Origin of the sequence: Benzoatithermus flavus (genome assembly GCF_037908215.1) — a bacterium.
GTDB classification, from domain to species: domain Bacteria; phylum Pseudomonadota; class Alphaproteobacteria; order Geminicoccales; family Geminicoccaceae; genus Benzoatithermus; species Benzoatithermus flavus.
Map to the genome: position 1 here is coordinate 55,437 of NZ_JBBLZC010000001.1, position 55,594 is coordinate 111,030.

Annotated in this window: 51 protein-coding genes and 1 tRNA gene (2 of these 52 only partly in view); 29 read left to right on the plus strand and 23 right to left on the minus strand. The window is 69.7% G+C overall.

The annotated features are described in order from the left end of the window. The 4 genes in view from cbiE to cobM are tightly spaced (each overlapping or abutting the next) and all read left to right on the plus strand, a layout consistent with a single transcriptional unit that may run on beyond the window. Positions 1-1,134: the 3' portion of a precorrin-6y C5,15-methyltransferase (decarboxylating) subunit CbiE gene (gene cbiE, locus U1T56_RS00255; protein WP_418157420.1), read on the plus strand. The gene continues 96 nt to the left of window position 1, outside the view; 1,134 of the gene's 1,230 nt are visible here — the last part of the coding sequence; its start codon lies off the left edge, out of view; its stop codon occupies positions 1,132-1,134. Continuing rightward, a complete protein-coding gene (cobI, locus tag U1T56_RS00260) occupies positions 1,107-1,811 on the plus strand; it encodes a precorrin-2 C(20)-methyltransferase (RefSeq protein WP_418157421.1) in 705 nt (234 codons plus the stop codon). The genes cbiE and cobI overlap by 28 nt, the downstream gene beginning before the upstream one ends. Then, a complete protein-coding gene (cobJ, locus tag U1T56_RS00265) occupies positions 1,808-3,607 on the plus strand; it encodes a precorrin-3B C(17)-methyltransferase (protein ID WP_418157422.1) in 1,800 nt (599 codons plus the stop codon). Before cobI ends, cobJ begins: the two co-directional genes overlap by 4 nt. After that, the gene (cobM, locus tag U1T56_RS00270) at positions 3,604-4,416 is read left to right on the plus strand and encodes a precorrin-4 C(11)-methyltransferase (RefSeq protein WP_418157423.1); all 813 of its coding nucleotides are present in this window, start codon (positions 3,604-3,606) and stop codon (positions 4,414-4,416) included. Before cobJ ends, cobM begins: the two co-directional genes overlap by 4 nt. Here the strand turns inward: cobM and U1T56_RS00275 are convergent. Further along, positions 4,332-5,084 (minus strand): cobalt-precorrin-6A reductase, encoded by a 753-nt coding sequence (locus tag U1T56_RS00275; RefSeq protein ID WP_418157424.1) that lies wholly within the window; start codon positions 5,082-5,084, stop codon positions 4,332-4,334. The genes cobM and U1T56_RS00275 overlap by 85 nt on opposite strands. After that, positions 5,081-6,172, minus strand: a complete 1,092-nt coding sequence (locus U1T56_RS00280; RefSeq protein WP_418157425.1) for a cobalt-precorrin-5B (C(1))-methyltransferase — start codon at positions 6,170-6,172, stop codon at positions 5,081-5,083. The genes U1T56_RS00275 and U1T56_RS00280 overlap by 4 nt, the downstream gene beginning before the upstream one ends. A gap of 101 nt (positions 6,173-6,273) precedes the next feature. Here U1T56_RS00280 and U1T56_RS00285 point away from each other — a divergent pair, with 101 nt between their 5' ends. Then, on the plus strand, positions 6,274-7,593 hold the full coding sequence (locus tag U1T56_RS00285; RefSeq protein ID WP_418157426.1) for a cobyrinate a,c-diamide synthase: 1,320 nt from the start codon (positions 6,274-6,276) through the stop codon (positions 7,591-7,593). 77 nt (positions 7,594-7,670) lie between these two features. Then, positions 7,671-8,015 (plus strand): hypothetical protein, encoded by a 345-nt coding sequence (locus U1T56_RS00290; protein ID WP_418157427.1) that lies wholly within the window; start codon positions 7,671-7,673, stop codon positions 8,013-8,015. A 56-nt stretch (positions 8,016-8,071) separates the two neighbouring features. Here U1T56_RS00290 and U1T56_RS00295 read toward each other — a convergent pair whose 3' ends face one another. Next, entirely contained in the window at positions 8,072-8,671 is a 600-nt protein-coding gene (locus U1T56_RS00295) for a PRC-barrel domain-containing protein (protein WP_418157428.1), read from the minus strand. Positions 8,672-8,809: 138 nt separating this feature from the next. Beyond that, positions 8,810-9,835 carry a nicotinate-nucleotide--dimethylbenzimidazole phosphoribosyltransferase gene (gene cobT, locus U1T56_RS00300; RefSeq protein WP_418157429.1) on the minus strand — a complete coding sequence of 342 codons (1,026 nt, stop codon included), beginning with the start codon at positions 9,833-9,835 and terminating at the stop codon, positions 8,810-8,812. Between the two features lie 101 nt (positions 9,836-9,936). On the opposite strand from cobT, the gene cobS reads away from it, so the two are divergent. Next, positions 9,937-10,701 (plus strand): adenosylcobinamide-GDP ribazoletransferase, encoded by a 765-nt coding sequence (gene cobS, locus U1T56_RS00305; protein ID WP_418157430.1) that lies wholly within the window; start codon positions 9,937-9,939, stop codon positions 10,699-10,701. Between the two features lie 62 nt (positions 10,702-10,763). Further along, positions 10,764-11,558, plus strand: coding sequence for a uroporphyrinogen-III C-methyltransferase (gene cobA / locus U1T56_RS00310; protein ID WP_418157431.1), 795 nt, complete (start codon positions 10,764-10,766; stop codon positions 11,556-11,558). Positions 11,559-11,566: 8 nt separating this feature from the next. Here the strand turns inward: cobA and asnB are convergent, their stop codons facing one another. The 7 genes from asnB to U1T56_RS00345 form a co-directional block, all read right to left on the minus strand. Continuing rightward, on the minus strand, positions 11,567-13,519 hold the full coding sequence (gene asnB, locus U1T56_RS00315) for an asparagine synthase (glutamine-hydrolyzing) (protein ID WP_418157432.1): 1,953 nt from the start codon (positions 13,517-13,519) through the stop codon (positions 11,567-11,569). Positions 13,520-13,778: 259 nt separating this feature from the next. Beyond that, positions 13,779-15,146, minus strand: coding sequence for a glutamate--cysteine ligase (locus tag U1T56_RS00320; RefSeq protein WP_418157433.1), 1,368 nt, complete (start codon positions 15,144-15,146; stop codon positions 13,779-13,781). A 90-nt stretch (positions 15,147-15,236) separates the two neighbouring features. Beyond that, positions 15,237-16,331 carry a PLP-dependent cysteine synthase family protein gene (locus U1T56_RS00325; protein ID WP_418157434.1) on the minus strand — a complete coding sequence of 365 codons (1,095 nt, stop codon included), beginning with the start codon at positions 16,329-16,331 and terminating at the stop codon, positions 15,237-15,239. A gap of 5 nt (positions 16,332-16,336) precedes the next feature. Then, positions 16,337-16,972 carry a ParA family partition ATPase gene (parA, locus tag U1T56_RS00330; RefSeq protein ID WP_418157435.1) on the minus strand — a complete coding sequence of 212 codons (636 nt, stop codon included), beginning with the start codon at positions 16,970-16,972 and terminating at the stop codon, positions 16,337-16,339. 17 nt (positions 16,973-16,989) lie between these two features. After that, a complete protein-coding gene (locus U1T56_RS00335) occupies positions 16,990-17,916 on the minus strand; it encodes a 2-hydroxyacid dehydrogenase (RefSeq protein ID WP_418157436.1) in 927 nt (308 codons plus the stop codon). Then, positions 17,897-19,501, minus strand: coding sequence for a M48 family metalloprotease (locus tag U1T56_RS00340; protein ID WP_418157437.1), 1,605 nt, complete (start codon positions 19,499-19,501; stop codon positions 17,897-17,899). The genes U1T56_RS00335 and U1T56_RS00340 overlap by 20 nt, the downstream gene beginning before the upstream one ends. Further along, positions 19,498-20,238 carry a thermonuclease family protein gene (locus U1T56_RS00345; RefSeq protein ID WP_418157438.1) on the minus strand — a complete coding sequence of 247 codons (741 nt, stop codon included), beginning with the start codon at positions 20,236-20,238 and terminating at the stop codon, positions 19,498-19,500. Before U1T56_RS00345 ends, U1T56_RS00340 begins: the two co-directional genes overlap by 4 nt. A 372-nt stretch (positions 20,239-20,610) precedes the next feature. On the opposite strand from U1T56_RS00345, the gene U1T56_RS00350 reads away from it, so the two are divergent. From U1T56_RS00350 to maiA, 3 genes are all read left to right on the plus strand, one after another. Beyond that, positions 20,611-21,591 (plus strand): DUF8189 domain-containing protein, encoded by a 981-nt coding sequence (locus tag U1T56_RS00350; protein WP_418157439.1) that lies wholly within the window; start codon positions 20,611-20,613, stop codon positions 21,589-21,591. A 133-nt stretch (positions 21,592-21,724) separates the two neighbouring features. Then, positions 21,725-21,801 (plus strand) — tRNA-Arg (locus U1T56_RS00355). A gap of 112 nt (positions 21,802-21,913) precedes the next feature. Beyond that, positions 21,914-22,552: a maleylacetoacetate isomerase gene (gene maiA, locus U1T56_RS00360; RefSeq protein ID WP_418157440.1), complete on the plus strand. Its 639-nt coding sequence runs from the start codon at positions 21,914-21,916 to the stop codon at positions 22,550-22,552. A gap of 54 nt (positions 22,553-22,606) precedes the next feature. Here maiA and U1T56_RS00365 read toward each other — a convergent pair whose 3' ends face one another. From U1T56_RS00365 to aroQ, 3 genes are all read right to left on the minus strand, one after another. Further along, positions 22,607-23,260, minus strand: coding sequence for a CoA transferase subunit B (locus U1T56_RS00365; RefSeq protein ID WP_418157441.1), 654 nt, complete (start codon positions 23,258-23,260; stop codon positions 22,607-22,609). Between the two features lie 22 nt (positions 23,261-23,282). Then, on the minus strand, positions 23,283-23,987 hold the full coding sequence (locus U1T56_RS00370) for a CoA transferase subunit A (RefSeq protein ID WP_418157442.1): 705 nt from the start codon (positions 23,985-23,987) through the stop codon (positions 23,283-23,285). 147 nt (positions 23,988-24,134) lie between these two features. Then, on the minus strand, positions 24,135-24,581 hold the full coding sequence (gene aroQ, locus U1T56_RS00375; protein WP_418157443.1) for a type II 3-dehydroquinate dehydratase: 447 nt from the start codon (positions 24,579-24,581) through the stop codon (positions 24,135-24,137). 337 nt (positions 24,582-24,918) lie between these two features. Here aroQ and U1T56_RS00380 point away from each other — a divergent pair, with 337 nt between their 5' ends. The 12 genes from U1T56_RS00380 to U1T56_RS00435 all read left to right on the plus strand — a co-directional run bounded on the left by U1T56_RS00380 (position 24,919) and on the right by U1T56_RS00435 (position 38,894). Next, positions 24,919-25,944 carry a sugar-binding transcriptional regulator gene (locus U1T56_RS00380; RefSeq protein WP_418157444.1) on the plus strand — a complete coding sequence of 342 codons (1,026 nt, stop codon included), beginning with the start codon at positions 24,919-24,921 and terminating at the stop codon, positions 25,942-25,944. Beyond that, on the plus strand, positions 25,925-27,364 hold the full coding sequence (locus tag U1T56_RS00385; protein WP_418157445.1) for an extracellular solute-binding protein: 1,440 nt from the start codon (positions 25,925-25,927) through the stop codon (positions 27,362-27,364). The genes U1T56_RS00380 and U1T56_RS00385 overlap by 20 nt, the downstream gene beginning before the upstream one ends. A gap of 82 nt (positions 27,365-27,446) precedes the next feature. After that, positions 27,447-28,373, plus strand: a complete 927-nt coding sequence (locus tag U1T56_RS00390) for a carbohydrate ABC transporter permease (protein WP_418157446.1) — start codon at positions 27,447-27,449, stop codon at positions 28,371-28,373. Between the two features lies 1 nt (position 28,374). Then, positions 28,375-29,232 carry a carbohydrate ABC transporter permease gene (locus tag U1T56_RS00395; RefSeq protein ID WP_418157827.1) on the plus strand — a complete coding sequence of 286 codons (858 nt, stop codon included), beginning with the start codon at positions 28,375-28,377 and terminating at the stop codon, positions 29,230-29,232. A gap of 5 nt (positions 29,233-29,237) precedes the next feature. Further along, positions 29,238-30,344: an ABC transporter ATP-binding protein gene (locus tag U1T56_RS00400; RefSeq protein WP_418157447.1), complete on the plus strand. Its 1,107-nt coding sequence runs from the start codon at positions 29,238-29,240 to the stop codon at positions 30,342-30,344. A gap of 12 nt (positions 30,345-30,356) precedes the next feature. After that, positions 30,357-31,493 carry an ABC transporter ATP-binding protein gene (locus U1T56_RS00405; RefSeq protein WP_418157448.1) on the plus strand — a complete coding sequence of 379 codons (1,137 nt, stop codon included), beginning with the start codon at positions 30,357-30,359 and terminating at the stop codon, positions 31,491-31,493. Beyond that, positions 31,490-33,058 carry an FGGY family carbohydrate kinase gene (locus tag U1T56_RS00410; protein WP_418157449.1) on the plus strand — a complete coding sequence of 523 codons (1,569 nt, stop codon included), beginning with the start codon at positions 31,490-31,492 and terminating at the stop codon, positions 33,056-33,058. Before U1T56_RS00405 ends, U1T56_RS00410 begins: the two co-directional genes overlap by 4 nt. Next, the gene (locus U1T56_RS00415) at positions 33,055-34,119 is read left to right on the plus strand and encodes a 2-hydroxyacid dehydrogenase (protein ID WP_418157450.1); all 1,065 of its coding nucleotides are present in this window, start codon (positions 33,055-33,057) and stop codon (positions 34,117-34,119) included. Before U1T56_RS00410 ends, U1T56_RS00415 begins: the two co-directional genes overlap by 4 nt. A 22-nt stretch (positions 34,120-34,141) precedes the next feature. Beyond that, on the plus strand, positions 34,142-35,671 hold the full coding sequence (locus tag U1T56_RS00420; RefSeq protein ID WP_418157451.1) for a glycerol-3-phosphate dehydrogenase: 1,530 nt from the start codon (positions 34,142-34,144) through the stop codon (positions 35,669-35,671). A gap of 13 nt (positions 35,672-35,684) precedes the next feature. Next, on the plus strand, positions 35,685-36,971 hold the full coding sequence (locus U1T56_RS00425; RefSeq protein ID WP_418157452.1) for an FGGY-family carbohydrate kinase: 1,287 nt from the start codon (positions 35,685-35,687) through the stop codon (positions 36,969-36,971). Further along, positions 36,964-37,848 (plus strand): TIGR01459 family HAD-type hydrolase, encoded by an 885-nt coding sequence (locus U1T56_RS00430; protein WP_418157453.1) that lies wholly within the window; start codon positions 36,964-36,966, stop codon positions 37,846-37,848. The genes U1T56_RS00425 and U1T56_RS00430 overlap by 8 nt, the downstream gene beginning before the upstream one ends. Positions 37,849-37,853: 5 nt before the next feature. Beyond that, positions 37,854-38,894, plus strand: a complete 1,041-nt coding sequence (locus tag U1T56_RS00435) for a class II aldolase/adducin family protein (protein ID WP_418157454.1) — start codon at positions 37,854-37,856, stop codon at positions 38,892-38,894. 30 nt (positions 38,895-38,924) lie between these two features. Here the strand turns inward: U1T56_RS00435 and U1T56_RS00440 are convergent, their stop codons facing one another. Together U1T56_RS00440 and U1T56_RS00445 are read right to left on the minus strand one after the other, a co-directional pair. Next, complete coding sequence (locus tag U1T56_RS00440; RefSeq protein WP_418157455.1) at positions 38,925-39,908, minus strand: aldo/keto reductase; 984 nt, start codon at positions 39,906-39,908, stop codon at positions 38,925-38,927. Positions 39,909-39,939: 31 nt separating this feature from the next. Then, the gene (locus tag U1T56_RS00445) at positions 39,940-40,335 is read right to left on the minus strand and encodes a (R)-mandelonitrile lyase (RefSeq protein WP_418157456.1); all 396 of its coding nucleotides are present in this window, start codon (positions 40,333-40,335) and stop codon (positions 39,940-39,942) included. A gap of 135 nt (positions 40,336-40,470) precedes the next feature. On the opposite strand from U1T56_RS00445, the gene U1T56_RS00450 reads away from it, so the two are divergent. Then, positions 40,471-41,364 (plus strand): LysR family transcriptional regulator, encoded by an 894-nt coding sequence (locus U1T56_RS00450; protein ID WP_418157457.1) that lies wholly within the window; start codon positions 40,471-40,473, stop codon positions 41,362-41,364. 155 nt (positions 41,365-41,519) lie between these two features. Here the strand turns inward: U1T56_RS00450 and U1T56_RS00455 are convergent, their stop codons facing one another. The 4 genes from U1T56_RS00455 to U1T56_RS00470 are packed head-to-tail and all read right to left on the minus strand — an operon-like array spanning position 41,520 to position 47,214. Next, entirely contained in the window at positions 41,520-43,142 is a 1,623-nt protein-coding gene (locus U1T56_RS00455; protein ID WP_418157458.1) for an ABC transporter ATP-binding protein, read from the minus strand. A gap of 14 nt (positions 43,143-43,156) precedes the next feature. After that, on the minus strand, positions 43,157-44,233 hold the full coding sequence (locus U1T56_RS00460; RefSeq protein WP_418157459.1) for an ABC transporter permease: 1,077 nt from the start codon (positions 44,231-44,233) through the stop codon (positions 43,157-43,159). Between the two features lie 4 nt (positions 44,234-44,237). Then, on the minus strand, positions 44,238-45,347 hold the full coding sequence (locus U1T56_RS00465; RefSeq protein ID WP_418157460.1) for a microcin C ABC transporter permease YejB: 1,110 nt from the start codon (positions 45,345-45,347) through the stop codon (positions 44,238-44,240). Between the two features lie 10 nt (positions 45,348-45,357). Next, on the minus strand, positions 45,358-47,214 hold the full coding sequence (locus tag U1T56_RS00470) for an extracellular solute-binding protein (protein WP_418157461.1): 1,857 nt from the start codon (positions 47,212-47,214) through the stop codon (positions 45,358-45,360). A gap of 310 nt (positions 47,215-47,524) precedes the next feature. On the opposite strand from U1T56_RS00470, the gene U1T56_RS00475 reads away from it, so the two are divergent. After that, on the plus strand, positions 47,525-48,433 hold the full coding sequence (locus U1T56_RS00475) for a calcium-binding protein (protein ID WP_418157462.1): 909 nt from the start codon (positions 47,525-47,527) through the stop codon (positions 48,431-48,433). Between the two features lie 7 nt (positions 48,434-48,440). Here the strand turns inward: U1T56_RS00475 and hisN are convergent, their stop codons facing one another. Next, positions 48,441-49,235, minus strand: a complete 795-nt coding sequence (hisN, locus tag U1T56_RS00480) for a histidinol-phosphatase (protein WP_418157463.1) — start codon at positions 49,233-49,235, stop codon at positions 48,441-48,443. Between the two features lie 43 nt (positions 49,236-49,278). Then, complete coding sequence (locus U1T56_RS00485) at positions 49,279-49,833, minus strand: c-type cytochrome (RefSeq protein WP_418157464.1); 555 nt, start codon at positions 49,831-49,833, stop codon at positions 49,279-49,281. 143 nt (positions 49,834-49,976) lie between these two features. On the opposite strand from U1T56_RS00485, the gene U1T56_RS00490 reads away from it, so the two are divergent. The 3 genes from U1T56_RS00490 to U1T56_RS00500 all read left to right on the plus strand — a co-directional run bounded on the left by U1T56_RS00490 (position 49,977) and on the right by U1T56_RS00500 (position 52,189). Further along, positions 49,977-50,756 carry a 3-deoxy-manno-octulosonate cytidylyltransferase gene (locus U1T56_RS00490; RefSeq protein ID WP_418157465.1) on the plus strand — a complete coding sequence of 260 codons (780 nt, stop codon included), beginning with the start codon at positions 49,977-49,979 and terminating at the stop codon, positions 50,754-50,756. Beyond that, positions 50,753-51,634 carry a prephenate dehydratase gene (locus U1T56_RS00495; RefSeq protein WP_418157466.1) on the plus strand — a complete coding sequence of 294 codons (882 nt, stop codon included), beginning with the start codon at positions 50,753-50,755 and terminating at the stop codon, positions 51,632-51,634. The genes U1T56_RS00490 and U1T56_RS00495 overlap by 4 nt, the downstream gene beginning before the upstream one ends. 90 nt (positions 51,635-51,724) lie before the next feature. Continuing rightward, entirely contained in the window at positions 51,725-52,189 is a 465-nt protein-coding gene (locus U1T56_RS00500; protein WP_418157467.1) for a hypothetical protein, read from the plus strand. Here U1T56_RS00500 and U1T56_RS00505 read toward each other — a convergent pair. Beyond that, the gene (locus U1T56_RS00505; RefSeq protein ID WP_418157468.1) at positions 52,186-53,988 is read right to left on the minus strand and encodes an ABCB family ABC transporter ATP-binding protein/permease; all 1,803 of its coding nucleotides are present in this window, start codon (positions 53,986-53,988) and stop codon (positions 52,186-52,188) included. The two genes, U1T56_RS00500 and U1T56_RS00505, sit on opposite strands and share 4 nt — an antisense overlap. 381 nt (positions 53,989-54,369) lie before the next feature. On the opposite strand from U1T56_RS00505, the gene U1T56_RS00510 reads away from it, so the two are divergent. Beyond that, a protein-coding gene (locus U1T56_RS00510) for a calcium-binding protein (protein WP_418157469.1) crosses the window boundary here: on the plus strand, positions 54,370-55,594 show its 5' portion. It continues 239 nt past the right edge of the window; only the first 1,225 of its 1,464 coding nucleotides appear in the window; the start codon lies at positions 54,370-54,372; the stop codon falls past the right edge of the window.

The window sequence follows — 55,594 nt, forward strand, 5'->3', positions numbered from 1 at the left end:
CTGCTCGCCGGTGGGGCGCGGCACCTCGCCATGCTGCCCGAGGACGGCCGGCCGCGGCTCGTCTGGGGCTCGCCGCTCGCCGCGAGCCTCGCCGAGCTTCTGACCCATCGCGGCCGGCAGGTGGTCGTGCTCGCGACCGGCGATCCGCTCTGGCACGGGATCGGGCGGCTTCTCCTGCGCCACGTGCCCTTCCCCGAGATCCGGGTCCTGCCGCACGTCTCGGCCTTCCAGCTCGCCTGCAGCCGACTCGGCTGGGCGCTCGAGGACACGCATCCCTTGAGCCTGCACGGCCGCCCGCTCGAGCAGCTGCGCCGCCATCTCCAGCCCGGCCGGCGTCTTCTGCTCCTCACCTCGGACGGCGCGGCGCCGGCCGCAATCGGCGCGCTCCTGGTCGAGGCGGGCTTCGGCGCCAGCCACGTCGTCGTGCTGGAGGAGCTTTCGGGTCCGCGCGAGCGCGTCGTGGCCACGACGGCGGCAGCCCTGCGCGGCGAGCGCTTCGCCGAGCTCAATGTCGTGGCCGTGACGCTCGATCCGGCGGCACCGGGCCTGCCCGAGATCCCGGGCCTGCCCGACGAGGCTTACGCCCATGACGGGCAGCTCACCAAGGCGGAGGTGCGGGCGGCGACGCTGGCAGCGCTGGCGCCCCTGGACGGACAGCTCTTGTGGGACGTGGGTGCAGGCGCCGGCAGCATCGGCATCGAGTGGCTGCGCTCCGGCCGGAACATGCGTGCGGTCGCGATCGAGCGCGATCCCGTGCGGGCGGAACGGATCGGTCTGAACGCGAAGCGGCTGGGCGTGCCCGAGCTCGAGGTCCGGGTCGGCGAAGCACCCGATGCGCTCGAGAGCCTGCCCCCGCCTGATGCGATCTTCGTCGGTGGCGGGGTCGCAGGCGCTGGGCTTTTGGCCTCGTGCTGGGGTAAGCTCCGCCCCGGCGGCCGGTTGGTGGCGAATACCGTGACGATCGCGGGCGAGGCGGCCCTGCTCGCCTTTCGGGCAGAGCACGGCGGCAGTCTCGTCCGCATCGCCCTCAGCCGGGCCGAGTCCATCGGCGGCCAGCTCGCCTGGCGGCCCGCTTTGCCCGTCATCCAGCTCTCGACGAGAAAGACATGCGTCGCGGCAAGCTCATCGGCTTAGGCGTCGGCCCGGGCGACCCCGAGCTCCTCACGGTCAAGGCCGTGCGAACACTCGAGCGGGCGCAGGCCATCGCCTTCATCGCCGCCGCGGGCCGCACGAGCCGTGCCCGCGAGATCGCGAGCACGTACGTGCGGCCGGGTACCCGCGAGCTGATCGTCGTCATGCCGATGACCCAGGACCCGGAGACCACGGCCCGGGCCTACAACCAGCTCGTCACCGGGGTGATCGGCGAGCTCGGCCAGGGCAACGACGTCGTCTTCCTGTGCGAGGGCGATCCCCTTCTCTACGGTTCCTTCGCGCATCTCATGGCGCGGCTCGGCAACCGGTTCGCGTGCGAGGTCATTCCGGGGATCACCTCGATCACGGCCGCCGCCGCCGCGGCCCAGCTCCCGCTCGGCCTCTACGACGAGCCGATCGCGCTGATTCCGGCGACGGTCCACCCGACGAAGCTCAGGAACATCCTGCAGCAGTGCGACCGGGTCGTGGTGATGAAGGTCGGGCGCCACCTCGAGAAGGTGAAGGAGGCGCTCGCCGCCGCCGGCATGACCGAGAACGCGGTCCTGGTCGAGAATGCGACGCTCCAGGACCAGCGCGTGCGCCCGCTCTCGGTCGTGGTCGAGCAGCAGGTCCCCTATTTCTCCCTGATCATCGCCGGACGGAAGCGCCCCAAGGCATGACCTCCAAGATCGCGATCGTGAGCCTGGGCGCGCGCAGTGCGGCACTCGCCGCCCGGCTGAAGGCGCTCCTGCCCGACAGCACCGTCCATGCCCCGGCCTGTGCTGCCTGCGAGGCGGACGTGCACTTCGCGAAGGCCACGGAGCATATCGGCCGGCTGTTCGTCGAAGGGCGGGCCATCGTCGGCTTGTGCGCAAGCGGCATCCTGATCCGGGCGGTCGCCTCCCGTCTCGGCGACAAGCGGGCCGAGCCCGCGCTCATCGCGGTGGCCGAGGACGGCTCGGCCGTGGTGCCGCTCTTGGGCGGGCATCGGGGTGCGAACGACCTCGCCCGGCGGATCGCAGCGGCGCTCGGCGTTCCCGCCGCCGTCACGACGGCGGGCGACAACCGCTTCGATCTCGCGCTCGATGCGCCCCCCTCCGGCTGGACGCTCGCCAATCCCGAGCACGCCAAGGAGGTCATGGCCCGCCTGCTCGAAGGCGAGCCGGTCCGGCTCACGGTCGAGGCCGGTGACGCCGCGTGGCTCAAGCAGAGCACTCTTCCCTTCGCGGCCGAGGCCGGCATCGAGATCCTGGTGACCCATCGCGCCGTCGCCGGCACGCCCGAACGGCTGGTCTACCACCCGCCGGTGCTGGCACTCGGCGTGGGCGCCGAGCAGGGCGCGCCGGCGGAAGCTCTAGAGGCGCTCGTGCGAGCCGTGCTGGAGGAGCAAGAGCTCGCTCCCGCCGCCGTCGCCTGCGTGGTCTCGCTCGACCTCAAGGCGGCCGAGCCCGCCGTTCACGCCCTGGCCCGGCGGCTCGGCGTGCCGGCCCGCTTCTTCCCGGCCGGGCGGCTTCTCGAGGAGACGGAGCGGCTGAGCGGGTGCTCAGAGATCGTGTTCCGGGAGACCGGCTGCTGGGGGGTGGCGGAAGGCGCCGCCCTGGCCGCCGCCGGGAAGGACGGCCGGCTGCTCGTGCCCAAGCGCAAAGGCGAGCGCGTCACGGCCGCCGTGGCCCTCGCCGCGCGGGCGCTGGATCCTGCCGCCATCGGCCGGCCACGGGGACGGCTCGCCGTCGTCGGCCTCGGGCCCGGCGGGCGGCACTGGCGCACCGAGGAAGCCGAGCGGCTGATTGCCGAGGCCGAGGAACTCGTCGGCTACGGGCTCTATCTCGACCTGATCGGGCCGGCGGCGGCAGGCAAACCCCGGCACGTGTTTCCCTTGGGTGCGGAGGTCGAGCGCTGCCGCTTCGCGCTTGCCCGTGCGGCCGAGGGACGGAACGTGGCGCTGGTCTGCTCGGGCGATCCCGGCATCTACGCGCTCGCCACCCTCGTCTTCGAGCTCGTCGCGAGCGGGACCGATCCGGCCTGGGCGCGGGTCGACATCGTGGTGAGCCCCGGCGTCTCGGCGCTCCAGGCCGCGGCCGCGCGCGCCGGCGCGCCGCTCGGGCACGATTTCTGCGCGATCTCGCTCTCGGACCTGCTCACTCCCTTCGAGGCGATCCTGCGGCGGGTCGAGGCCGCGGCCGAGGGCGACTTCGTGATCGCCTTCTACAACCCCGTCTCGGCCCGCCGCCGCGAGGCGCTGGCAAGGGCACGCGACATCCTGCTCCGGCACCGGCCGCCCGCAACCCCTGTGATCCTCGCCCGCAATCTCGGTCGGCCCGAGGAGAGCCTGCGGCTGATCCGGCTGGACGAACTGGCACCCGAGCTCTGCGACATGCTCACCCTCGTTCTCGTCGGCAGCAGCACGAGCCGGCGCGTGCCACGCCTCTTCGGTGCCGACTGGGTCTACACGCCGCGCGGCTACGAGGTTTCATGACCGTCCATTTCATCGGCGCCGGCCCTGGTGCCCCCGATCTCATCACGCTGCGCGGGCTGAACCTGATCCGAAGCTGCCCGGTCTGCCTCTATGCGGGCTCGCTGGTGCCGGCCGAGGTGGTGGCGGAAGCCCCGAGGGGTGCTCGCGTCCTCGACACGGCTGCCATGCATCTCGACGAGATCGTGGCGGAGATGGCGGCAGCCCATGCCGCCGGCAAGGACGTGGCGCGGGTCCATTCCGGCGATCCCTCGCTCTATGGCGCCATCGCCGAGCAGATCAGGCGCCTCGATGCGCTTCGTATCGGCTGGACGATCACGCCGGGTGTGCCCGCCTTTGCGGCCGCCGCGGCGGCGCTGGGCAGCGAGCTGACGCTGCCCGACGTGGCGCAGTCGGTCGTGCTGACGCGAACGGCAGTGCGCGCCTCGGCCATGCCCGAGGGCGAGAGCCTGAAGGCGTTCGCGGCGACGGGTGCGACACTCTGCATCCATCTCTCGATCAACAACCTCGCCGTGGTCGTGCGCGAGCTGATGCCCATCCTGGGCCCGGACATGCCGGTCGCCGTGGTCTACCGCGCCACCTGGCCCGACCAGCGCATCATCCGCGGCACGCTCGCCACCATCCGCGAGCAGGTGAAAGGCTCGGGCATCACCCGGACGGCGCTCATCATGGTGGGGCGGGTCCTGGGCGAGGCCGCGTTCACCGACAGCCGGCTCTATGCCGCCGATCACACACACGTCCTGCGGCCGAGGACGGCCGCGAGCCAGGCGAGCGCTTCCGGCACCGAGCCCGCGGCCCCCTCGGGCGGCTGAGGCCGGGTCAGCATCGCCACGGGCAGCCGGAGCTCCCGGGCGGCGGCGATCTTGGCGTAAGTGACCTCGCCGCCGCTCGCCTGGACGAAGAGCGCTTGGATCTCGTGCCGCCGGAAGAGCGCCACCTCGGCCTCGACCGGAAACGGCGGCCTGGCCGAGATCCAGACCACGTTCTCCGGCACGTGCTCGGGGCGGGCGATCCCCCGCACGACGAACGTGAAGGCCGTGGCGGCGCCCAGCTCGGGCAGCGCGCGACGGCCGAGGGTCGCGAACACGCGGCGTGCCTGCGGCCGCAGCCATTCCAGACCCTGCGCCAGCGTGTCCACCGCGTGCCAGCGGTCGTCGGGCTCGGGGTTCCAGCTCGCCCGCTGCAGGCGGAACCGCGGCACCCCGGCCGCGGCACAGGCCTTCACCGCGTTCTCGGTGATCCGGGCGGCGAAGGGATGGGTGGCATCGAACACGGCGGCGACACCCGTGGCACGGAGATAGGCGGCGAGCCCCTGAGGGCCGCCGAAGCCACCGCTGCGCATGATCACGCCCTGGACCGGCTCGGCCTCGGTGAGGCCCGCGAGCGAGAGGATGGGGGAGGCCCAGCCGCTGGCCGCCACGGCGCGCGCGAGCACCGCCGCCTCGCCGGTGCCGCCCAGGATGAGGACGCGCGGGCTCACCACGCTGGCGCCCGCCCGACGATCCGACCCTGCCGGTCGACGACGATGACCTCGATCGCCACCTCGGGTCCGGCCACGTCCGAGCTCACGGCGCGTGCCGCCTCGGCGACGAGATCGGCGAGCGGGAACCGGGCCTCGTCCGCGAGCGTCAGAATCTGGTTCCCGGTGTTGGCCTCCTCGATGGCGGCCGCGAGCGGCTCGGGCGCACCCCTGGCGGCGGCGAAGGCGGCGAGGGCCGCATGGTCGAGGCGCGAGCGGGCGGAGTGGAGATCGAGATGACCTTGCGCCAGCTTGGCGATCTTGGCGAAGCCGCCCGCCAGCGAGAGCCGCGGCAGCGGATGGCGGCGGAGATATTTCAAGGTGCCGCCGGCGAAGTCGCCCATGTCGAGGAGGGCGAGGTCGCCGAGGCCGTAGAGCGCCTGCACGGCGCGCTCGGAGGTCGAGCCGGTGGCGGCCGCGACGTGCTCGAGCCCGGCGGCGCGCGCCACGTCGATCCCGCGGTGGATCGAGTGGATCCAGGCCGCGCAGCTGAACGGCACGACGATACCGGTGGTGCCGAGGATCGAGAGCCCGCCCAGAATCCCCAAACGCGGGTTCAGGGTCTTCGCGGCGAGATCCTCGCCGCCGGGGATGGCGATGGTGATGGCAACGTCGGCGGGCTCGCCGGCCGCGGCCGCGGCCTCGGCTACGGTGTCCCGCATCATCCGGCGCGGCACCGGGTTGATCGCGGGCTCGCCCGGTGGGATGGTGAGGCCGGGGCGCGTCACGGTGCCGACACCCGGGCCGGCATGGAACGTGACGCCCGCCCCCCTCGGGTTGCGGCGCACCGTGGCGCGGACGAGGCAGCCGTGGGTGACGTCGGGATCGTCGCCGGCATCCTTGATCACGGCAGCGCTCGCAGCGTCGGGCTCCCGATGTTTCTCCGCGAGCGCGAAGGACGCCGTACCACCGCGCGGCAGGCGGATCGTGACGGGATCGGGGAAGCCCAGGCCGAAGAGGGCGCTGCAGGCGGCACGCGTCGCGGCCGTGGCGCAAGCACCGGTGGTCCAGCCGCGCCGCAGCGGGCGAGCTTCAGGCTCTCGCGTCATTCGGGATTGCCCGCGCGTCCGCCGCCGCTTAGAGCGGGAGAAAGTTCAACGAGGTCGGTCATGGGCGGAGCATACCAGGAAGCCAGGGCTCGGGCAGCCACATGAGCGCACCCGTCGTCATCGTCGCCGCTCCGGCCTCGGGGGCCGGCAAGACCGTGCTCACGCTGGGGATCTTGCGCGCGCTCCGACGGCGGGGCCTGCGCGTCGGCTCGTTCAAGGTCGGCCCCGACTACATCGATCCCGCTTTCCATGCTGCCGCGACCGGCCACCCGGCCTACAACATCGATGGCTGGGCGATGCGCTTCGACACGCTCGCCGCCCTTCTCGAGGACAGCGGACGTGACCGCGACGTGGTGATCGGCGAAGGGGTCATGGGCCTGTTCGACGGTGCCGCCGACGGCACGGGCTCGACCGCCGATATCGCGGCACTCTTCGGCCTGCCGGTGGTGCTGGTCGTCGACGTGACCGGAATGGGTGCCTCGGTCGCTGCGCTCATCGACGGATTTCGCCGCCACCGGGAGGACGTCGAGGTGACGGGCGTGGTGTTCAACCGGGTCGGCAGCGAGGGTCATGCCGACCTTTTGAGCCGCGCCTGCTTCGAGCATCTCTCGACCCCGATCCTGGGCAGCGTCCCGCGCGAGCGTGCGCTGAGCCTGCCGAGCCGGCATCTGGGGCTGGTCCAGGCCGTGGAGCATCCCGATCTCGAGACCTTCCTCGAGGCGGCCGCCGATCTCGCGGAGGCGAGGCTCGACCTCGAGCGGATCCTGCGCGTCGCCCGGTCGCCCAGCGTGTCGCTGCTCGGCCCCGATGCCCGGCCGCTCCCGCCTCTCGGCCAGCGCACCGCGGTAGCGAGCGATGCCGCCTTCGCCTTCGCGTACCCTGCGATCCTCGACGGCTGGCGGCGGCAGGGGATCGAGCTTCTGCCGTTCTCGCCGCTCGCCGACGAGACCCCGGACGCGGCCGCGGATGCGGTCTATCTGCCGGGTGGCTATCCCGAGCTGCACGCGGCCCGGCTCGCCGGCAATGCCCGCTTCCTCGCGGGTCTGCGCGCGGCCGCGGCCCGGGGTGCGTTCCTCTACGGCGAGTGCGGCGGCTACATGGTCCTGGGCCGCACCCTCGTCGACCGGGAGGGTACGGGCCATGCCATGGCGGGCCTCCTGCCGGTGACGACGAGCTTCGCGGCGCCGAAGCTGCACTTGGGATACCGGCAGGCCGAACTCCTCTCCCTCTGCCCGCTCGGCGTCATCGGGGCGGGCTTTCGCGGGCACGAGTTCCATTTCGCGAGCGAGGTCGAGCGCATGGGGCCGCCGCTGTTCCGCACCCGCTGCGCGCGCGGCCGCGATCTCGGCGAGCAGGGCTGCCGGGTCGGACGGGTGGCGGGCTCGTTCCTGCATCTGATCGATCGCGTGCAGGCCTCCTAGCGGGACGGAACGCGGACCGTCGCCCGCCCGTTCGTCGGGACAGCACGCACGCCGACATCCCGACACGGGAGGTGCAGATGACACGCGACCGATGTTTCGTCGCAGCGATGCTCGCCGCCACCGCGCTGCTGGCTCTGCTGCAGCCGGCTGCCGCTCTGGCGCAGCCCACCCCGGCCGAGCCGGCGCCGAACACGCAGACGACACCGCCCGAGAAGATCGAGCCCGGCCCGCCGACGGACGGCTCGCAAGGCAACGGGACGCTGGGCGAGCAGCTCGACCAGAGCCACGGGGTGATCAAGCCGCCCGAAGGCGTGGACCCTGGCCTCGTGCAACCGCCGCCGGTCCCGCCGGCCAACACCCCGATGCCGGTGATTCCACCGCCCGGCACGCCGCAGAACCAGCCGAACGTGCAGCCGAAATAGCGGATCGGCCGCCTGCGGGCGGCCGACCTCCACGAACGCTGTGTATCCGCGCACCGTTACCGGTTCATCCAGTCGTGGATGGTGCCCGAGGGATCGAGCTTGCTCCAGCCGCTCTCCTCGTAGGGCTGCATGCTGTTGATCTGGTCCTTGGTCATGCTCGTGGTGAGCTTGTTGTCCGTCCCCATGTGGAGCTGGTCGAGCGGGATCGCGACCTTGCGCTCGCCGATGCCGAGGAAGCCGCCGACACCGATGACGGCCGCCGCCTGCTTGCCTTCCTTGCTCATGACGACGTTGTCGATCTCGCCGATCTCCTCGCCATTGGGCCCGTAGACGTTCTGGCCGACGATCTGCTCGCCCTTCATGTTGTAGAGCGGGTTGTCGACGGCGGTCGTGGTGGCGGGGCTGGTGTTCGACATGGTGCCGGTATCACCGGCGGCGGTGTCCGCACCCTGCGTACGCGTGCCGGTAGCACCCATCGTGTCGTGGGTCGTGGACGGCGCGGTCGTGCCCACGGTGGGGCTGGTCGACATGCCGGACGCGCCGGGTGCCGTCGCCGCGGCCGGCGGATTCGTGGCGCCCGATTGCTGCTGGGCCAGGGCAAGGCCCGGCACGATCAGGGTCAAGGCCAGCGCCGTCGTGGTCAGCTTCGCGCGCATCGGTAAGCTCCTTGATGATGACCGTTGTCGCCGGCACGTTGCCGGCCTTCGCGAAAGCTAATCCGTCGGAGCGTGACAGGTTCCGAACGTCTCCCCGGCATCACGGCGCCGTGCCGAACATGCGATAGTTCTTTCCGATCAGCGCTTGCGGCTGACCCCGGCACTCTCGAAGGTGGCCATGCCGTTGTGGCAGGCGACCGCCGCGCGAACGAGCTGCAGCGCCACCGCGGCCCCCGAAGCCTCGCCCAGCCGCATGCCGAGCTCGAGCAGCGGCCGCTGGCCGATCCGGTCGAGCAGCCGCCGATGGCCCGGCTCGGCGGAGCAGTGGCCGGAACGACAGTGCTCGATCGAGGCCGGGTCCAGCGCCTGCAGGACGGCGGCGGGCACGGTGCTGGTGAAGCCATCGAGGATCACCGGGACCCGCCGCAGCCGTGCGGCCAGGATCGCGCCCAGCATCGCCGCGAGCTCGCGGCCGCCCACGTAGCGCAGGACCTCGAGCGGGTCCTTGAGCGCTGCCCGATGCCGGTCGAGAGCGCCCTGGATCACTTCCGCCTTGTGCGCGACCCCGCTCGTATCGAGCCCGGTACCGGGGCCGGTCCAGGCCGTGGCGGGCTCGCCGTAGAGCCCGGCGGCGATCGCCGCGGCGGCGGTGGTGTTGGCGATTCCCATCTCGCCGATCGCGAGCAGGTCGATATCCTCCGGTACGGCCGACAGGCCGATATTGAGAGCCCTGACACATCCCGCCTCGCTCATGGCGGGCCGGCGGGTGAAGTCGTGCGCCGGCCGGCCCTGCCCCACCGGGATCACCTGCAACTCGGCGCCCGCGAGCCGGGCGAGCTGGTTGATCGCCGCCCCGCCCGCCTGGAAGTTCAGCACCATCTGATCGGTGACCTCGGCGGGATAGGCCGAGACCTTGTGCTTCGCGATCTCGTGCCAGCCGACGAAGACGAGGATCAGTACCCGGTCGAGCCGGGGCGGATGGCGCCCCTGCCAGGCCGAGAGCCAGCATGTCAGCTCCTCGAGCCGGCCCAGGGCGCCGGCGGGCTTGGTGAGCTCGGCCTCGTGGCGGCGGCAGGCTTCGGCCGCAGCCGTATCGGGCTGCGGGAGCTGCCGGACGAGGGAGCGCAGATCGTCGAAGCTGGAAACCGGGGTCAGGGTGCTCACCGCTGCAACGCCTCGAAGGATGTGCCTATAGTCGCGCGCGTTCTTGCCAAGCGCCCGCGCGCCTGTCGAGGTGGCCGAGGCCCCCGCACGCGGAAACGGGCATGCATGAGGTGCGTCGATTCGTGCTGCAGGATCTGAAAGTTGCCGCTCTGTTCCTGACCCGCTTCCCGGTGCCGATGGATGGCTCGGTGACGATGCGGGATCTCGCCCGTGCCGTCTACGCCTTCCCGGTGATGGGGGCGGCGGTGGGCCTGCTGGGCGGGCTCGGTTTCATGGTCGCATCCTGGGTGGGCCTGCCCTCGCTGCCGGGTGCTTTGATCGCCCTCGTGTGCATGATCGTCGCCACGGGCGCCCTCCACGAGGACGGGCTCGCCGACACGGCGGACGGGCTGGGCGCCGGCCCCGACCGCGAGAAGGCGCTCGCCATCATGCGCGACAGCCGGATCGGCAGCTACGGCGCCATCGCGATCATGCTCTCGCTGCTCGGGCGCCTGATGGCGCTCGCACCCATGTGGGACCCGAAGCTCGTGACCGCCGTGCTCGTCGGTGCCGGCATGACCTCGCGCGCGATGATGCCGGTCGTCATGCTGCTGCAGCCGAGCGCCAAGGCCACCGGGCTCGCCGCCGAGGCCGGCCGTCCGGATGCGCCCAGGGTCGCGATCGGCCTGGTCGTCTCGGTGCTCGCCTGCCTCGTCCTCCTGCCCATCCACTTCGCCCTGCCGGCCCTCCTCTCGGCGGCGCTCGCGGCTCTGCTGCTCGCCACCTGGCTCGGGCGGAGGTTCGGCGGTTGCACCGGCGACACGCTGGGCGCCGTGCAGCAGGTGGGCGAGCTCGCCTTCCTGTTCGCGATCGTCTCGCGCCTCTAGCTTCCAGAAGCGCCATTGCCGGCATCCCGGCTTCGGGCTAAGCGGAGGCCATGGCTCATCCCATGACCGCTTCCGCCTCCGGTGCCAAGGGCATCGTCTACCTCGTCGGCGCCGGCCCCGGCGATCCCGAGCTCATCACGCTGAAGGCGGCTCGGCTTCTGCGCGAGGCCGAGGTCGTGGTCTACGACCGGCTGGTCGGCCCCGGCATCCTGGAGCTGATCGGCCCTTCCGCCGAGCGGATCTATGTCGGCAAGGAGCGCGCCAACCACATCATGCGCCAGGCCGAGATCAACGCACTCCTGGTGCGCCGTGGCCTGCGCGGCCAGCGCGTCGTCCGCCTCAAAGGCGGCGATCCTCTGATCTTCGGCCGCGGCGGCGAGGAGATCGAGGCCCTCGCCGAGGCGGGCGTGCCGTTCGAGGTGGTGCCGGGTGTGACCGCCGCCGCCGGCTGCGCCGCTGCCACCGCGATCCCGCTCACCCATCGCGACCATGCGCGCACGCTCGTTCTCGTCACCGGCCACACCAAGGACGGCGAGCCCGAGCTCAACTGGCAGGCCCTGTGCCAGCCGGGCCAGACGATCGTGTTCTACATGGGGCACAAGGCGCTGGACCGGCTCTGCGCCCGGCTGATCGAGCACGGCCTGCCGGGAGCGCTGCCCGCGGCACTCGTCGAGAACGGCACGCTGCCGAGCCAGCGCGCGATCCGCGCCACCCTCGCCACGATCGCCGCCGAGGTCGAGCGGGCGACGCTGCAGGGGCCCGCCCTTCTGATCGTGGGCGAGGTGGTGGCGTTCGCGGATCTCGCGCACGTCGCGGCAGCGGCCGGAGCGCTGCACCACGCCCAGGAGCTGCGCTGAGGCAGCACTCAACCAGCCTCCCAGCGCTCGCGCCAGAGCTGGAAGACGAGGATCGACCAGACGAGATTCTGGTTGCGGTCCCAGCCCGTCCGAAGCTGCCGCCAGGCCCTGGCCACCGCCTCGGGCCGCCAATATCCCTCGCGACGGAGCCGGGCCGGATCGAGGAGCGCCTCCGCCCAGTCGCGCAAGGGCCCCATGAGCCACTGCCGCAGCGGCACGACGAACCCGGCCTTGGGCCGCTCGGTCAGTGCGCACGGCACGTGCCGATCCAAGATCGCCCGCAGCAGGCGCTTGCCGCCTTCGGGGCCGACCAGCATCGCCGGCGGCAGGCTCCAGGCGAAGGCGCCGACCCGATGGTCGAGCAACGGGCTGCGCGCTTCGAGCCCGACCGCCATGCTGGCCCGATCGACCTTCGTCAGCACGTTGTCCGGCAGCCAGGTGACGTAATCGAGGAGCCGGATGGCGCGGAGCGTCTCCTCGCCGCGAAGCCGCAGCACGGCAGCGTCGGCCGTGCTCGCCACCCGCCCGGCGCCCACGATCAGCCCGGCGGGATCGGCCAGCCGCTGCCGCTCGCGCTTGAGGTAGAGGTCGAGCGGGCCGCGCGCACGCAAGCCCCGTGCCTCGCGCAGGAGCCAGGCTCCCAGAGCGGGCCCGTCCTCGGTACGCAGCCGAGGGCGGACCCGGTCGAGCAGCCAGAGCGAGCGGCCGAGCAGCTCGGCGCCGGTCGCCTGGACCGAGCGCCACCAGTGGCTGCGCCGTGCCAGATTCCGCCAGCGCCGCTCGGCGTTCGGATAGTAGCGGTAGCCCGCGAACAGCTCGTCGCCGCCGTCGCCGGTGAGCGCCACCGTCACGTGCTGCCGGGCCAGCCGGCAGACGAGCGCGGTGGCGAGAGCCGAGTTGTCGGCGAAGGGCTCGTCCCAGAGGTCGGCGAGCCGCGGCACCAGCGCCAGTGCGTCCGCAGGCGACATGTAGAGCTCGGTGTGCTCGGTGCCGAGATGCCCGGCCACGGCGCGCGCGTGCCCGGCCTCGTCGTAGTCCTTCTCGGCGAAGCCGATCGTGAAGGTGCGCACGCGCCGGTTGCTCTGCGCCTGCATCAGGGCCACGACCAGCGAGGAATCGACCCCGCCCGAGAGCAGCGCCCCCAACGGCACGTCCGCCGCCATCCGCTCGCGGACCGCGAGCCGGAGAAGATCCTCGAGCCGCTCCACGGCCTCCGCGAAGCTGCCCCGGAACGGGGCATCGCGTCCGGCCAGGCAGGCGGCGAAGGCGCTCCAGTAGGCGACCGGCTCCGCCATCCGGTCATCGGGGCTCGTCAGGGTGAGCGTGGTTCCGGGCAGAAGCTGACGGACGTCGCGATAGATGGTCCGAGGTGCCGGTACCCAGCCATATTGCAGGTAAAGGCCCAAGGAATCGCGGTCGATCTCGCGCGCGAAGCCCGGAAAGGCATGCAGCGCCTTGAGCTCGGAAGCGAAGAGGAGATGGCGACCGGACCAGCCGTAATAGAGCGGCTTCTTGCCGGTTCGGTCGCGGGCGAGCGTGAGCGTACGCGCCTTCCGGTCCCAAAGAGCGAAGGCGAACATGCCCTCGGCTCGCTCGAGCGCCGCCGCGGCACCCCAGCGCTCGATGGCGGCGAGCAGGACCTCGGTGTCGGAGCGGCCGCGGAACACGCCGCCTCCGGCTTCCAGTTCCCGGCGCAGGCTCGCGACGTTGTAGATCTCGCCGTTGTAGCTGAGGACGAGCCGGCCGGAAGCGGACAGCATGGGCTGACGGCCCAGCGGCGACAGGTCGAGGATGGCGAGGCGGCGATGGCCGAGGGCCAGGCCTGCGGCCTCGTCCACCCAGACCCCGCCATCGTCCGGCCCGCGATGGTGCAGCGCTGCCGCCATCCGTCGGACGTTCGCCGCCTGCAGCTCCGGAGGAACCTGCCGTCCCCCTACCCAATAGCCGCAGATCCCGCACATCGCCGCTCGTTCCGCCTTGCGCCCCGGTCGCGAGTAAAGCGATGCCGCTGATAATCACAAGGCGAAAATGATCGGAAGCATGCCAGCTCACGCGCTTGCCGGCCTCCGTCGCTGCCGGCACGGAGCCCTTGAGCGTCTCGGTCGCGATCACGCGGGGTCCGGCAGGGTGCTTGCCGTGGAGCACGCTCCGGTCGTCGAGGAGCACGTGACCGGATCCAACGTCCGCCCGAGCCGGCCGTTCCGCCACGGCCGGTTCGCCTCAGAAGGCGAACTCGCGGAACACCGGATCGACGCTGCCGCCCCAGGCCTCGTGGAACCGCGCGAGCTTCTCCTCGGCCGGGGTGCAGCCGTCGGCCGCGATCTGCTCGAGGCGAACGAGATAGCGGGTCTCGTCCTGGCCGTCCCAGTCGATCCGTGCGCGCGTCTTGAGGCCGACCTTGGCGATCGCCACCACCTCCTTCGCGAGCTCCTGCAAGGGTCGTCCGCGGAACGGGGTGGCGAGCGCCGTCCGCGGCACCTCGGCCCGCAGGTAAGCGTGATCCTCGATCGTCCAGTCGCGCACGAGCTCGTCGGCGGCAGCGAGTGCCGTATCGTCGTAGAGGAGCCCGACCCAGAGTGCCGGCAGCGCGCACAAGGAGCGCCACGAGCCCGCGTCGGCGCCGCGCATCTCGAGATAGCGCTTGAGCCGGACCTCGGGGAACGCCGTGGTCAGATGGTCGGCCCAGTCGCTCATGGTGGGCCGCTCGCCCGGCAATGCCGGCAGCCTGCCTGCCATGAAGTCGCGGAACGACTGGCCGCTCGCGTCGATGTAGCGACCGTCGCGGTAGACGAAGTACATCGGCACGTCGAGGACGTAGTCGACGTACCGCTCGAAGCCCATGCCGGGCTCGAACACGAACGGCAGGATGCCGGTGCGGTCGGGGTCGGTATCGGTCCAGATGTGGCTGCGGTAGCTGAGATAGCCGCAAGGCCGCCCTTCCACGAAGGGCGAGTTCGCGAACAGCGCGGTCGCAATCGGCTGCAGCGCCAGGCCGACGCGGAACTTCCGGACCATGTCGGCCTCGGACGCGAAGTCGAGGTTGACCTGGACCGTGCAGGTGCGGAGCATCATGTCGAGCCCGAGCTTGCCGCGCTTGGGCATGTACTCGCGCATGATCTTGTAGCGGCCCTTGGGCATCCAGGGGATGTCCTCGCGGCGCCATTTGGGCTGGAAGCCCATGCCCAGCATGCCGATGCCGAGCGGGTCCGCGATCTTCTTCACCTCGTCGAGATGGGTGTGAACCTCGCAGCAGGTCTGGTGCAGCGTCTCGAGCGGTGCTCCGCTCAGCTCGAACTGGCCGCCGGGCTCGAGCGTGATGTTCGAGCCACCCTTGGTGAGCGCGATCGGGTTGCCGTTCTCGAGCACCGGGTTCCAGCCGAACCGGCCGGCCAGGCCCTCGAGAAGGACGCGGATGCCGCGCGGGCCGTCGTAGGGCAAGGGACGGAGATCCTCGGCCGTGAAGCCGAACTTCTCGTGTTCGGTGCCGATCCGCCACGCCGCGCGGGGCTTGCACCCCGCCTCGAGATACTCGACGAGCTGGCGCTTCTCGGCGATCGGCTCACCCTTGCCGCTCGGAGGTGCCGACATGGGATCTCCCCTCGAAACGTGACGTGACGGCCCGAAGCCGCAGCGTCGCGCTGATAGCGCGCCGCCGCGGCCGCGACAACCGGCGTGCCATCAAAGCGCCCCCTGGACCGGGGCAAGCCTCCCTTCCACGAAGAACCGCTCGAGACGCTCCCGATCGGCGGCGATGTCGAGGCTCTTCGCCCGAAGCCAGCCATCATCGAAGCAGCTCGCGAGGTAACGCTCGCCGGGATCGCACAGGAGGGTGACGATCGAGCCGGTCTCGCCCACCTGCACCATCTCGCTGATCAGGACGGCGCAGCCCCAGAGATTGGTGCCGGTCGAGCCGCCGCAGCGCCGCCCGAGCCGCTCGCTCAAGACCCGCATGGCGGCGATGCTCGCCGCATCGGAGACGGCGATCATCCGATCCACGATCTCGGGAATGAAGGAGGGCTCGACCCGTGGCCGGCCGATGCCCTCGATGCAGGAGCCGGGGCCATCCAGCACCGCGACGCTGCGGTCGGCGAAGTAGCGGTGGAAGACCGAGCGCTCGGGATCGACGACGCAGAGCTTCGTAGGCAAGCGGCGATAGCGGATGTAGCGGCCGATCGTGGCCGAGGTGCCGCCGGTGCCGGCCCCGCAGACGATCCAGCGCGGCACCGGCGCCGGCTCGAGGCGCATCTGGGCGAAGATCGATTCGGCGATGTTGTTGTTGCCGCGCCAGTCCGTGGCGCGCTCGGCGAAGGTGAACTGGTCCATGTAGTGGCCGCCGGCCTCGGCCGCGAGCCGGCGGCTCGTCTCGTAGACCTCGGCCGGGTGGTCGACGAAGTGACAGCGGCCGCCCTGGAACTCGATCTGCGCCACTTTCTCCTGCGAGGTCGAGCGCGGCATCACTGCCACGAACGGCAGGCCCAGGAGTTTCGCGAAATAGGCTTCCGAGACCGCGGTCGAGCCCGAGGAGGCCTCGACGATCGTGGTCTTCGGGCCGATCCAGCCGTTGCAGAGGCCATAGAGGAAGAGCGAGCGGGCGAGGCGGTGCTTGAGGCTGCCGCTGGGATGGGTCGATTCGTCCTTGAGGTAGAGGTCGATTCCGGGACAGGCCGGAAGCTCCAGGCGGATCAGGTGCGTGTCGGCCGAGCGCGTGATGTCGGCCTCGATCCGGGCGATCGCCTCGTGCACCCAGGCGCGGTCAACGATTCTTCCGTCCATCGTTCTCAGCCAAGCCGTCGCACGATGTCCTCGGCGAGGCTCCTGACCTCCTCGGCGGCAGCGCTCCTGGGCTCGCTCTCGATGACGCCGAGCCCTTGCGCGATGGAACTGACGAAGGCCTGCCGATTGCCGAGCTGGCAAGCGAGCGCCTCGGCGCCGAATTCACCGATGGCGGAGCGCGCTTCCTCGACCGAGCGGCCGCGCGGCGGCACGCGGTTCAGGACCAGCGCTACGGGCCGCCGCTCCTTCACGGCCTGATCCAGCGTGGCCTTGCTCGCCCAGATGTCGAGCGTGCTCGGCTGACAGGGTATGAGTACGAGATCGGCGTTCCTGATCGCGGTCCTGGCGTCGGTCTCGGTGTGGGGCGGGGTGTCGACGACGATGAGCTCGGCCTCGCGCTTCAGGCGGTCGAGTTCGACCCCGAGCCGCCAGCCGCCGATCATCGAGAAGCGCAGCTCGGGGGCCTCGCGCTGGCGGTGCTCGCGCAGCCGCATCCAGCCCGTGAGGCTCGCCTGCGGGTCGATGTCGACCACCGCCACCCGGTGACCGCGCGCCCGCAGGGCCGTCGCGAGCTGGATCACGAGCGTCGTCTTGCCCGCCCCCCCTTTCTGCTGGGCCACCGTGATCACGGCCGGTCGCATCGCGTTCCCCTCGCCTCTCAATAGCCGCGCGCGCGGTCGACGACGTGGAGGAGCGGCCGGCCCTCGCGCAGCCGGCGATAGTTCTCGGCCACGAGCTGGGCGGCGCTCTCGGGCAGACCATAGCTCGCGGCGTGCGGCGTCACGTCGATCGCGGGATGCCGCCAGAACGGGTGGTCGGGCGGCAGGGGCTCGTCCTGGAACACGTCGAGGCTCGCGTGCGCGAGCTGCCCGCGGTCGAGCGCCTCGATCAGGTCCCGCTCGACGAGATGGGCGCCACGGGCGACGTTGACGAGACGCGCGCCCTTGGGTAGGCGCGCGAACAGACGGGCGTCGAGAATGCCTCTGGTCTCGGGTGTCAGCGGCAGAAGGCAGACCAGAATCCGGGTCTCGGCCAGGAACGCGTCCAGGCCCGCCTCGCCCGAGAAGCAGGCGATGCCTTCCAGGCGCTTTTCCGTGCGGCTCCAGCCGCGCACCGAGAAGCCATGACCGCGGAGCGTGCGGGCGGCATCCTCGCCCAGAACGCCCAGGCCCATGATCCCGACCGTGGTGGCCGAAGGCGGGAGCGGCAGATGGAGGCGCCAGCGCGCCGCACGCTGCTGCCCGGCATAGACGTCGAGTCCACGATGATACTTCAGCGCCTGTAGGAGCACGAACTCGCTCATCGTGCGGGTGAGCGAGGGGTCGACCAGCCGGCACAAGGGAACATCGGGCAGGGTGGGATCGGCCAGCATGGCGTCGACCCCGGCCGCGAGCGAGAGGATGGCCTTGAGGTTGGGCAGGCTGCGGAGCAGTCCCGGCGGCGGCTTCCAGACGAGCGCCGCGTCGATCTCGGCAAGGTCGCCCGTCTCGGGCCAGACCCGGTAGTCGAGATCCGGGAGATGCCGGCGCAGCTCCCTGCCCCAGCTTTCGGCGTCGTCGTCCAGACTATAGAACAGCAGCGCCATCGCGCCCGCTTCCCCTGCCCGTCACCGTCGCCGCGTTGTGGCCCGTTTGCGGCGACGGCGCAAGGCGCGGCTCGAGCCCGGCTACGGGTGCGGGGGCACGTTTGAGGATCTTGACCTCGTCGCCCGGCCGGAGATCGCGGCCACGGTCGAGGCCGTTCAGAAGGATGAAAATGCCGCGCGGGTCCTGCTCGACGTCCATCTGGCGCGCGAACGTGTCGATCGTGTCGCCGGCCCGGACCGGCACGATCTCGACGCGCAAGGGCCGCAGCGTCGCCGCCTCGGCCGCCGAGAGCGGGCGGAAGCTCTCGAGGCTCGCGCCGAAATCGTCGACGTCGCCGCGGGTGAGCTGCGCGGTCTTGGCGTAGAGGAAGCGGTAGACCTTGCCGTCGGGCGCGCGCACGGCCGCGAACATCGCCATCGCCGGCTTCTGGTTGACCACGACCTGGCCGAAGCCCACGGCGGCCTCCTGACCGTTGACCGAGAGGGATTGCAGGTCCTGCAGCCGCTGGCGCGTCACCCACTCGTTCTGGAGATAGGATCTGAGATCGGCGCTGCGCGGCTCCGGTGCCATGTCGAAGATCATGAACCGGCCGCGCTGGTCCCGGCCGATCACGGCCGCAGGGGTGTTCTTGAGCGTGAAGCCGTAAGGAGCCTCGAACGCGATCCGGAGCTCCGGATGCGCGAACCGCCGTCCCTGCACGACGCCCTGCGCCGGGTCCTCGCCCCAGATCATGCCGTCGATCGCGGCGAGGAAGTCCGGGCGATTCTCCTGCCGGGCACCGGGCTGCTCGGCGCTCACCGCCCGGACAGCGGCCATGATCCGGTCCGGCGTGCGCGGATGGCTCCTGAGCCAGTCCGGCACCGCGGCGCCGGCCTGCCCGTGCGCCGCCTCGAACCGCTCGTTGGCCTCGAGCGCTTCCAGGAAGGTCGCCATGGCGGCGGGGTCGTAGCCGGCGCGGCCGAGATAGCGGATGCCGAGCTGGTCGGCCTCGAGCTCCTGCTCGCGCGAGTAGCCCTGCACGTAGGCCGTGGCCAGGGTCTGCGCCCCCTGCCCGACGCCGCGTGCGATCATCTGGCCGAGATCGCCGCCGACATAGGCACCGGCGACTGCACCGAGGAGCGTGCCGAGCAGGGCGCCGCCGGTCGCGACCTGCGCCCGGTCGTAGCGCTGGGCGGTGTGGCGCGCGGTGACGTGGCCGATCTCGTGCCCGAGCACGCCCGCGAGCTCGGCCTCGTTGTTGGCGAGAGCGAGCAGGCCGCGGGTGACGTAGACGTAGCCGCCCGGCAGCGCGAAGGCGTTGACGATGTCGCTGTCGAGCACGGTGAAGGTGAAGTTCTGATCCGCGAGCTCGGAGGCGTTCTTCACCCGGTTGCCGACCCGCTCGACATAGGCCTGGAGCTTCGCGTCGCCGTAGCGGCCGCCGAACTCGGCCAGCGCCTTCTTGTTCTCCTCCGCCCCGATGCGCTTCTCGTCCTCGGGCGTCATCGAGGTGTACTGGATCTCGCCCGTGGCGGGGTTGCGCACCTCCATGCAGGCCACGAGCGCCGTTGCGGCCAGGAGCAGGCCGAAGAGCTTCCTTCTCATTCCACGACCTCGATCTGGGCGGGGTGCTCGAGCTCGATCATCGGTCCGTTCGCCTCGAGCAGCCACCCGCGCACCAGAAGCTCGCGCCCGACCAGCCGGTCGAGGTCGAGCCCCTGCCGCGCGAAGCGGCGCGCATCCTCGAGATCCGCCCGGACCGTGAAGTCGCGCCGCCAGTCGCGGCCAAAGTTCACATAGACGAACGCCCTGGCCCGCGTCACGCCCTGGACACGCCCGCGCACGAGCACGTAGCGCCCGACCGGAGCCTCCACCCGCCCGGCCGGAAACGGGCCGATTTCGCCTCGCGCCCACACCCCGCGATTGGCCGCACGGGCCTCGTGCTCGAGTGCCAGCAGGGCAGCCAAGGTGGCATCCGGCACGTCGGAGGCCGGATCGACCACGGCGAGCCCCGCCCGCACGAGCTCGCCCTGAAGCCAGCCACGGCCCAGCACCTGCGCCCGCAGCCGGCCGTGCCGATCCGCGGGCGGCGCAGCCGGCTCGAGCCGCACCTCCTGGCCGAGCACGGCGCCGAGCACCGTATCCGGCCCCGCCTCCGGCGGCACCAGGACGCCGGCGAGCCGGACGCACCGCCCGTCGTCGAGCCGCAACTCCTGCAGTCCGACGAGGGTCGCCGCCGCGACCGGGGCGGCCTCCTCTGCCCCGGGGTCATCCGGCGGCATGGGCCAGCCGAGCAGGGCCAGCGCGACCCCGACCCGCAGCATCGCTCCGATCGTCGGCATCCGTTGCACCCCCATCATGGCCGGGCGTCGCCCTCGTTATAGGGCCGCCGCTGGCGGAGCGACAGCCGGCCTTGCGGCCGTCGCTCCCAGAGCGCGGGCGTCCATCAGGGTTCGCCGCTCGCCGATCCATCCGCATCCGCCTCATCGCCGAAATCGAGATACAGATGCGACTGATCTTCGATCAGCAAGGCACGAAACCTCTATGCCAATTCATGGCAGATGCTGAGATCACCTATGAGCTAATATTATTGGAATCCTTCTCATGGGCAGGTCGATCTCGCCGTCTTCCCTCTGGATTGCAACGACCTCGCATGATATTTTGCTACATTGATTTGTCCTCGTGCGACGTGTGAGCAGCCGCGGCTAGCGGTGATGTTTGCGCGGACGTCGATCCTCGCTGGCATTGAAGACAGGAAGAGGAGAGTCGAGGTGCAGGGTTTAAATCGCAGAAATCTTGCCAAGATGCTGGCAACGGCCTCGGTATTGGCCCTGGTGAGACCCGATCAGGCCGCAGCACAGTTGCAATGGACTGGCTGGAGCCAAATCCCTGGTGGCGGGAGGACTCCCAGTGCACCCGCTGCCGTCACCTACCGGGGTCGCCTCTACACGTTCGTGCAGGGCACCGACAATCGCATTTATCTCAATGTTCTGTCTCGCACCGTCTGGAGCGGCTGGAGCGAGGTCCCCGGCGGAGGGCTGACCCTCTCCGGTCCTGCGGCCGCCGTCTATCGCGGCATCCTCTACCTGTTCGTGCGGGGCACCGACAACCACATCTATGTCAACGCCCTGCTCGGCACCGTTTGGACCGGCTGGAGCGAGGTCCCCGGCGGAGGGCTGACCCCCGACGCGCCCGCTGCCGTCACCTACCGGGGTCGCCTGCATCTGTTCGTGCGCGGCACCAACGACCACATCTATACCAACATCCTGTCCGGCACGAGCTGGAGCGGCTGGAGCGAGGTCCCCGGCGGAGGGCTGACCCTCTCCGGTCCCGGTGCTGCCGTGTATCTCGGCATCCTGCATCTGTTCGTGCGGGGCACCGACAACCGCATCTACGTCAACGTGCTGTTCCGCACGTTCTGGAGCGGCTGGAGCGAGGTCCCCGGCGGAGGGCTGACCAGTTCAGCCCCTGACGCGGTCGTCTACCGGAACCGCTTGCGCCTGTTCGTGCGGGGCACCGACAATCGCATCTACATCAACCTTCTGTTCCGCACGTTCTGGAGCGGCTGGAGCGAGGTCCCCGGCGGAGGGCTGACCCTCTCCGGCCCCGCTGCCGCCGTCTACCGGAATCACCTGTACCTGATCGTGCAGGGCACCGACCAAGCCATCTACGTCAACGTCTACGGGGAGCCGTGACCTTGTATCATGACCGCTGGCAACGGCGGTCCCGTCGTCCGGCGTGCCGCCGCCGCGCGGATGGAGCTTTCCCGGCTATGCCGCAGAAACGCTTGGCCTTGGGGTCGGGGATGCGCTACAAGCCCTGACGGAGGCGCCCGTAGCTCAGCCGGATAGAGCACAGGATTCCTAATCCTGGGGTCGTGGGTTCGAATCCCGCCGGGCGCACCAATCCTCCAGGGGCTCGGCGGTATCGCGGAATTCGGCAGCCTCGTCCCCGTCCATCTCCATGGCCGTCGATGGCGCCAGCGGACGGGGCTTGCCGGAACGTGGCGAGGGCAGCATGCGCCTCTACGGCTATTTCCGCAGCGGCACGTCGCATCGCGTGCGGATCGCGCTCAACCTCAAGGGGCTCACTTACGAGACCGTGCCGGTGCATCTGCTCAAGGGCGAGCAGCGGCAGGAGAGCTATCTCGCCGTCAACCCGCAGGGGCTGGTGCCCACCCTCGAGCACGACGGGACGCGCATCGGCCAGTCGCTCGCCATCATCGAGTATCTCGAGCGGATCCACCCCGAGCCGCCGCTTCTGCCCAAAGACCCGGCCGGGCAGGCGCGGGTGCGCGCGCTGGCCTTGATCTGCGCCTGCGACATGCACCCTTTGGGCAACCTGCGCGTGCTGCAATATCTCAAGAACGTGCTCGGGCTCGACCAGGAGGCACGCGACGCGTGGTGCCGCCACTGGATGGCAACGGGCTTCGAGGCGCTGGAGGCCCGCCTTGCGGGCGAGCCCGAAACCGGGCGCTTCTGCCACGGCGATGCGCCCACGCTGGCCGACGTCTGCCTCGTGCCGCAGGTGGTAGGCGCGCAGCGCTGGGGCACGGATCTCGGCCCCTACCCGACCGTCCGTCGCATCTTCGATGCCGGCATGGCACTCGACGCCTTCGTGCGCGCCATGCCGGCGAGCCAGCCGGACGCGGCGTGAGCGAAGGAGCGCGCGGGCGCCACGGGCGGACGGATCGGACAGCGTGGCGGCCGCTCAGGCGGCCTGGCGGGCGTCCTCGACCGGAGCGGCGGTCCTGGCCCGGACCTCCTCGAGCGTGACACCGGGCGCGAGCTCGAGCGCGCGGAACGTCCGGCCGGTCTTGCGGGTCACCGCGAACACCCCGAGCTCGGTGATCACCAGATCGACCACCCCCGCCCCGGTGAGCGGCAGGGTGCAGCGCTCCAGGAGTTTCTTCTCCCCGTCCTTGGCCGTGTGCTCCATCACCACGATCACCCGCCTCACCCCGGCCACGAGGTCCATCGCCCCGCCCATGCCCTTGATCATCTTGCCCGGGATCATCCAGTTGGCGAGGTCGCCGTTCACCGCCACCTGCATCGCCCCCAGGATCGACAGGTCGATGTGCCCGCCGCGGATCATCGCGAAGCTCTGCGCCGAATCGAAGTAGCTGGTCTTCGCGAGCTCGGTGATGGTCTGCTTGCCGGCGTTGATCAGGTCGGGATCCTCCTCGCCCTCGTACGGGAACGGCCCCATGCCGAGCATGCCGTTCTCGCTCTCGAGCGTCACCTCGATCCCTTGCGGGATGTAGTTCGCCACCAGTGTGGGGATGCCGATGCCCAGGTTGACGTAGTAGCCGTCCTTGAGCTCACGGGCGGCGCGCGCCGCCATCTCGTCCCTGCTCCAGGCCATCTTGCCTCTCCTCTTCTTCCGTTCAGGCGGGGCGCTTGCGGGTGGTGCGCTGCTCGATGCGCTTCTCGTAGTGCCGACCCTGGATGATCCGATCGACGTAGATGCCGGGGGTGTGAATGTGGTCGGGGTCGAGCTTGCCGCATTCGACCAGCTCCTCGACCTCGGCCACGCACACCCGCCCCGCCGTGGCGGCGATGGGGTTGAAGTTGCGCGCGGTCTTGCGGTAGACGAGGTTGCCCTCGTGGTCGCCCTTCCAGGCCTTGACGATGGCGAGGTCGCAGACGATGCCGCGCTCCATGATGTAGGTCTCGCCGTCGAACTCGCGGTGCTCCTTGCCCTCGGCGACCAGGGTGCCGACCCCGGTCTTGGTGAAGAAGGCAGGAATACCGGCGCCACCGGCGCGGATGCGCTCGGCCAGCGTCCCTTGCGGGTTGAACTCGACCTCGACCTCGCCTGCGAGGTATTGGCGGGCGAACTCCTTGTTCTCGCCGACGTAGGAGCTGACCATCTTTTTGATCTGGCGGCGGTCCAGGAGCTTGCCGAGCCCCCAGCCGTCCACCCCGCAGTTGTTGCTGACCACGGTGAGGTCCTTGACGCCGCTCTCGGCGATGGCCTCGATCAGGTGCTCGGGGATGCCGCACAGGCCGAAGCCGCCGGCCACGATCGTCATCCCGTCGCGCAAGAGGCCCGAAAGCGCGGCCTGCGCATCCTCGTATACCTTCCTCATGGAACGCCTTCCCAGCTGGCGATGGCCGCGAGGCGGGCCGGCGCCCTCCCCGCGCCGAAACGCAGGCATCCTCCTTACGGGCTCGGCCGGCGCGGGGCAATGTTTCGGATGGCTCCGCCCACCCGGCGGCAGAGCCCGTGGCAGGTCCTAGACCGGTGCCGCAAGCAGACGGGCCATGGCCTCGAGCGCCAGAACGTAGCCGTGCGACCCCAGCCCGGCGATGACGCCTTTCGCGACCAGCGAGACATAGGACGTGTGGCGGAAGGGCTCGCGCTGGTGGATGTTCGAGAGATGGACCTCGACGATCGGTCCCGAGAACGCCTTGAGCGCATCGTGGATCGCGATCGAGGTGTGGGTGTAGGCGCCGGGATTGACGACGATCCCGCCCGCCTTCTCCCGCGCCTCGTGGATCCAGTCGATCAGCACCCCTTCGTGGTTGGACTGGCGGAAATCGAGCGCGAGCCCGAGCCCTGCCGCGTGCCGCCGGCAGGCGACCTCGATGTCGGCGAGCGTCTCCGCGCCGTAGATGTGCGGCTCCCGCTTGCCGAGCAGGTTGAGGTTGGGCCCGTTGAGGACGAAGACGGTATGCGCCATGATCCGATCCTTCGCGAACCGCCCCGCCCGGCGACACCTGCAGCAGAGCTTCTCGTGCACTCTCGCCGGGGTCGGCAGCAGATGACGGCCATCCTATAGCGGAATGCTTCCCGGTCCGTGAAGCCGCCCGGGCGACCTCCCTTCGATGCGGCGACAGGTTTCTCCAAGCTTCTTGCCGGACCGCGCCACGAACCCGTCAGCGGCGATCGGCCCGACACGCCGGCCGATCTTCTACCGGCCACCGGACAGCGCTTGACAGCCATCCGGTCTTGCGGCACCTTTTGAACAGCTTTTCATCATTCGAACGAAAGTTCACGCGCGCGATCAGGGAGCGCCCGTGCAGCAGGATGAACTCAGCCTCGCGAGCCGTGCGGCCTGGCTCTCCTACGTAGGCAACTACACCCAGGAGGAGATCGCCGGGCGCCTCGGCGTGTCGCGGATCAAGGTCAACCGCCTGATCGGTCAGGCGGTGCGGGCCGGGCTGGTCCATGTCTTCGTCGAGGGCACCGCTGCCGAGTGCATCGAGCTCGAGGAGAGTATCGCCCGGCGCTGGGGCCTCGCCTTCTGCACCGTCGCCCCGATGGTCGACGAGAGCCCGCTGCCGCTCGCGACCCTCGCCGCCGCCGGCGGGCACTGGCTGCACCGCACGCTGGAGACGGGCCGCGTCTCGCTCGTCGGCGTCGGTCACGGACGCACACTGGGCGCGGTCGTCGCCAACCTGCCGCGCACACCAAGGCCGGGCGTGCGGTTCGTCTCGCTCTTGGGCAGCCTCACCCGGCATGCCGCCGCCAACCCGTTCGACGTCATCCACCGTCTCGCCGAGATCACCGGAGCCGAGAGCTATTTCCTGCCGGCTCCGTTCTTCGCCGACAGCGTCGAGGACAAGCAGGTGCTCATGGCCCAGCGCAGCATCGAATCGGTGTTCGCGCTGGCGCGCGCGGCCGAGCTCGTCATCGTCGGCATCGGCGAGGTCGGGCCGGAAGCGCACTTGCGCACCATCGGCATGATCACGCCCGAAGAACATGCCGCGATCGAGCGCGCCGGTGCGGTGGGCGAGGTGCTGGGCCGGTTCCTCGACGCACGCGGCCGGCCGGTGATGGCCGAGATCAACGAGCGCGCCATCGCCGTCCGGCTCGAGGAACTCAAAGGGCGGCAGATCGTGGCGATCGCGGGCGGGCGCGGCAAGGCCCGGGCGATCGCCGCCGTGCTCGAGAGCGGCCTTCTTACCGGCCTCATCACCGACGAGGCCACCGCCCGCGAGATTGCCGCCATCGGCCATGCCGCGGCCGGATCCGGAGCAGTTTTCCATCCGACGACCAGAGTCACAGCAGGGAGAGCTCGGGATGCACGAGAAGGAACGTGATCTTTTTGCGGCCTTCGCCGCAGGGCGCATCGGGCGGCGCGAGCTGCTCAAGAAGGCCGGTCAGATGGGCCTGAGCGCCGCGGCCGCCGGCTGGTTCGCCAACGAGGCGATGACGCGGGCGCTGGCCGCCGACTTCGACTGGCAGAAGCATAAAGGGAAGACCATCAGCCTTCTGCTCAACAAGCATCCCTATACGGATGCCATGATCGCCAACCTGGACAGCTTCAAGAAGCTGACCGGCATGGACGTGAAGTACGACGTCTTCCCCGAGGACGTGTACTTCGACAAGGTGACGGCTGCTCTGTCCTCGAAGTCCTCGCAGTACGACGTCTTCATGACCGGGGCCTACCAGACCTGGCAGTACGGCCCGGCGGGCTGGCTGGTCGATCTCGCCGAGTACATCCAGGACCCGGCCAAGACCAACCCGGGCTACAACTGGGACGACATGCTGCCGAACCTGCGCGCCGCGACCGCCTGGTCGGGCGTGCCGGGTGCCGAGCTCGGCGGCGCGGGCTCCAAGCAGTGGGCGATCCCGTGGGGTTTCGAGCTCAACTCGATCACCTATAACCGCAAGTTCTTCGACGAGCTCAAGATCCAGCCGGCGAAGAACCTGCCCGAGCTGGTCGAGCAGGCGAAGATGATCTCGGCTGCGGGCAAAAGCTACTACGGCATCGGCGTGCGCGGCTCGCGCTCCTGGGCCACGATCCACCCGGGCTACCTCTCGGCCTTCGCCAACTACGGCGCGAAGGACTTCGAAGTCTCGGGCGGCAAGCTCAAGGCGGCCATGAACAGCCCCGCCGGCAAGGAGATGACCCGGCTCTGGGTCGACATGATCCAGAACGGCGGTCCGAAGAACTGGGCGACCTACACCTGGTACCAGGTCGGCACCGACTTGGGTGCGGGCGCTTCGGCCCAGATCTACGATGCCGACATCCTCGGCTACTTCATGAACGGCGGCGACAACAAGGAGAAGGGCAACCTCGCCTACCATGCCTTCGCGCCCAATCCCAAGGCCACGGCACCCACGCCCAACGTGTGGATCTGGTCCTTGGGCATGAGCAACTTCAGCAAGCAGAAGGATGCGGCCTGGTATTGGATGCAGTGGGCGAGCGGTGTGGAGCACGCGCTGTTCGGCGCCCGCCAGATGGACTTCGTCAACCCGGTCCGGGCATCGGTGTGGAAGGACGAGGCGTTCCGCGCGCGGATCGCAAAGAGCTATCCGGGCTATCTCGAGCAGTACGAGGCGAGCGCGCCGGGCTCGAAGATCTACTTCACGCCGCAGCCGCTCTTCTTCAACCTCACCACCGACTGGGCCGCAGCGCTCCAGAAGATGGTGGCGAAAGAGATCCCGGTCGACGAGGGCCTGGACCAGCTCGCCGAGAGCATCAACCGCCAGCTCAAGCAGGCCGGTCTCGGCTGAGCCGGACCGTCCGACGCCGCGGCCCGTCCGCTGCCTCGAGCGGCGGGCCGTCGGCAGGCTTCGCGTCATGGGACATCACGGCATGGCCACCACCACCCTCACCGCCACCACCCTGCCCCGCCGCCGTCGCATCGGCCGCGCCGTGCTGCCTTATCTCCTGTCGCTGCCGGCGCTCGTCGTCTGCATCGGCATCCTGATCCCGTTCTTCACGGCGGTCTGGTACTCGCTGCAGCGCTACAACCTGAACCTGCCGTTCCTGCGGGGCTTCATCTGGCTCGAGCAGTACCAGGATCTCCTCTTCGACGCAGCGTTCTGGAACACGGTCCAGGTCTCGCTGCTCTACACCGTGCTCACCGTGGGCGTGGAGCTGGTCTTGGGGCTTGGCATCGCCATGCTCCTGCGCCGTCCGAGCTGGCTCAACAACGTGCTGAGCATCGCGCTGATGCTGCCGCTCATGGTGGCACCTGCCATCGCCGCCCTCATGTGGAAGCTCATGACCCATCCCGACTTCGGGATCCTGAGCTACCTCGTGAGTCTTCTGGGCGTCACCGACTTCCGCTGGGCCTCGGCGCCTTCGACCGCGCTCTTCACCGTCGTCCTGGTCGACGTCTGGGTCTACACGCCCTTCATGATGATCCTGCTGCTCGCCGGCCTGCGCGGCCTGCCGCGCCAGCCCTTCGAGGCTGCCGAGCTCGACGGGGTGCCGCCGAGCTTCGTCTTCTTCCGCATCACCCTACCGATGCTCACCCCCTACATCATCACCGCCGCCTTGTTCCGAATGCTCGATGCGATCCAGCAGTTCGACATCATCTACGCCATGACCCAGGGCGGCCCCGGCGACAAGCTCATGGTCTTCCAGGTCCAGGCCTACCTCGAGTTCTTCCAGAACATGAACGTCGGCCGCTCGGCCGCCATGCTGATGGTGCTCTGGCTGATCGCCAACGTCCTCTCCACCCAGTTCATCAAGCAGTGGCTGCGCCTGCGCGAGCGCGCCCATGGAGCCGCCTGAGATGATGCGCGAATCGCCCTTGAGCCGCATCCTGCGCGGCCTGGCCCTCCTCGTGGTGGCGCTCTTCTTCCTGTTCCCGATCTTCTGGGTCCTCTTGATGTCGTTCCAGACGAACGAGCAGATCCTGAGGATTCCGCCGTCCCTCTTCTTCGAGCCCACGCTCGGCAATTACGTGGCACTGGTCTCGGGCAAGCTCGAGACCGCCGCCGGCACGCTCGAGATTCCGTTCATGCGCAACCTCGGCAACAGCGTGCTCCTGAGCGCCGTCTCGGTGGCTCTCTCGCTGGTTCTGGGCGTGCCCGCGGCCTACGCCTTCGCCCGCTTCCGCTTCCGGCTCGGCGAGAACATCGCCTTCACCCTGCTCTCCTTCCGCTTCGCCCCGCCGCTCCTGGTGCTCCTGCCGCTCAGCCTCTACTTCCAGGACCTCGGCCTGAACGACACCTACACGGGCCTGATCTGGGTCTATCAGCTCATCTCGCTGCCGCTGATCCTTTGGATCGTGCGCGGCTATTTCGAGGACATCAGCCCCGACATCGAGCATGCCTATCGGATCGACGGCCATAGCTGGTGGCGCACCTTCACCCGGATCGCATTGCCCTTGGCCCGGCCCGGCATCGCGGCGGCAGCGCTCCTCGCCTTCATCTTCTGCTGGAACAACTTCATCTTCGCCCTGATCCTGGCCTCGGCCGACAAGCAGCCCGTGACGGTGGGGGCGCTGGCCTTCGTCACCGCCTCGGGCATCCAGTACGGCCAGATCGCGGCCGCCGTGATCCTCTCCGTGACACCGACCCTGCTCCTCGCCCTCTACGCCCAGCGCTACCTGGTCGAGGGTCTGTCCTTAGGTGCGGTGAAGGGATGACCGCCATGACCACCCCCCGCCTCGCTCTCGATCGCCTCCGCAAGCGCTACCGCGACACGGTCGTCCTCGACGACGTCTCGCTCGAGGTCGCGGCCGGCGAGACGGTCGTGGTCTGCGGCCCCTCGGGCGGCGGCAAGACCGTGCTGCTCCGCCTGATCTCGGGCACCAGCAGCCCCGATGCCGGCGACATCCGCATCGACGGCGCCTCGGTCCTGAATCTCGGGCCCGAGGAGCGCGACGTCGGCATGGCGTTCCAGAACTTCGCCCTCTACCCGCACCTTACGGCGTTCGAGAACATCGCGAGCCCTTTGCGCGCTCACGGCCTCGCCGAGGCCGAGATCAAGGAGCGCGTCGGGTCGATCGCGGCCCTCCTGCGGATCGGCCACGTGCTCGGGCACCGGCCGCGCGAACTCTCGAACGGCCAGAAGCAGCGCACGGCCCTGGCGCGCGCGCTCGTGCGCGGACCCGGTGTGCTCCTCCTCGACGACCCTTTGCGCAACGTCGACGCCAAGCTGCGCTACGAGATGCGGCTCGAGCTGCCGCGCCTTTTGGGCAGCTTCGGTTCGGCCGTGATCTACGTCACGCAGGACTACAAGGAGGCGATGGCGCTGGGCCAGCGGATCGCCGTGCTCAGGGGCGGCCGGTTCGAGCAGGTGGCGGTGCCGCCCGCGATCTACGACCGGCCCGCCAATGTCGAGATCGCGCGCCTGTTCGGCGATCCCACCATCAACCTCTATCCCTGTCGGCCGCAGGCCATGGGCGGCGGTACGATCGTCGAGCTCTTCGGCGACCGGCTGCCGCTCGAAGCGGCTGCGGGCGGCCTCGCCGGGCGCGACGTGCTCCTGGGCGTGCGCGCCGAGGACGTCGAGGTGACGCTCGAGCCCGTGCCGGGTGCGGTGCCGGTCGAGCTCGACGCCGTGACCCCGCTCAACGTCCGCGCCGTGCTCTACCTTCGCACCCGCGACGGCAAGGAGCTCCTTGCGACCGTCGCCGAGGACGAAGCGCCCCGCTTCGGCCGCGGCCATCGTTCGGTCTGGGCGCGCGTGACCCCGGACCGCTTCCTGATGTTCGATCCCGCGAGCGGAGCCCGGCTCCTGCCCGTGGCTGCTTGAGGAGAGACGGGCATGGCGAGCCTCGTCCTCGACCAGGTGACGAAGACCTATCCCGCGCGCGGCAAGCCCGCCGTGCTCGCCGTCGACCGGTTGAATCTCACGGTGAACGACGGCGAGATCGTGGGCCTCCTCGGCTCCTCGGGCTGCGGCAAGACCAGCACGCTTCGGATGATCGCGGGCTTCGAGGGGGTCACCTCGGGCAGTATTCGCATCGGCGAGCGGCCCGTGCACATGCTTCTGCCCAAGGATCGCGGGGTCGCCATGGCGTTCGAGGGTTACGCCCTCTACCCGCCGCTCACCATCCGCGACAATATCGGCTTCGCGCTTCTGCGCGAGCGGCGGCCACGGGCCGAGATCGCGGCCCGTGTCGGCGAGATCGCACGGCTCCTCGAGATCGAGGACATTCTGGACCGTTACCCGCCCACGATCTCGGCCGGCCAGCAGCAGCGCACGAGCCTCGCCCGCGCCCTCATCCGCCGCGCCCCGGTCTCGCTGCTCGACGAGCCCATGTCGCAGCTCGAGCCGCAGCTCCGCGCCATCCTGCGCGCGCGCATCAAGGACTACCTGATCGAGCACAAACTGACGACCGTGTTCGTCACCCACGATCAGACCGAGGCCATCGCGCTCGCCGATCGGATCGCGGTGATGGAGCAGGGTGTCTTGCAGCAGTTCGCGACCCCGCAGGCGCTGAAGGAGGAGCCCGCCAACCTGTTCGTCGCGAGCTTCATCGGCGAGCCGCCCATGAACATCCTCGACGTGCGCCCCGCCGACGGCGGCCTCGCCGTGCTCGGCCTCGACGGCAGGCCCGCCTTCCACGTGGCGCTCGCCGCACCCATGACCGCCCGCCTCGCCGCCCATGCCCGGCAGGGTGGGCTCAAGCTCGGTATCCGGCCGCACCGGGTGCGCGTCGGCGACCCGCGCGGGCTCGCCGCTACCGTGGTCTCGAACCAATGGCTGGGCGATCAGACCCACCTCGCCCTCGATCTCGCCGGCTGCTTCCTCGTCGTGGTGGCGCACGGCCATGTCCGCAGCGCCATCGGCGAGCAGGTCCCGGTCGGGCTGCCGCTCGCCGCCATGCACGTGTTCGATGCCGAGAGCGGCAACGCCCTGGTCCACGGCCTCGATACGCGGGAGGCCGCCGCGGCATGAGCCGGAAGGACGTCATCGTCGGCATCGACGCGGGCACGTCGGTCACGAAGGTCGTGGCCTTCGACCTCGACGGCAACGAGCTCGCCGCGGTCGGCCGGCCCAACCGCTACGAGGAACTGCCGGGCGGCGGGGTCGAGCAGGACATGGCCCGCACTTGGGCCGACACGGTGGCCGTCTTGCGCGAGCTCGCCGAGGCCGTGCCGGGCTTGCGCGAGCGGGCAGCAGCCCTTGCCGTCACCGGCCAGGGCGACGGCACCTGGCTCTACGACGAGGCCGGCGAGCCCACCGCCCCGGCGTGGCTGTGGCTCGACTCGCGTGCCGCCGGCATCGTGCGCGAGCTGGATCGGAACGGCGTGCGTGCGCTGGCCTACCGGCACACGGGCTGCGGGATGAACGCCTGCAACCAGTCGGCCCAGCTCCTCTGGCTGAAGCGCCACGCTCCGCACGTTCTCGCCCGCAGCGCCACCGCCTGCCACTGCAAGGACTGGCTCTATTTCAAGCTCACGGGGCAACGCGTCACCGACGTCTCGGAAGCCATCTTCACCTTCGGCGACTTCCGCACCCGCACTTATGCGCCCGAGATCCTGACCGCCATGGGCCTCGAGGCCGAGCGCCGGCTGCTGCCCGAGCCCATCGACGGGACGCGCACCACGCACCCCTTGAGCGCTGCAGCCTCGGCCGCGACCGGCCTGCCCGCAGGCCTGCCCGTCGCCTTGGGCTTCGTCGACGTGGTCTGCACCGCCCTGGGGGGCGGCATCTACGAGCCCGGCCGCGCCATCGGCTGCTCGATCGTCGGTTCCACCGGCATGCACATGCGCTTCCTGCCCGATGTGGCCGAGGTCCGGCTCGGTCGCGAGCCCGCCGGCTACACCATGCAGTTTCCCGTCCCCGGCAGCGTGGCGCAGATGCACTCCAACATGGCGGCCACGCTCAACATCGACTGGGTCGTCGATCTGGCACGCCAGGCAGCGGGCCTGCTCGGCCAGGAGGTCGACCGGCGCGCCGCGCTCGCCACCCTCGATGCGCGCGTCCTGGACGCGAAGCCCGCCGCCACCCTCTATCATCCCTATATCCACGAAGCCGGCGAGCGCGGCCCCTTCCTCGACGCCGCCGCGCGCGCGAGCTTCACCGGGCTCTCGACCCGCGTCGGCTTCACCGACCTCGTCCGCTCGGTCTACGAGGGCCTGGCCTTCGCGGCGCGCGATTGCTACAGCGCCATGGGTCACGTTCCGGAGGAGGTCCGGGTCGCCGGCGGTGCCGCGCGCTCGAAGGCGCTGAAGACCATCCTCGCGAGCGTCCTCGGTGCGCCGCTACGCGAGAGCCACCGTCAGGAGGCCGGTGCCGCCGGTGCCGCCATGATGGCGGCCGTGGCGGTGGGCGTGTTCCCCGACATGGCGGCGGCAGCTTCCCGCTGGGTGACACCGCTTCTGGGCGATCTCGTCCGGCCCGAGCCCGAACTCGCCCGCCTCTACGATCGTCTCTTCCCCCTCTACGTCGCGACGCGCACGGCCATGCCCCCGCTCTGGGCCGAGCTCGCGAGCCTGAAGAACGGAGATGCGCGATGAGCCAGCGCGAGATCGCGATCATCGGCGACCGCTTCATGCTGCCGGACGCCTTCACGGCTGCCCTCGAGCCCGTGCTGGATGCGGACTGGCGCGTGCGGACCCTGGAACTGCCCTGGCCCGACGAGCCCATGCACCACGGCTATGTCGGTACGGACGGCAGGCCCCCGGCCCCCGGCCTCGAGGGCCTCAAGGAGTACATGGGCGAGCCCGACGCCATCGCCGAGTTCATCGGCGACGCGGAGGTGCTCGTGAACCATCTCGCCCCCGTCACCGGGCCGATGCTGGACCGGCTGCCGAGGCTGAAGCTGATCGCGGTGAGCCGCGGCGGCCCGGTCAACATCGACATGAATGCCGCAAGAGAGCGCGGCGTTCTCGTCGTCAACACGCCCGGCCGCAACGCCTCGGCCGTGGCCGAGTTCACGATCGGCGCCATCCTGGCCGAGACCCGGCTGATCCGCGCCGGCCACGAGGCGCTGCGCCAGGGTATCTGGCGCGGCGATCTCTACCGGGCGGATCTCACCGGCACCGAGCTTTCCGAGCTCACCGTGGGCCTGATCGGCTACGGCCATATCGGCACGCGCGTCGTGAAGCTCCTGAAACCCTTCGGCTGCCGCATTCTGGTCAACGACCCCTACAAGGAGCTCGATCCCGCCGACGCCGCCGATGGTGTGGTGATGACCGACCTCGACACGCTCCTCGCCCGCTCCGACGTCGTGAGCCTCCATGCGCGCGTCACCGAGGAGACCAAGGGCTTCCTCGCCGCCCCGCAGTTCGCCCGCATGAAGCGGGGGGCCTATTTCATCAACACCGCACGCGGGCCGATGGTGAACTACCAGGACCTCTACGAGGCCCTGAAGAGCCGGCACGTCCGCGGCGCCATGCTCGAGACCTTCTGGCAGGAGCCGCCGCCACCCGATGCGCCGCTACTGAAGCTCGACAACGTGACGCTTACCCCTCACATCGCCGGCGCATCCACCACCACCGTCCGCATCGCCGCGCGCATGGCGGCCGAGGAGGTGCGGCGCTGGCTTTCAGGCGAGCCGCCGCTCAATCCCTGCTGACGGCAGCCCAGCGGAGCCCCGCATGGACCAGTTCGACCTCGTCGTGATCGGCGGCGGCGCCAATGGCGCCGGCATCGCCCGGGATGCCGCCGGCCGCGGTCTTCGCGTCCTCTTGTGCGAGAAGGACGATCTCGCGCAGGGCACCTCCTCGCGCAGCGGCAAGCTCGTCCACGGCGGCCTGCGCTACCTCGAATATTACGAGTTCCGCCTCGTGCGCGAGGCCCTGATCGAGCGCGAGGTCCTGCTCCGCGCCGCCCCGCACATCATCTGGCCCATGCGCTTCGTCCTGCCGCACGTGCCGGAGATGCGCCCGGCCTGGCTCGTGCGGCTCGGCCTCTTCCTCTACGACCATCTGGGTGGCCGGCAGCTCCTGCCACCGACCCGTACCATCGACCTCGGGCGCGAGCCCGAAGGCAAGCCGCTCAAGCCGCAATACCACAAGGCGTTCGAGTATTCCGACTGCTGGGTCGACGATGCGCGGCTCGTGGTCCTGAACGCGCTCGATGCGAAAGCGCGCGGGGCCGAGATCCTGACCCGCACCGCCGCCGTCGGCGCCCGGCGCGATGGGAACCTGTGGCAGGTCGAGCTCGAGGACCGGCGCGACGGCCGTCGCCGCCACGTCCGTGCCCGCGCCGTCGTGAACGCCGCCGGCCCCTGGGTCGAGGAGGTGCTGGGCCGGGTCGAGGGGGCGAGGAGCACCCGCCGCATCCGCCTGGTCAAGGGGAGCCATCTCGTCACCCGGAAATTCTGGGAAGGCAGCCACGCTTATCTCCTCCAGAACACCGACAAGCGTGTGATCTTCGTGAACCCCTACGAGGGCGATCTGGCCTTGATCGGCACGACCGACATCCCGGTCGAGGGCCGGCCCGAGGACGCCCTGATGGAGGAGAAGGAGATCGCCTATCTCCTGGACGTCCTCGCCCGCTACTTCGAGCGGCCGCCCGGCCGCGCGGATATCGTCCACGTCTTCAGCGGAGTCCGCCCACTCTACGACGATGCGGCCGAGAACCCCTCGGCCGTCACCCGCGACTATGTCTTCGACGTCGAGCCGAGAGCGCCCGAAACCGGCCAGGCTCCGATTCTCTCGGTCTTCGGTGGCAAAATCACGACCTATCGCAAGCTCGCCGAGCACGCGCTCGACAAGCTCGCCCCGTTCTTCCCCGGCATGGGCCGGGCCTGGACGGCGGATGCCGCGATGCCGGGCGGCGACATCGAGAATGCCGACTTCGAGGGCTGGCTGAAGCGGTTCCACGCCGCCCATCCCTGGCTGCCAGCAGCTCTCGCCCGCCATTACGGCCGGCTCTACGGCACGCGCGCCGAAGCCCTCCTCGCTGACGCGCGCCGCCTTACCGACCTCGGCCGGCATTTCGGCGGCACGCTCTACGAACGCGAGGCACATTGGCTCATGGCCGAGGAATGGGCCGAGACCGCCGAGGACATCCTCGAGCGCCGCACCAAGCACGGGCTGCACCTGACGGCGGAGGAGAGAGCCGCGTTCGCCGCCTGGCTCGAAGCACAGCAGGCGAAGGCCCCGGCCCGCCGCACGGCCTGAGAGGGACGATCCCATGGCCGCAACCGAGCCGCTCCACCTCGGAATCGACGTCGGCACCTCGGGTGTCCGCGGCATCGCCATCGACGATACGGGCGCCATCCGTGCCCAGGCCAGCCGGCCCATGCCGGCCCCTGCGAGCGAGGGCGGCGGGATCACGCAGGATCCTGCGGTCTGGTGGCAGGCGGTCGCGGCCGTGCTGGACGCCGTATCGGCAGAAGCCGGTCGCGGTCGCATCCGCAGCCTCGCCGTGGACGGCACCTCCGGCACGCTGCTTCTGGCCGACGCGGATGGCCGCCCGCTGGCGCCTGCCCGCATGTACAACGACGCCAGCGCCGCGCACCTGGCCCCACGCATCGAGGCGGTGGCCCCGCCCGAGAGCGGTGCCCATGGCGCCACCTCGCCACTGGCCCGCCTCCTCCTCCAGCAGCCGCTCCACCCCGAGGCCCGCTTCGCGCTGCATCAGGCCGACTGGATCGTCGGCCGGCTCACGGGCCGCTGGGGTGTGAGCGACGAGAACAACGCCCTGAAGCTCGGCTACGACCCCGTCGCACGCCGCTGGCCCGACTGGCTGGATGCGCTCGGTGTCCGCCGCGAGTTGCTGCCGGAGGTGGCGCCCCCCGGCACGCCGCTGGGGCCCGCGGCACCGGCGATCGCCGAGCGCTTCGCCCTGGCCCCGGACTGCCTGATCGTCGCCGGCACCACCGACGGCTGCGCCTCTTTCCTCGCCACCGGCGCCGGCCGGATCGGCGATGGTGTCACGGCACTCGGCTCGACGCTGACGCTGAAGCTCCTCTCCGATAATCCCGTGTTTTCCCCTGCTCACGGCGTCTACAGCCACCGCCTGGGTGATCGCTGGCTCGTCGGCGGCGCTTCCAACAGCGGCGGCAACGCGCTCTTGCGCTTCCTCACCGCCGAGCGCATGGCCGCGCTGACCCCGCAGCTCGCGCCCGACCGGCCCACCGGCTTCCATTGGCACCCGCTGCCGGGGAGAGGCGAGCGCTTTCCGGTCGCCGACCCTGCCATGACCTTCATGCCGGAGCCGCTGCCCGACGACGATCTCCGCCTGTTCCAGGGCCTCCTCGAAGGCATCGCCGAGGTCGAGGCGCGCGCCTACGCCCTGCTCCGCGAGCTCGGCGGCCCGCCTCTGCGCTCGGTCCGGACCGTCGGCGGCGGTGCCGCCAATCCCGGCTGGACCGCGATCCGCGCCCGCCTCCTCGGCGTGCCGATGCCGGCTCCAACGAGCCTCGAGGCCGCCTACGGCACGGCGCTTCTCGCCCGCCAAGGCCATCGCCATGGCTGAGGTCCTGGAGAGCATCGAGCCTCTGCTCGACCGTTACGACGGCTTTCTCGTCGACCAGTTCGGGGTGCTCTACGACGGCGTGCAGGTCCTGCCGGGCGCCCGCGAGGCCCTGGTCCTCCTGCGCGAGCGCCGCAAGCGCGTCCTCATCCTCTCCAACTCCGGCCGGCGCGCCGCCGTGAACCGCGACCGGCTCGCCCGCCTCGGCCTCGAGCCCGAGCTCTACACCGCCCTCGTCAGCTCGGGCGAGGCGGCCTGGTGGGGGCTGATGCAGCGCACCGACGAGACCTTCGCCGACCTCGGCCGGCGCTGCCTCTACTTCAGCCGCGGCCGCGACCTCTCGGCCCTGGAAGGGCTCGACTACCGCCTTGCCCCCGACGCCGACGAAGCCGACTTCGTCCTTCTCTCCGGCCTCGACCCCGACGAGGCTGCGCGCGAGCGCTGCCGGCGGCAGCTCGAGCGAGCACTTGCCCGCGGCCTGCCGCTGGTGTGTGCCAACCCCGACGTGGTGAGCCTCGAGGGCGAGCGCCGCGTCGACGGTCCCGGCGCCTTCGCCGCCCGCTACGCCGCAGCCGGCGGCGACGTGCGCTACGTCGGCAAGCCCTGGCCCGCCGTCTACCGCATGGCGCTCGCGATCCTGGAGCTGCCGCCCGACCGTCTCGTCGCCGTGGGCGATTCCCTCGACCACGACATCGCGGGTGCCGCCCCCTTCGGCATCGACGGTGCCCTGGTCCTGGGCGGCGTGCACGCCGCGCACTTCGCCGGCGCGGTGTCGGCAGCGGATCTCGATGCCCGGCTCGCTGCCTTGTGCCAGGGCCAACCCTTCCGGCCGCACTGGCTGCTCCGGGCGTTCCGTCCCTCTTCCGCGAGACAGGGCTGAGCACCATGCGCCCGACCGACCTCGAGGCTCTCGAGCGCTTCTCGGCCGCGATCGGCCGCGAGCCTGCGCAGGTTCAGGCCGCCGGCGGCAACACCTCGCTCAAGGCCGAAGGCATCCTCTGGGTCAAGGCCTCGGGCTTCTGGCTCGCCGATGCCGAAACACGCGACATCTTCGTCCCGGTGCGGCTCGATCGGATCCTGGGCGGCATCGCCCGCGACCTCGCCGACCCGGTGAGTGCTGCCGTCGTTGGCGAGGCCAATCCTATGGGCCTGCGCCCTTCGATCGAGACCACGCTGCACGCGCTCCTGCCGCACCGTGTCGTCGTCCACACCCATTCCGTCCGCACGATAGCACTCGCGATCCGCGAGGATGCCGAAGCCCTGGTGGCGAGCCGCCTCCATGGCCTGCGCTGGGCGTTCATCCCCTACTGCAAGCCCGGCCTGCCCCTTACCCGGCGCACCGCCGAAGCCTTGCGGCAGCGGCCCGCCGACGTCCTGATCCTGGGCAATCACGGCCTCGTCGTGGGCGGCGATAGCCTCGGTGAGGCGGAATCTCTCCTCGAGGAAGTCGAGCGCCGCCTCGACGCCCCGGCCGAGCCAGCCGCTGCCGGCGACCTGACCGCTCTTGCCGCAGCCGCCGCAGGGCTGAACTTACGCCCGGTCCGGCACGAGCGGGCGCACGGGCTCGCGATGAACGAGCGCTGGGCGGCATGGTGCAGCCGGGGCTCGCTCTACCCCGACCACGTGATCTTCCTCGGCCCTGGTGCCGTGCTCCTGCCCGACACCGGCGAGGCCGGCCGTGTCGCCGTCGCTGCGGCGGCGCAGCGGGCCAGCAAGCTCTTCATCCTGCCCGGTGCGGGTGTCCTGGTGCCGACCGACACCACGCCCAGCGCCGACGAGCTGGCCTTGTGCCTCGCCCTCGTCATGGAGCGCGTGCCGGCCGACGCGAAGCTTCGCTACCTCACGGCCGAGGACGAGGCGGAGCTTCTGAGCTGGGACGCCGAGAAGTACCGCCAGGCGCTCGCGCAGGCGCGACAGGGTGGCTGAGGCTGGTCTCCCCGGCGTCCGGCCGTCCGCTCAGCGCCCGACTCTCGCCTGTAGCTGCGGGGGGTAACGGTCCCCTTGCACCTGGATGTGGGCGAGAGCGTCACCGATGTCGCTAAGATCGTCGGGCGTCAGCTCGATCGCGGCCGCGCCGATGTTCTCCTCGAGGCGATGCAGCTTCGTGGTGCCGGGGATCGGCACGATCCAGGACCTTTGCGCCAGGAGCCAGGCGAGGGCGATCTGCGCCGGCGTCGCCTGCTTTTGCCGCGCGATCTCGCCGAGCAGATCGACCAGAGCCCGGTTCGCCTTGCGGGCCTCCGGCGTGAAGCGGGGAACGATGTTGCGGAAGTCGGTCTTGTCGAACGTCGTGTTCTCGTCGATGGCACCCGTGAGGAAGCCCTTGCCGAGCGGGCTGAAGGGAACGAAGCCGATCCCGAGCTCCTCGCACGTCGGCAGCACCTCCTTCTCGGGCTCCCGCCACCACAGCGAATACTCGCTCTGGAGCGCCGCGACCGGCTGGACCGCGTGGGCGCGGCGGATCGTCTGCACGCCGGCTTCCGACAGGCCGAAATGCCCGACCTTGCCCTCCCGGATCAGCTCCTTCACCGTACCGGCCACGTCCTCGATCGGCACGTCCGGGTCGACGCGGTGCTGGTAGAAGAGGTCGATACGGTCGGTCCCGAGCCGCTCGAGCGAGGCTTCTGCGACCTCGCGGATGCGCTCCGGCCGGCTGTCCAGGCCCGCCGTCGGGTCGCCGTTCTCGAAGCCGAACTTGGTGGCGATCACGACCTGATCGCGGAACGGCGCCACGGCTTCGCCCACGAGCTCCTCGTTGGTGAACGGACCATAGGCCTCGGCGGTGTCGAAGAAGGTGACGCCGCGCTCGAAGGCCGCGCGGATCAGCGCGATACCCTGCTGCCTGTCGACGGCCGGGCCGTAGCCGAAGCTGAGGCCCATGCAGCCGAGACCGATGGCCGAGACCTCCAGATCGCTGCGTCCAAGCTTGCGCTTCTGCATCGCTTTTCTTCCTTGTGCCGTCAGCAGGCAGTCAGGCCCGGTACTGCTCGTCGCTGACGTGCTCCAGCCAGTCGACGGCCTTGCCGTCCTGCTTCTCCTGGATGGCGATATGCGTCATGGCCGTGGTCGCCGTGGCCCCGTGCCAGTGCTTCTCGCCGGGCGGAATCCAGACCACGTCACCCGGCCGGATCTCCTCGACCGGCCCGTCCTCCCGCTGCACCCAGCCACACCCGGCGGTGACGATCAGGGTCTGGCCGAGCGGATGGGTATGCCATGCCGTGCGGGCACCTGGCTCGAAGGTGACGCTGGCACCCGTCACGCGGCCCGGGTCGGGCGCCTCGAACAGCGGATCGATGCGCACGGCGCCGGTGAACCACTCCGCCGGTCCCTTGCCCGAAGGCCGGGAGCCGGCCCGCTTGATCTCCATGGGCTTCCTCCTCCGAGAATCGGGGTTCCAGGTCGCCCTGCGCAGGACGACGCTGTGGCAGGCGGACAGTTAGGAGATGCGGCGCAGGGCGATTAGGCCGTAAGGTGCGCATGAGCCTATGAGCCGGATTCATGAATGCCGCGAGAAAACCTCAACGACCTTCTCGCTTTCCTCGCCGTGGCACGGGAACACAGCTTCACCCGGGCCGCCGCCCAGCTCGGCGTGTCGCAGTCGGCGCTGAGTCACGCCATCCGCGGGCTCGAGGCACGGCTCGGGCTCCGGCTCCTAACCCGCACCACGCGCAGCGTCGCGCCGACCGAGGCGGGCGAACGCCTGCTCCGTACCGTGGGACCTCGGTTCGAGGAGATCGAGGCCGAGCTCGTCGCGCTGAGCGCGCTGCGCGACAAGCCCACCGGCACGATCCGGATCACGGCCGGCGAGCACGCGGCCGACACGATCCTATGGCCCGCTCTGGAAAAGCTTCTGCCGGACTACCCGGAGATCAAGGTGGAGATCGCCGTCGACAACGGCCTGACCGACATCGTCGCCGGGCGCTTCGATGCCGGGGTGCGCCTCGGCGAGCAGGTGGCGAAGGACATGATCGCCGTGCGCATCGGGCCGGACATGCGCATGGCGGTGGTCGGCGCACCTTCCTACTTCGCGCAGCGGCCGCCACCACGCACGCCGCAGGACCTGACCGCGCACGACTGCATCAATATCCGGCTGCCGACCTATGGCGGGCTCTATGCCTGGGAGTTCGAGAAGGACGGGCGCCAGCTACGGGTGCGCGTCGAAGGACAGCTCGTGTTCAACAATACCGCGCTCAGGCTGAACGCGGCCCTGGCCGGGCTAGGTCTCGCCTACCTGCCCGAGGACCAGGTGCAGGCGCACCTCGCCGAGGGGCGGCTCGTCCGGGTGCTCGCCGACTGGTGTCCACCCTTCCCGGGCTATCACCTCTACTACCCCAGCCGCCGGCAACCCACGCCAGCTTTCGCCTTGCTGGTCGAGGCGCTCCGCCACCGGGCTTGAAAGTGGAGCGAACCCTTCCGGTGAGTCACGACAGATAGGAGATTGGTCTGTCCATTTCGGGGACAGCATACGAAATTAACTCATCTACCCTGCACCCACCCACCGCGGTGGCGAGCCTATATCGCCATGAGTGCAGACGACGAGCAGGCTGCCCCTCACCCCGCCACCAGCTCGCTCTCGACCGCCTCGATCCGGAGCGCCGCCGCCATCAGCGCCTGGGTATAGGGATGGCGTGGCCGCTCGAAGATCGCCTCGGTCGGCCCGCGCTCCACCACCTCGCCCGCCCGCATCACGATCACCTCATGGCTCATGGCGCGGATCACGCGCAGATCGTGGCTGATGAAGAGATAGGCGAGGCCGTGGCGGCGCTGGAGGTCGCGCAAAAGATCGACGATCTGCGCCTGGACCGACATGTCGAGGGCCGAGGTCGGCTCGTCGAGGACGACGAGGCGCGGGTGCAGCACCATGGCGCGGGCGATCGAGATGCGCTGGCGCTGTCCCCCCGAGAACTCGTGCGGGTAGCGGTCCTGAATGGCAGGGTCGAGCCCGACCTCCTCGAGGATCGCCGCGACCAGCCGGCGCCTCTCGGCGGCGTTCTTGCCAATACGGTGCAGCTCGAGACCTTCGGCCACGATCTGGCCGACCGAGAGGCGTGGGGAGAGGCTGCCGTAGGGATCCTGGAACACGACCTGCATCTCGCGGCGCAAGGGACGGAGTTCCTTCCAGCCCAGGCCCTGGATCGGCCGGCCCTCGAAGCGGATCTCGCCCCGGCTCGGCAGGAGGCGGAGAAGAGCGAGGCCCAGCGTGGTCTTGCCGGAGCCGCTCTCGCCCACCACACCCACGGTCTGCCCGGCCCGGACGTCGAGCGAGATCCCGTCCACGGCCTTGACCCAGCCGACGGTGCGCTTCAAGAGGCCGCGCTGGATCGGGAAATGCACCTTCAGATCCCGTGCCGCCATGACCACAGGGGCGGCAGGGTTCGCCGGCTGCGGCTCGCCCTTGGGCTCGGCCGCGAGCAGATGCCTGGTGTAGGGATGCTGCGGCCGCTCGAAGATCCGCGCCACCGGCCCCTGCTCCACGAGGCGCCCCTCGGTCATCACGGCGACCTTGTCGGCGAAGCGGCGGACGATGGTGAGATCATGCGTGATGAGGAGGATCGCCATGCCGAGCCGGGCCTGGAGGTCCTTCAGAAGCTTCAGGATCTGTGCCTGGATGGTGACGTCGAGTGCGGTCGTCGGCTCGTCGGCGATCAGGATGTCGGGCTCGTTGGCGAGTGCCATTGCGATCATCACCCGCTGGCGCTGCCCGCCCGAGAGCTGGTGCGGATAGGCGCCGAGCCGGCTCTCCGGATCCGGAATCTGGACGAGGCGCAGGAGCTCCAGGGCGCGGGCGCGCGCTTCCGCCCGGCCCATGCCGCGATGGACGAGCAGCACCTCGCCGATCTGCCGTTCGACGGTATGGAGCGGGTTCAAGGAGGTCATCGGCTCCTGGAAGATCATGCCGATGCGCCGGCCGCGGATGGCGCGAAGCTCCCGGTCGTCCCGGCCCATCAGCTCCCGGCCATCGAAGCGGATGCTGCCCCTGGGATGCCAGGCCTTGGGATAGGGCAGGAGCTGGAGGATCGAGAGCGCGGTCACCGACTTGCCGGAGCCGCTCTCGCCGACGATGGCGAGCGTCTCGCCACGCTCCAGCGTGAAGGAGGCGCCGCGCACGGCCTCGACCACACCACCCTCGGCCGCGAAGCTCACCCACAGATCCTCGACCTCGAGCAGTGCCATGCTTCTTTCCCGTCTCAGCGGAAGGTCTTGCGGGGGTCGAACGCGTCGCGCACGGCCTCGCCGGCGAAGACGAGGAGCGAGAGCATGAGCCCGATCACGACGAAGCTCGTGATGCCGAGCCAGGGAGCCTGGAGGTTGTTCTTGCCTTGCGATGCGAGCTCGCCCAGCGAAGGCGAGCCCGGCGGCAGGCCGAAGCCCAGGAAATCGAGCGAGGTCAGGGTCACGATCGAGCCGTTCAGGATGAACGGCATGAAGGTCAAGGTCGAGACCATGGCGTTGGGCAGGATGTGCCGGAACATGATGGTGCCGTTGCCGGCACCCAAGGCTCGCGCCGCACGGACGAAGTCGAAGTTGCGCGCGCGTAAGAACTCGGCCCGGACCACATCCACGAGACTCATCCAGGAGGTGAGCAGCATCAGGATCAAAAGCGTCCAGAAGCCCGGCACGATGAAGCTCGAGAGGATGATCAAAAGATACATGACCGGCAGGTTGCTCCAGATCTCGATGAAGCGCTGCATCCCCAGATCGACCCAGCCGCCGAAATAGCCCTGCACCGCCCCGGCGGCCACGCCGATCACCGAGCTTATGGCCGTGAGCAGGAGGCCGAACAGCACCGAGATGCGAAAGCCGTAGATCACCCGCGCCAGCACGTCGCGCGCCTGATCGTCGGTGCCGAGCCAGTTCTGCCGGGTGGGCGGCGACGGTGCCGGCCCCGGCAGGTTGCGCACCACCGTGTCGTAGCGGTAGGGGATGGGCGGCCAGACGATCCAGCCCTTCTCCTCGATCATGTCCTGCACGGCAGGGTCGCTGTAATCGGCTTCGGTCTCGAAGAAACCGCCGAAGGTGGTCTCGGGATAGGCTTTGAGAACGGGGAAGTAATAATGGCCGTCGTAGCGGACGACGAGCGGCCGGTCGTTCGCGATCACTTCCGCGAACAGCGAGATCCCGAACAGGATCAGGAACAGGACGAACGAGACGTAGCCGCGGCGGTTGGCCTTGAAGTTGGCGAGGCGCCGGGCTCCCAGAGGCGAGAGCGGAAAGCCGAACAAGCGCTGCTGCGGACGGGGAGCAGCCAAAGCAGGCGCATCCATGGGCTCAGGCCGCCCTGGCTGCAAAGTCGATCCTGGGATCGACCAAGACATAGGTGAGATCGGAGACGATCTTCATGACCAGCCCGAACAGGACGAAGATGTAGAGCGTGCCGAACATCAGGGGATAGTCGCGATTGAGCGCCGCCTCGTAGCCGAGGAGTCCGATGCCATCGAGCGAGAAGATGATCTCGACCAGGAGCGAGCCCGTGAAGAAGGCGCTGATGAAGGCAGCGGGAAAGCCCGCGATCACGATCAGCATGGCGTTCCTGAACACGTGCCGGTAGAGCACCTCGCGCTCGCCCAGGCCCTTCGCGCGTGCCGTCAGCACGTACTGCTTGTTGATCTCCTCGAGGAAGCTGTTCTTGGTCAGCATGGTGAGCGTCGCGAACGAGCCCACGAGCATCGCCGTCACCGGCAGCACCATGTGCCAGAGATAGTCCAGGATCTTCGCGTACCAGGGCAAGGACCAGAAATCGTCCGAAACCAGCCCGCGCAAGGGGAAGATCTGGAAATAGCTGCCGCCCGCGAACAGCACGATCAAAAGGATCGCGAACAGGAAGGACGGGATAGCGTAGCCGACGATGACGACGCCGCTCGTCCAGACGTCGAACGGCGTCCCATCGCGCACGGCCTTCCTGATCCCGAGCGGGATCGAGACGAGATAGGTAAGGAGCGTGGTCCAAAGCCCGAGAGAGATCGAGACCGGCATCTTCTCGACGATGAGGCCGATCACGGACTTGCTGCGGAAATAGCTCTCGCCGAAATCGAAGCGAAGATAGTTCCCCATCATCATGAGAAAGCGCTGCCAGGCCGGCTTGTCGAAGCCGTAGAGCCGCTCGAGCTCCTTGATGAAGGCGGGATCGAGCCCCTGGGCGCCGCGATAGCGTCCCTGCACGCCCGACTGGTCGGCCGCGCGGGCGGGGCCTCCCGCCGTCTCACCGCCACCGCCGCCGGTGATGCGGGCCGTAGCCCCCACCCCCCGCCCGGTGAGCTCGGCGATCATCCGCTGGACCGGGCCGCCCGGCACGGCCTGGATGATGGCGAAGTTGATCACCATGATGCCGAAGAGCGTGGGCACCACGAGCAGCAGGCGGCGGAGAATGTAGGCGAGCACCGGACGCGGCTCAGTTCGGGTTGGCCTGGATGCCCTTCTTCTCCGCCTCGACCTGGGCCGCTTCGGTCTGGTTGACCCACCAGGCGAAGAGATCGATGCCGTAGCGCGGCATGGTCGCGGGGTGCGCGATCTTCTTCCAGTAGGCGACCCGCGTCACCCGGTTGTGCCATTGCGGGATCACGTAGTGGTTCCAGAGCAGCACCCGGTCGAGTGCTCTGCAGGCGGCTACGAGCTCTTCGCGCGTGCCGGCCGAGACGATCTTCTGGATCAAGGCGTCGACCACCGGGTCCTTGATGCCGATCAGGTTGCGGCTGCCGGGCTGGTCGGCGGCCTCGCTGCCCCAGAAGTCACGCTGCTCGTTGCCGGGCGAGAGGCTCTGCCCGAAGGTCGCGATCACCATGTCGTAGTCGAAGTTCTGGAGCCGGTTCTCGTACTGGGCATCGTCCACGGTGCGCAGCGAGACCCCGATGCCGAGCCGCTCCAGGTTCTTCGCGAACGGCCCCACGATGCGCTCGAACAGTCCGCCCTGATCGAGCAGGATCTCGAACGCGAGCGGTTCACCGGTCTTGGTGTCGGTGAGCTTGCCGTTCCTCACCTCGTAGCCGGCCTCCTTCAGGAGCCGCACGGCCTCGCGGAGATTGTCGCGATTGTTGCCGGAGCCGTCGGTCACGGGCGGCTCGTATTCCTTCTCGAACACCTCCCTGGGCAGCCGGTCGCGATAGGGCTCGAGAAGCTTCAGCTCGTCCGGTCCGGGAAGTCCTTGCGCGGCGAGCTCGGAGTTGGCGAAGTAGCTCTTGGTGCGCGTATACTGGCCGTAGAACAGGGTCTTGTTGGTCCACTCGAAGTCGAAGGCATAGCCCAAGGCCTCGCGCACGCGCGGGTCCTTGAACTTGTCGCGGCGGATGTTGAAGACGAAGGCCTGCATGCCGGTGCCGCCTTCGGTCGGGATCTCCTCCTTGACGATCAGCCCTTTCTGGAGGGCCGGGCTGTCGTAGCCCGTGGCCCAGAAACGCGAGCTGCTCTCGAGCCGAAGATCGAACTGGCCGGCCTTGAAGGCTTCGAGCGCCACGTTCGGATCGCGGTAGTAATCGTAGCGGATGATGTCGACATTGTTGCGGCCGCGATTGACCGGGATGTCCGCTCCCCAATAGTCCTTCACCCGCTCGTAGACGATCGAGCGGCCGGCATCCACACTCTTGATCTTGTAGGGGCCACTGCCGAGCGGCGGCTCGAGCGTGGTCTGGTCGAACGCCCGGCCTTCCCAGTAGTGCTTGGGCAGGATCGGCATCTGGCCCACGATCAGCGGCAGCTCGCGGTTGGGCGTGCCGTCGAAGACGAACTTCACCCGCCGCCCACCGTCCTGTATCACCTTGGCGACGTTGGCGTAGTAGGCACGGTAGAATGGCAGGCCCTTCGCCTTCAAGGTCTCGAAGCTGAAGATCACGTCCTCGACCGTCACCGGCCTGCCGTCGTGCCAGCGCGCCTCGGGCCGGAGCTCGTAAGCGACGTAGGAGCGATCGTCCGGGACCTCGATCTTGGCGGCAAGGAGGCCGTACTCGGTGAAGGGTTCGTCGAGGGCGGTCGTGGTCAGCGTTTCGTAGAGAAGGCCGATCCCGGCGGCCGCGGCCCCTTTCACGATGAAGGGGTTGAGGTTGTCGAAGGTGCCGATCGCCGCCATGGCGAGGGTGCCGCCCTTGGGGGCATCGGGGTTGACGTAGTCGAAATGGGAGAAGCCCGGGCCGTATTTCGGCTCACCGTGCATGGCGATTCCTTCTGCCGACGCCGCCCCGGCCCTGGTCGGGCCGATGCCGGCGAGCAGAAAGAGCGCCAGGAAAGCCGCCGCGATCCGCCGCCCGATCATCCGCATCCGAGCTCGCCTCCTTCTCAGGCAAACGTCCTTGCGGGGGACTCTAATCGTCGCCGTGCGGCTTGGATAGCGCCTGGAGCCGCCGCCGTGCCCGGCACGCCGTCCTGCGATGGGTGTCATGCGACGAAAGCCGGACGATATCCCGCTCCGGTGCGTCATCCCAACGCGTAAATGCTTGAAATAGAATGAAATATGAAGCTTTAAGCTGAAAAAGCGATACTTGAACGGATAGAAAAGGAACCTTTTGCCTTCTTGGCAGTTGAATGGATAATCCGATGCAAAGGTCGGACGCGGGACGAAGGAAACGCAGGTGACAACGAAGACGATCCGCCTCAAAGGCGGCGACGATTTCTTCTGCGGGAATGCCGGGGACGACGTCATCTATGGCATGGGTGGCTCCGACAGGATCCATGGTGGAGCGGGCGACGACCGGCTGTTCTCCAACGACGAGAACAGCTTCACGCAATGGCTCGACGGCACGCTCACCGACAGGGAGAGCTGGATCGACGGCGGTGCCGGCAACGACGAGATCGAATCGGATGCACTCCACCGCTCGACGGCCTACGGCGGCAGTGGCGACGACAGTATCGTCTCGCGCTCGCATCACGACGCCTTCGCCTGGGGCGGCGCCGGCAGCGACATCATCGGCGTCACCGGCGGCGACGGTGTGGCCAAGGCCTATGGCGACGACGGTAACGACAACGTGACGGTCTGGGCACCGCAAGGTCGTGCCGAAGGCTACGGCGGCAACGGCGACGACACCCTGTCCGTGGACCGCTCGCTCTCCGGCCTGCTCTCGGGCGGCGCCGGCAACGACTTGCTGGTCGTGAGCGACGCCACGGCCACGCAGGTGACCGAGCTCGACGGCGGCACCGGCAGGGATCTTCTCCAGGGCAACACCGGCACGATCGAGCGCTTCGTCTTCCGGGCCGAGGACACAGGCATCGGCAAGAACGCGGACCAGATCCTGTTCTTCGGCGAGGAGGACACGATCGACCTCTCGCGGATCGACGCCAACGGCGCGGCACCCGGCGATGCCGGCTTCCGGTTCGTGGGTCGGGACGAAAATCCGGCCACGGGCGAGGTCGGCTGGCACAGGTCGACGATCGGCCGCGAGGCCGTCATCGTCGTCACCTTCGACGACGGCAGCGGCAACCACGAGATCGTGCTGCGCTTCGCCGAGGACACGAAGCCCGCGGCGAGCGACTTCCTGCTCTGAGCCGGGCTCAGAACGCTCCGTCGTCGCTCAGAAGGGTGGTGGCGGCGGCGTGGGTACGGGCATCGCCGGCGGCGAGCACCTGGCCCGAGGAACCGAGGTGGAGCGGCTGTCCCTGCCAGTCGGTGATCCGCCCGCCGGCCCCTTCGACCACGGGGGCGAGCGCCATGAAGTCGTAAGGGGCGAGGCCCGCCTCGATCACGAGGTCGGCGAAGCCGGCGGCGAGGAGGCCGTAGGCATAGCAGTCGCCGCCGAACATCGGCAGGCGCACGCGCGCCTCGACACGGGTATAGGCCGCACGCTCGGCCCCCGGCTCGAACAGGAGCGGGCTGGTCGTGAACAGAACCGCATCCTCGAGCCGCGGGCAGGGGCGGGTGCGGATCGGCCGGCCGTTCCAGGCCGAAGCGGCGCCGAGGCTGCCGATCCAGCGCTCGCGCAGAATGGTCTGGTCGATCAGGCCCACGACCGGACGGCCCTGGTGCGCCAGCGCGATCAGCGTGCCGAACAGTGGCCGGCCGGTGATGAACGATTTCGTGCCGTCGATCGGATCCAGCACCCAGACGAACTCGGCATCGAGCGCTTCGGAGCCGTGCTCCTCGCCCAGGATGCCGTGATCGGGATAGGCGGCCAGAATCAGCTCGCGCATCGCCGCCTCGGCCTCGCGGTCGGCAATCGTGACCGGGCTCGCGTCGGCCTTGGTCTCGACCGATACCGGCGTGCGGAAATAGCGCCGCTGGATCTCGCCGGCGCGATCGGCCAGCCGATGCGCCAGCGCCTCGAACTCGCGATAGGAGACGCCACTCATCGGCCCAGCCCCCAAGTGAGGATCGGCGAAAGCGTGCGCGCGCTCAGCTACCGGGCAGCGGCTCCGGGTTGTCGGCCAGCGTGCGCAGATAAGCGATCACATCCGCCCGGTCGCTATCCTTGGGAATGCCGGCGAAGCTCATCTTGGTGCCGGGTGCATAGGCCTTGGGATTGGTCAGGAAGGCGTTGAGGTGGTCGTAGTCCCACTTCTGGTCCTTCTTGCCCGACAGCGCCTCGGAGTAGCTGAAGCCCTCGTGCGAAGCGATCGGCCGGCCGACCACACCATAGAGGTTCGGGCCCACCTTGTTCGGGCCGCCCTTCTCGAAGCTGTGGCAGGCAGCGCACTTCTTGGCGTAGGCCTCGCCCTTCTCGACGCTGGCGGAGGCCAGAAGCTCGCCGATCGGTTTGGATTCGGCCGCCGCCTGCTCGCCACCGCCCTCCTTGGCGCCCTCGGCAGCGGCGACCTCCACCTTGTAGACCGGCTCCTCGAGCTCGTGCGGATGGTAGAGGATGCCCGAGAGCACCCCGCTGCCGACGCCGATGATGCCGGCCGTCAGGATGGCCGCAAAAATCTTGTTGCCTTCGAGAGAGCCAGCCATGGGGCGTGAGATCCTTGTCGGTTGCCACCCTTAACGCCCGCGGAGCCGCTCTTGCGCTCCGCGCGCTCGGTCGGTAGACCACGGCGCACGCCTGCGTCAAGGCGGCTGACGTTCGTTCCCGCCCTTACCGTGCGAGGCCCTGCATGGTTCCCCCGATCACGGGCGAAGGCCCGGACAAATCGTCGCGCACGATCGTCCTGATCCCGGCACGCTTGGCCTCGACCCGTCTGCCCCAGAAGCCGCTCCTGCCGATCGCGGGCGAGCCCATGATCATTCATGTCTGGCGTCGTGCCATGGCGGCCAGGGTTGGCCCGGTCGTGGTCGCCTGCGCCGAGCCCGCCATCGCCGATGCGGTGCGCGCTGCCGGCGGCGAGGCCGTGCTCACCGACCCCGCCCTGCCCTCGGGCACGGACCGGATCTTCGCGGCCCTCGCGGCGCTCGACCCCGAGCGCCGTTTCGAGCGCGTCGTCAATCTCCAGGGCGATCTGCCCACGCTCGAGCCTGCTGCGCTGCGCCACGCGCTCGAGCCTCTGGACGTGCTCGGCACCGACATGGCCACGCTCGCCAGCCCGACCGAGGACCCGCACGAGATCGCGGACCCCAACGTCGTGAAGGCGGTGATCGCCTTCGACGCCGCCCGGCCGCTCCTCGGCCGCGCCCTCTACTTCACCCGCGCCAGCGCGCCCACCGGACCGGGGCCGATCTGGCATCACATCGGCATCTACGCCTTCCGGCGCGACGTTCTCGAGCGCTTCGCCGCCCTGCCGCCGAGTCCGCTCGAGCAGCGCGAGCGCCTCGAGCAGCTCCGCGCGCTCGAGAACGGGATCAGCATCGGCGTGCGCATCGTCGACGTCGTGCCGTTCGGGGTCGACATCCCGGCCGACCTCGAGAAGGCACGCCGTATCCTGGAGAACCGGGCATGACCACGCTCGAGGAGAGCATCACCCCCGCCCCTACCGACCCCGAGCAGACGATCGCCTTCCAGGGCCAGCCCGGCGCCTACTCGCACATGGCCTGCCGGCAGGCCTTTCCCGAGCTGTTCCCCCTGCCCTGCCACTCGTTCGAGGACGCGTTCGCGGCCGTGCGCGAGGGACAGGCGCGCTACGCCATGATCCCGGTCGACAACACCGTCGCCGGCCGGGTGGCCGACGTGCACCACCTCCTGCCCAAAGGCGGTCTGCACATCGTGGGCGAGCATTTCGTGCGGGTGAACCACCAGCTCTTGGGCGTGCCGGGTGCTTCGCTCGAGACCGTCCAGGTGGTCGAGAGCCATGTCCACGCCATCGGCCAGTGCCGCAACTTCCTGCGGCGGCACGGCTACCGGGCGCACGTCGTGGCCGACACGGCGGGTGCCGCCGCCGACATCGCGCGTGCGGGCGATCCGACCCGGGCCGCCATCGCCTCCAGGCTCGCGGCCGAGATCTACGGCCTCGTGATCCTGAAGTCGGACATCGAGGACGCCGAGCACAACACGACCCGCTTTCTGGTGCTCTCGCGCGACCCGCGCTATCCCGATCCCCACAGCGGGCCGGTCATCACCACCTTCACCTTCCGGGTCCGGAACCGCCCGGCGGCGCTCTACAAGGCACTGGGCGGCTTCGCCACCAATGGGGTGAACATGGTGAAGCTCGAGAGCTACGTGGACGGCGCCTTCACCCAGGCCGAGTTCTACGCCGACATCATGGGCCACCCGCAGCACGAGAACGTGCGCCTCGCCATGGAGGAGCTGCGTTTCTTCTCGCACAGCGTCGAGATCCTGGGGGTGTACCCCGCGGACCGGTTCAGGGAGCGGGTGGGCTGAGCGCCGAGCCCCTCTGATAGGGGTCTGCCGCGAGCACCCTCGGTCGAGCGTTGCCAAGCGACAATCCTTGGTTGACGAGGGAACTCGCCCATGCGCCTCCATCTTGTCCGCTTCCTGAGCCTCCTCGCCGTGGCGCTCACGCTGGGCCTCGCCTTCGCCCACGTCCTCGAGATTCCGGGCAAGCTGCGCCTGGGTGGCACGGACTGGCTCACCGTGCAGCACAACCTCTATGTCGGCTTCGGCACGATCGGGGCCGCGGTCGAGGTCACCGCGGTGGCCCTCACCTGGCTCACCGTCATCCTCGTCCGCGAGCGGCGGCTCGCCTTCGCCTGGACGGTCGCCGCGGCGCTCCTGGTCACGGCCGGCCTGATCGAATGGGGCCTCGTCGTGGCGCCGGTGAACACGGCACTCAGCGTCTGGACGCCTTCGACCCTGCCCGTCGACTGGACCGCCTGGCGCAACCGGTGGGAGCTCGGCCACGCGCTGCACGCCACCCTGTTCGCCCTGGGCTTCGGCTGCCTCGCGGCGGCGCTCCTCGTCGAGACCCGGCCTTAGGCCGGCACCATGCCGCCCGGCTCCGCCTCCTCGCGCACCTCCTGCTGCCGGCGCCACATCTCGGCATAGAGCCCGTGCCGGGCAAGGAGCTGGGCATGGGTGCCGCGCTCGACCACCCGGCCATCCTCGAGCACGACGATCTCGTCGGCGTCGATCACGGTCGAGAGCCGGTGTGCTATCACGAGCGTGGTCCGGCCGGCCGCGACGCGCTCGAGTGCTTCCTGCAGGGCCTGCTCGGTGCGGGTGTCGAGGGCCGAGGTCGCCTCGTCGAGCACGAGTACCGGCGGGTTCTTCAGCATCACACGGGCGATCGCGACCCGCTGCTTTTCCCCGCCCGAGAGCTTGAGGCCGCGCTCGCCGACCCTGGTGTCGTAGCCCTCGGGCAGGCTCGCGATGAAGTCGTGGATCTGGGCGGTGCGCGCCGCCGCCTCGATCTCCTCCCGGCTCGCCCCCGGCCGGCCATAGGCGATGTTCACGGCGACCGTGTCGTTGAACAGCACGGTGTCCTGCGGCACGACGCCGATCGCCCGACGCAAGGAGAGCTGGGTCACGGCGCGCACGTCCTGCCCGTCGATGGTGATCGACCCGCCCGTCACCTCGTAGAAGCGGAACAGGAGCCGCACCAGCGTCGACTTGCCCGAGCCCGAGGGGCCCACCACCGCCACCTTGTGCCCGGCCGGAATCTCGAAGCTGACTCCTTTCAGGATCGGCCGGCGCTCGTCGTAGGCGAAATGGACGTTCTCGAACCGGACCGTGCCGCCACGGACGACGAGCGGCCGTGCTCCCGGTACGTCCTCGATCTCGGGCCGGAGGCTCAGGAGGCCCTGGATGTTCTCGAGGTCGGTCAGGGACTGGCGCAGCTCGCGATAGACCACGCCTAAGAAATTCAAAGGCTGGTAGAGCTGGAGGAGAAAGGCGTTGACCAGCACCACGTCGCCGACGCTCAAGCTGCCGGCGACGACGTGGCGCGCCGCCGAGATCATGATCGCGGTGACACCCACGGCGATGATCGCGGCCTGGCCGGCGTTCAGGAAGGAGAGCGTCGTCTGCGACTTGACCGCCGCCTTCTCGTAGGCCGCGAGCGAGCGGTCGAGCCGGGCCCGCTCGTGCGCCTCGTTCGCGAACGCCTTCACGACCTCGTAGTTGATGAGCCCGTCCACCGCCGCGGCGCTGAACTCGTTGTCGCGCTGGTTCATCTCGCGCCGAAAGCGCGTGCGCCAGTTCGTGGTGAGGATCGTGAAGACCGCATAGGCGCCCACGGTCGCGAAGGTGATCACGGCGAACGAGGCCGGATAGCGCCAGAGCAGGATCGAGAGCACCAGCACGAACTCGAGGATCGTGGGTCCGAGGCTGAACAGGCCGGTCTGGAGAAGGAAGCTCACCGAGTGCACGCCGCGCTCGATCGCCCGGCTGAGCTCGCCCGTGCGGCGCTGGAGATGGTAGCGCAGGGAGAGCGCGAACAAGTGCTCGTAGACGGCGAGAGCGAGCCTTCGGCCCGCGCGCTCGCCCACCTTCGCGAACACGGCGTCGCGCAGCTCGGTGAAGGCCGAGGCCCCGAGCCGGGCGGCACCATAAGCCACGAGGGCCGCCACCGGCACGGCCGCGAGCCCCGGCCGGCTCACCTGGTCGACGACGGCCTTCAGGAAGAACGGCACGGCGATGTTGACGAGCTTGGCCGCGATCAGGAAGACGAGCGCTATCAGCACGCGCGCGCGCAGCCCGACCTCGCCCCTGGGCCACAGATAGGGCCAGACCAGCTTCGCGAGATCCTTGAGGCCGAGATCCTGGCTGGCCCGCACCGCGCGCTCCTGTCACCGTCCGACAACAGACGGCACCATAGTCGCTTCGGACCGGACCGGCCAACTAGCGGCGACGCGCTGCGATGGCGAAAAAGGCACACCGCCGTTCACCACGGCACGACTGGCTCCGCCGCCCCGACACCGGGGAGGCAGAGCGGCTCCGTGCCATCGCGGCCACGCCGGGTGCGGCCTTTCGTTCTTGCGGCAGGTGACGCCCGTGCATACTAGGCCCGAGGAAACGGCATGAGCCGCAAGTACGTTTCCACCGGGAAGGGCCGGTCGTCCGGTATCGACCCACATCCCATGAGCAAGAACACGTCCTCGTCATGCACAGCCGGCTGTGCATGACGAGGAAAGCAGCAGCGACGGAATCGGCAGCGAATGGTGATCAAGAGAGGCACGAACGGCAGCGACTGGCTGATCGGCACGAACGCGGACGACAGGCTCTACGGGCTCGGCGGCGACGACTTCCTGCAAGGCAGCCACGGCAACGACGTCCTGGACGGCGGGCCCGGCAGCGACACGGCGAGCTGGGCCGATGCGGTCCGGCACGGCAGCAAGGGCTTCTACTATGGTGTCGGCGTCGATCTCGCGCGCGGCATTGCCGACGCGCTCGAGCCCGGCTACCGGCCGGCCCCCTCCCTCGAGCACGACCGGGTCTCGGGCATCGAAAACGTGATCGGCTCCCCTTACATCGACCACATCATCGGCTCTGCCGGCCCCAACGTCCTCTGGGGTCAGCAGGGTGGCGACTGGCTCGAAGGAGGTGCCGGCAACGACGTGCTGCACGGCGGGCAGGGTGCCGACAATCTCTACGGCGGCGACGGCGACGACCGGCTCCTGGGCGATCAGGACGGCGACTTCCTCTACGGCGGCGAGGGCGCTGACCTGCTCTACGGCGATGCCGGGGACGACTGGCTCGCCGGCAACGAGGGCAACGACGAGCTTCATGGCGGCGCCGGCAACGACCGGCTGCTCGGCAGCGCCCGCCTGGACGGCAGCGATCTCCTCGACGGCGGTGACGGCGTCGACATCGCGGATTATTCGGACAGCGGCGTGGGCATCCGGGCCGATCTCGCTGCGGGTAGGGTCACGGCACGGGGCGAGACCGACCGGCTCGTCGCCGTCGAGGGCATCGTCGGCTCCGACCATGCCGACCTCATCCGCGGTGACGCGCGCGCCAACGAGCTCACCGGCGGCCTCGGCAACGACCGGATCTGGGGCGGTGCCGGCAACGACCACATCGACGACGCCTCCCGCTTCCATCCGGCCGAGCAGAACCGGCTCGACGGCGGCCCCGGCGACGACTGGGTCTACGGCGGCGACGGCAGCGACCGCATCTATGGTGGCCCCGGCGCCGACCGGCTCTCGGGCGGCACCCGCGACAGCCTCACCGGCTCGGCCGATCTGGACCGGATCGATCTGGGCGCCGACAATGTCCGGGACACGGTCGTGTTCGAGCTGTTCGATGGCCGTCCGTTCATGGGCTCGTTCGGCATCGACACCCTCGTCCACTTCGACGGCCGCAGGGACGTGTTGAGCTTCTTCGTCGGCCAGGAGCGCTATGGCGGGCAGGGCTATGTCGTCGATGTCGGCGACTTCCTCG

What these genes read in the sequence shown, in the direction of transcription:
- asnB (WP_418157432.1), bottom strand. Translation starts at nt 13,519, where the DNA reads ATGTGCGGGATCTGCGGCTATTGGGTAGGGGGACGGCAGGTTCCTCCG.
- U1T56_RS00405 (WP_418157448.1), top strand. Translation starts at nt 30,357, where the DNA reads ATGGCGAGCCTCGTCCTCGACCAGGTGACGAAGACCTATCCCGCGCGC.
- U1T56_RS00280 (WP_418157425.1), bottom strand. Translation starts at nt 6,172, where the DNA reads ATGACGCGAGAGCCTGAAGCTCGCCCGCTGCGGCGCGGCTGGACCACC.
- cobA (WP_418157431.1), top strand. Translation starts at nt 10,764, where the DNA reads ATGACCGCTTCCGCCTCCGGTGCCAAGGGCATCGTCTACCTCGTCGGC.
- cobM (WP_418157423.1), top strand. Translation starts at nt 3,604, where the DNA reads ATGACCGTCCATTTCATCGGCGCCGGCCCTGGTGCCCCCGATCTCATC.
- U1T56_RS00335 (WP_418157436.1), bottom strand. Translation starts at nt 17,916, where the DNA reads ATGGCGCTGCTGTTCTATAGTCTGGACGACGACGCCGAAAGCTGGGGC.
- parA (WP_418157435.1), bottom strand. Translation starts at nt 16,972, where the DNA reads ATGCGACCGGCCGTGATCACGGTGGCCCAGCAGAAAGGGGGGGCGGGC.
- U1T56_RS00295 (WP_418157428.1), bottom strand. Translation starts at nt 8,671, where the DNA reads ATGCGCGCGAAGCTGACCACGACGGCGCTGGCCTTGACCCTGATCGTG.
- U1T56_RS00390 (WP_418157446.1), top strand. Translation starts at nt 27,447, where the DNA reads ATGGCCACCACCACCCTCACCGCCACCACCCTGCCCCGCCGCCGTCGC.
- U1T56_RS00495 (WP_418157466.1), top strand. Translation starts at nt 50,753, where the DNA reads ATGACCACGCTCGAGGAGAGCATCACCCCCGCCCCTACCGACCCCGAG.
- U1T56_RS00370 (WP_418157442.1), bottom strand. Translation starts at nt 23,987, where the DNA reads ATGAGGAAGGTATACGAGGATGCGCAGGCCGCGCTTTCGGGCCTCTTG.
- U1T56_RS00410 (WP_418157449.1), top strand. Translation starts at nt 31,490, where the DNA reads ATGAGCCGGAAGGACGTCATCGTCGGCATCGACGCGGGCACGTCGGTC.
- maiA (WP_418157440.1), top strand. Translation starts at nt 21,914, where the DNA reads ATGCGCCTCTACGGCTATTTCCGCAGCGGCACGTCGCATCGCGTGCGG.
- U1T56_RS00400 (WP_418157447.1), top strand. Translation starts at nt 29,238, where the DNA reads ATGACCACCCCCCGCCTCGCTCTCGATCGCCTCCGCAAGCGCTACCGC.
- U1T56_RS00420 (WP_418157451.1), top strand. Translation starts at nt 34,142, where the DNA reads ATGGACCAGTTCGACCTCGTCGTGATCGGCGGCGGCGCCAATGGCGCC.
- U1T56_RS00290 (WP_418157427.1), top strand. Translation starts at nt 7,671, where the DNA reads ATGACACGCGACCGATGTTTCGTCGCAGCGATGCTCGCCGCCACCGCG.
- U1T56_RS00460 (WP_418157459.1), bottom strand. Translation starts at nt 44,233, where the DNA reads ATGGATGCGCCTGCTTTGGCTGCTCCCCGTCCGCAGCAGCGCTTGTTC.
- U1T56_RS00440 (WP_418157455.1), bottom strand. Translation starts at nt 39,908, where the DNA reads ATGCAGAAGCGCAAGCTTGGACGCAGCGATCTGGAGGTCTCGGCCATC.
- U1T56_RS00485 (WP_418157464.1), bottom strand. Translation starts at nt 49,833, where the DNA reads ATGGCTGGCTCTCTCGAAGGCAACAAGATTTTTGCGGCCATCCTGACG.
- U1T56_RS00385 (WP_418157445.1), top strand. Translation starts at nt 25,925, where the DNA reads ATGCACGAGAAGGAACGTGATCTTTTTGCGGCCTTCGCCGCAGGGCGC.
- U1T56_RS00350 (WP_418157439.1), top strand. Translation starts at nt 20,611, where the DNA reads ATGTTTGCGCGGACGTCGATCCTCGCTGGCATTGAAGACAGGAAGAGG.
- U1T56_RS00340 (WP_418157437.1), bottom strand. Translation starts at nt 19,501, where the DNA reads ATGAGAAGGAAGCTCTTCGGCCTGCTCCTGGCCGCAACGGCGCTCGTG.
- U1T56_RS00365 (WP_418157441.1), bottom strand. Translation starts at nt 23,260, where the DNA reads ATGGCCTGGAGCAGGGACGAGATGGCGGCGCGCGCCGCCCGTGAGCTC.
- U1T56_RS00415 (WP_418157450.1), top strand. Translation starts at nt 33,055, where the DNA reads ATGAGCCAGCGCGAGATCGCGATCATCGGCGACCGCTTCATGCTGCCG.
- U1T56_RS00450 (WP_418157457.1), top strand. Translation starts at nt 40,471, where the DNA reads ATGCCGCGAGAAAACCTCAACGACCTTCTCGCTTTCCTCGCCGTGGCA.
- U1T56_RS00435 (WP_418157454.1), top strand. Translation starts at nt 37,854, where the DNA reads ATGCGCCCGACCGACCTCGAGGCTCTCGAGCGCTTCTCGGCCGCGATC.
- cobS (WP_418157430.1), top strand. Translation starts at nt 9,937, where the DNA reads ATGCATGAGGTGCGTCGATTCGTGCTGCAGGATCTGAAAGTTGCCGCT.
- U1T56_RS00490 (WP_418157465.1), top strand. Translation starts at nt 49,977, where the DNA reads ATGGTTCCCCCGATCACGGGCGAAGGCCCGGACAAATCGTCGCGCACG.
- U1T56_RS00395 (WP_418157827.1), top strand. Translation starts at nt 28,375, where the DNA reads ATGATGCGCGAATCGCCCTTGAGCCGCATCCTGCGCGGCCTGGCCCTC.
- U1T56_RS00325 (WP_418157434.1), bottom strand. Translation starts at nt 16,331, where the DNA reads ATGGACGGAAGAATCGTTGACCGCGCCTGGGTGCACGAGGCGATCGCC.
- U1T56_RS00320 (WP_418157433.1), bottom strand. Translation starts at nt 15,146, where the DNA reads ATGTCGGCACCTCCGAGCGGCAAGGGTGAGCCGATCGCCGAGAAGCGC.
- U1T56_RS00285 (WP_418157426.1), top strand. Translation starts at nt 6,274, where the DNA reads ATGAGCGCACCCGTCGTCATCGTCGCCGCTCCGGCCTCGGGGGCCGGC.
- U1T56_RS00425 (WP_418157452.1), top strand. Translation starts at nt 35,685, where the DNA reads ATGGCCGCAACCGAGCCGCTCCACCTCGGAATCGACGTCGGCACCTCG.
- U1T56_RS00345 (WP_418157438.1), bottom strand. Translation starts at nt 20,238, where the DNA reads ATGCCGACGATCGGAGCGATGCTGCGGGTCGGGGTCGCGCTGGCCCTG.
- hisN (WP_418157463.1), bottom strand. Translation starts at nt 49,235, where the DNA reads ATGAGTGGCGTCTCCTATCGCGAGTTCGAGGCGCTGGCGCATCGGCTG.
- U1T56_RS00430 (WP_418157453.1), top strand. Translation starts at nt 36,964, where the DNA reads ATGGCTGAGGTCCTGGAGAGCATCGAGCCTCTGCTCGACCGTTACGAC.
- cobI (WP_418157421.1), top strand. Translation starts at nt 1,107, where the DNA reads ATGCGTCGCGGCAAGCTCATCGGCTTAGGCGTCGGCCCGGGCGACCCC.
- U1T56_RS00455 (WP_418157458.1), bottom strand. Translation starts at nt 43,142, where the DNA reads ATGGCACTGCTCGAGGTCGAGGATCTGTGGGTGAGCTTCGCGGCCGAG.
- aroQ (WP_418157443.1), bottom strand. Translation starts at nt 24,581, where the DNA reads ATGGCGCATACCGTCTTCGTCCTCAACGGGCCCAACCTCAACCTGCTC.
- cobJ (WP_418157422.1), top strand. Translation starts at nt 1,808, where the DNA reads ATGACCTCCAAGATCGCGATCGTGAGCCTGGGCGCGCGCAGTGCGGCA.
- U1T56_RS00445 (WP_418157456.1), bottom strand. Translation starts at nt 40,335, where the DNA reads ATGGAGATCAAGCGGGCCGGCTCCCGGCCTTCGGGCAAGGGACCGGCG.
- U1T56_RS00470 (WP_418157461.1), bottom strand. Translation starts at nt 47,214, where the DNA reads ATGCGGATGATCGGGCGGCGGATCGCGGCGGCTTTCCTGGCGCTCTTT.
- U1T56_RS00500 (WP_418157467.1), top strand. Translation starts at nt 51,725, where the DNA reads ATGCGCCTCCATCTTGTCCGCTTCCTGAGCCTCCTCGCCGTGGCGCTC.